This window comes from Pseudoduganella umbonata, assembly GCF_014192225.1.
GTDB lineage: Bacteria > Pseudomonadota > Gammaproteobacteria > Burkholderiales > Burkholderiaceae_D > Rugamonas > Rugamonas umbonata.
Window position 1 is genome coordinate 533,313 of sequence record NZ_JACHXS010000003.1, and the last position, 55,251, is coordinate 588,563.

General features: G+C 65.9%; 56 protein-coding genes (1 of these 56 cut by a window edge). 38 read left to right on the top strand and 18 right to left on the bottom strand.

The window, feature by feature from the left end:
- The first annotated feature begins 202 nt into the window (after nt 1-202).
- Nucleotides 203-1,126: a hypothetical protein gene (locus FHS02_RS10975; protein WP_137313453.1), complete on the top strand. Its 924-nt coding sequence runs from the start codon at nt 203-205 to the stop codon at nt 1,124-1,126.
- Nucleotides 1,127-1,385: 259 nt separating this feature from the next.
- On the opposite strand, the gene FHS02_RS10980 is transcribed toward FHS02_RS10975, so the two are convergent.
- Genes FHS02_RS10980 through FHS02_RS11010 form a run of 7 tightly spaced genes read right to left on the bottom strand, consistent with a single transcriptional unit; the run spans nt 1,386 to nt 7,746 of the window.
- Entirely contained in the window at nt 1,386-3,476 is a 2,091-nt protein-coding gene (locus FHS02_RS10980; RefSeq protein ID WP_137313454.1) for a flagellar biosynthesis protein FlhA, read from the bottom strand.
- On the bottom strand, nt 3,473-4,606 hold the full coding sequence (locus FHS02_RS10985) for an EscU/YscU/HrcU family type III secretion system export apparatus switch protein (RefSeq protein WP_137313455.1): 1,134 nt from the start codon (nt 4,604-4,606) through the stop codon (nt 3,473-3,475). The genes FHS02_RS10980 and FHS02_RS10985 overlap by 4 nt, the downstream gene beginning before the upstream one ends.
- A complete protein-coding gene (gene fliR / locus FHS02_RS10990; RefSeq protein WP_137313456.1) occupies nt 4,599-5,393 on the bottom strand; it encodes a flagellar biosynthetic protein FliR in 795 nt (264 codons plus the stop codon). Before fliR ends, FHS02_RS10985 begins: the two co-directional genes overlap by 8 nt.
- A 9-nt stretch (nt 5,394-5,402) precedes the next feature.
- Nucleotides 5,403-5,675, bottom strand: coding sequence for a flagellar biosynthesis protein FliQ (gene fliQ, locus FHS02_RS10995; RefSeq protein WP_137313457.1), 273 nt, complete (start codon nt 5,673-5,675; stop codon nt 5,403-5,405).
- 18 nt (nt 5,676-5,693) lie between these two features.
- Nucleotides 5,694-6,509: a flagellar type III secretion system pore protein FliP gene (fliP, locus tag FHS02_RS11000; RefSeq protein ID WP_137313458.1), complete on the bottom strand. Its 816-nt coding sequence runs from the start codon at nt 6,507-6,509 to the stop codon at nt 5,694-5,696.
- Nucleotides 6,506-6,883 (bottom strand): FliM/FliN family flagellar motor switch protein, encoded by a 378-nt coding sequence (locus FHS02_RS11005; protein WP_217496963.1) that lies wholly within the window; start codon nt 6,881-6,883, stop codon nt 6,506-6,508. Before FHS02_RS11005 ends, fliP begins: the two co-directional genes overlap by 4 nt.
- 5 nt (nt 6,884-6,888) lie before the next feature.
- The gene (locus FHS02_RS11010; protein ID WP_137313459.1) at nt 6,889-7,746 is read right to left on the bottom strand and encodes a FliM/FliN family flagellar motor switch protein; all 858 of its coding nucleotides are present in this window, start codon (nt 7,744-7,746) and stop codon (nt 6,889-6,891) included.
- 542 nt (nt 7,747-8,288) lie between these two features.
- On the opposite strand from FHS02_RS11010, the gene fliE reads away from it, so the two are divergent.
- The 17 genes from fliE (at nt 8,289) to FHS02_RS11095 (ending at nt 22,101) form a co-directional block, all read left to right on the top strand.
- Nucleotides 8,289-8,654, top strand: a complete 366-nt coding sequence (gene fliE, locus FHS02_RS11015; protein WP_137313460.1) for a flagellar hook-basal body complex protein FliE — start codon at nt 8,289-8,291, stop codon at nt 8,652-8,654.
- Nucleotides 8,655-8,730: 76 nt separating this feature from the next.
- Nucleotides 8,731-10,512, top strand: a complete 1,782-nt coding sequence (fliF, locus tag FHS02_RS11020; protein WP_137313461.1) for a flagellar basal-body MS-ring/collar protein FliF — start codon at nt 8,731-8,733, stop codon at nt 10,510-10,512.
- Between the two features lies 1 nt (nt 10,513).
- On the top strand, nt 10,514-11,542 hold the full coding sequence (locus FHS02_RS11025) for a flagellar motor switch protein FliG (protein WP_229422581.1): 1,029 nt from the start codon (nt 10,514-10,516) through the stop codon (nt 11,540-11,542).
- The gene (gene fliH / locus FHS02_RS11030; RefSeq protein WP_137313463.1) at nt 11,539-12,234 is read left to right on the top strand and encodes a flagellar assembly protein FliH; all 696 of its coding nucleotides are present in this window, start codon (nt 11,539-11,541) and stop codon (nt 12,232-12,234) included. The genes FHS02_RS11025 and fliH overlap by 4 nt, the downstream gene beginning before the upstream one ends.
- The gene (gene fliI / locus FHS02_RS11035; RefSeq protein WP_137313464.1) at nt 12,231-13,541 is read left to right on the top strand and encodes a flagellar protein export ATPase FliI; all 1,311 of its coding nucleotides are present in this window, start codon (nt 12,231-12,233) and stop codon (nt 13,539-13,541) included. The genes fliH and fliI overlap by 4 nt, the downstream gene beginning before the upstream one ends.
- On the top strand, nt 13,538-13,972 hold the full coding sequence (locus tag FHS02_RS11040) for a flagellar FliJ family protein (protein ID WP_137313465.1): 435 nt from the start codon (nt 13,538-13,540) through the stop codon (nt 13,970-13,972). The genes fliI and FHS02_RS11040 overlap by 4 nt, the downstream gene beginning before the upstream one ends.
- A gap of 107 nt (nt 13,973-14,079) precedes the next feature.
- Nucleotides 14,080-15,468 carry a flagellar filament capping protein FliD gene (gene fliD / locus FHS02_RS11045; protein ID WP_137313466.1) on the top strand — a complete coding sequence of 463 codons (1,389 nt, stop codon included), beginning with the start codon at nt 14,080-14,082 and terminating at the stop codon, nt 15,466-15,468.
- Between the two features lie 27 nt (nt 15,469-15,495).
- The gene (gene fliS, locus FHS02_RS11050; RefSeq protein ID WP_137313467.1) at nt 15,496-15,885 is read left to right on the top strand and encodes a flagellar export chaperone FliS; all 390 of its coding nucleotides are present in this window, start codon (nt 15,496-15,498) and stop codon (nt 15,883-15,885) included.
- A gap of 88 nt (nt 15,886-15,973) precedes the next feature.
- Complete coding sequence (locus tag FHS02_RS11055; protein ID WP_229430062.1) at nt 15,974-16,189, top strand: hypothetical protein; 216 nt, start codon at nt 15,974-15,976, stop codon at nt 16,187-16,189.
- The gene (locus tag FHS02_RS11060) at nt 16,186-17,388 is read left to right on the top strand and encodes a flagellar hook-length control protein FliK (RefSeq protein WP_137313469.1); all 1,203 of its coding nucleotides are present in this window, start codon (nt 16,186-16,188) and stop codon (nt 17,386-17,388) included. Before FHS02_RS11055 ends, FHS02_RS11060 begins: the two co-directional genes overlap by 4 nt.
- Nucleotides 17,389-17,395: 7 nt before the next feature.
- Nucleotides 17,396-17,890: a flagellar basal body-associated FliL family protein gene (locus FHS02_RS11065; protein ID WP_137313470.1), complete on the top strand. Its 495-nt coding sequence runs from the start codon at nt 17,396-17,398 to the stop codon at nt 17,888-17,890.
- Nucleotides 17,891-17,899: 9 nt separating this feature from the next.
- Complete coding sequence (locus FHS02_RS11070; protein ID WP_137313471.1) at nt 17,900-18,694, top strand: FliA/WhiG family RNA polymerase sigma factor; 795 nt, start codon at nt 17,900-17,902, stop codon at nt 18,692-18,694.
- Between the two features lie 31 nt (nt 18,695-18,725).
- Nucleotides 18,726-19,619, top strand: a complete 894-nt coding sequence (gene motA, locus FHS02_RS11075) for a flagellar motor stator protein MotA (protein ID WP_137313472.1) — start codon at nt 18,726-18,728, stop codon at nt 19,617-19,619.
- Nucleotides 19,603-20,577: a flagellar motor protein MotB gene (locus tag FHS02_RS11080; RefSeq protein ID WP_229422582.1), complete on the top strand. Its 975-nt coding sequence runs from the start codon at nt 19,603-19,605 to the stop codon at nt 20,575-20,577. The genes motA and FHS02_RS11080 overlap by 17 nt, the downstream gene beginning before the upstream one ends.
- Nucleotides 20,578-20,583: 6 nt before the next feature.
- The gene (gene flgM / locus FHS02_RS11085) at nt 20,584-20,886 is read left to right on the top strand and encodes a flagellar biosynthesis anti-sigma factor FlgM (protein ID WP_137313474.1); all 303 of its coding nucleotides are present in this window, start codon (nt 20,584-20,586) and stop codon (nt 20,884-20,886) included.
- A 22-nt stretch (nt 20,887-20,908) separates the two neighbouring features.
- Nucleotides 20,909-21,328 carry a flagellar export chaperone FlgN gene (flgN, locus tag FHS02_RS11090; protein WP_137313475.1) on the top strand — a complete coding sequence of 140 codons (420 nt, stop codon included), beginning with the start codon at nt 20,909-20,911 and terminating at the stop codon, nt 21,326-21,328.
- Nucleotides 21,328-22,101, top strand: a complete 774-nt coding sequence (locus FHS02_RS11095) for a glycoside hydrolase family 73 protein (RefSeq protein WP_229422584.1) — start codon at nt 21,328-21,330, stop codon at nt 22,099-22,101. Before flgN ends, FHS02_RS11095 begins: the two co-directional genes overlap by 1 nt.
- Nucleotides 22,102-22,275: 174 nt before the next feature.
- Here the strand turns inward: FHS02_RS11095 and FHS02_RS11100 are convergent, their stop codons facing one another.
- Both FHS02_RS11100 and flgA read right to left on the bottom strand, forming a co-directional pair.
- The gene (locus FHS02_RS11100; RefSeq protein WP_175424775.1) at nt 22,276-22,899 is read right to left on the bottom strand and encodes a PEP-CTERM sorting domain-containing protein; all 624 of its coding nucleotides are present in this window, start codon (nt 22,897-22,899) and stop codon (nt 22,276-22,278) included.
- A 178-nt stretch (nt 22,900-23,077) separates the two neighbouring features.
- Nucleotides 23,078-23,788 carry a flagellar basal body P-ring formation chaperone FlgA gene (flgA, locus tag FHS02_RS11105; protein WP_137313477.1) on the bottom strand — a complete coding sequence of 237 codons (711 nt, stop codon included), beginning with the start codon at nt 23,786-23,788 and terminating at the stop codon, nt 23,078-23,080.
- 134 nt (nt 23,789-23,922) lie between these two features.
- Between flgA and flgB the strand changes: the two genes are divergently transcribed.
- The 12 genes from flgB to FHS02_RS11165 all read left to right on the top strand — a co-directional run bounded on the left by flgB (nt 23,923) and on the right by FHS02_RS11165 (nt 34,172).
- Entirely contained in the window at nt 23,923-24,285 is a 363-nt protein-coding gene (gene flgB, locus FHS02_RS11110; protein ID WP_137313478.1) for a flagellar basal body rod protein FlgB, read from the top strand.
- 106 nt (nt 24,286-24,391) lie between these two features.
- Nucleotides 24,392-24,808, top strand: coding sequence for a flagellar basal body rod protein FlgC (gene flgC, locus FHS02_RS11115; RefSeq protein ID WP_137313479.1), 417 nt, complete (start codon nt 24,392-24,394; stop codon nt 24,806-24,808).
- Between the two features lie 2 nt (nt 24,809-24,810).
- Nucleotides 24,811-25,515: a flagellar hook capping FlgD N-terminal domain-containing protein gene (locus FHS02_RS11120; protein WP_137313480.1), complete on the top strand. Its 705-nt coding sequence runs from the start codon at nt 24,811-24,813 to the stop codon at nt 25,513-25,515.
- A 12-nt stretch (nt 25,516-25,527) separates the two neighbouring features.
- Nucleotides 25,528-26,730 carry a flagellar hook protein FlgE gene (locus tag FHS02_RS11125; RefSeq protein WP_137313481.1) on the top strand — a complete coding sequence of 401 codons (1,203 nt, stop codon included), beginning with the start codon at nt 25,528-25,530 and terminating at the stop codon, nt 26,728-26,730.
- 12 nt (nt 26,731-26,742) lie between these two features.
- Entirely contained in the window at nt 26,743-27,474 is a 732-nt protein-coding gene (locus FHS02_RS11130) for a flagellar basal body rod protein FlgF (protein WP_137313482.1), read from the top strand.
- A 192-nt stretch (nt 27,475-27,666) separates the two neighbouring features.
- Nucleotides 27,667-28,458 carry a flagellar basal-body rod protein FlgG gene (gene flgG, locus FHS02_RS11135; RefSeq protein WP_175424776.1) on the top strand — a complete coding sequence of 264 codons (792 nt, stop codon included), beginning with the start codon at nt 27,667-27,669 and terminating at the stop codon, nt 28,456-28,458.
- A 28-nt stretch (nt 28,459-28,486) separates the two neighbouring features.
- Nucleotides 28,487-29,155, top strand: coding sequence for a flagellar basal body L-ring protein FlgH (gene flgH, locus FHS02_RS11140; protein ID WP_137313483.1), 669 nt, complete (start codon nt 28,487-28,489; stop codon nt 29,153-29,155).
- 8 nt (nt 29,156-29,163) lie between these two features.
- On the top strand, nt 29,164-30,270 hold the full coding sequence (locus FHS02_RS11145) for a flagellar basal body P-ring protein FlgI (RefSeq protein ID WP_137313484.1): 1,107 nt from the start codon (nt 29,164-29,166) through the stop codon (nt 30,268-30,270).
- On the top strand, nt 30,270-30,707 hold the full coding sequence (locus FHS02_RS11150) for a rod-binding protein (protein ID WP_137313485.1): 438 nt from the start codon (nt 30,270-30,272) through the stop codon (nt 30,705-30,707). Before FHS02_RS11145 ends, FHS02_RS11150 begins: the two co-directional genes overlap by 1 nt.
- Nucleotides 30,708-30,811: 104 nt before the next feature.
- Nucleotides 30,812-32,182: a flagellar hook-associated protein FlgK gene (gene flgK / locus FHS02_RS11155; RefSeq protein ID WP_137313486.1), complete on the top strand. Its 1,371-nt coding sequence runs from the start codon at nt 30,812-30,814 to the stop codon at nt 32,180-32,182.
- Nucleotides 32,183-32,195: 13 nt separating this feature from the next.
- A complete protein-coding gene (gene flgL / locus FHS02_RS11160; RefSeq protein ID WP_137313487.1) occupies nt 32,196-33,092 on the top strand; it encodes a flagellar hook-associated protein FlgL in 897 nt (298 codons plus the stop codon).
- 18 nt (nt 33,093-33,110) lie between these two features.
- Complete coding sequence (locus tag FHS02_RS11165; protein ID WP_137313488.1) at nt 33,111-34,172, top strand: hypothetical protein; 1,062 nt, start codon at nt 33,111-33,113, stop codon at nt 34,170-34,172.
- Here FHS02_RS11165 and FHS02_RS11170 read toward each other — a convergent pair.
- Nucleotides 34,132-36,375, bottom strand: coding sequence for a putative bifunctional diguanylate cyclase/phosphodiesterase (locus FHS02_RS11170; RefSeq protein ID WP_229422585.1), 2,244 nt, complete (start codon nt 36,373-36,375; stop codon nt 34,132-34,134). The genes FHS02_RS11165 and FHS02_RS11170 overlap by 41 nt on opposite strands.
- A 204-nt stretch (nt 36,376-36,579) precedes the next feature.
- Complete coding sequence (locus tag FHS02_RS11175) at nt 36,580-36,984, bottom strand: hypothetical protein (protein ID WP_137313489.1); 405 nt, start codon at nt 36,982-36,984, stop codon at nt 36,580-36,582.
- A gap of 90 nt (nt 36,985-37,074) precedes the next feature.
- Here FHS02_RS11175 and FHS02_RS11180 point away from each other — a divergent pair, with 90 nt between their 5' ends.
- A complete protein-coding gene (locus FHS02_RS11180) occupies nt 37,075-37,260 on the top strand; it encodes a DUF3460 family protein (RefSeq protein ID WP_137313490.1) in 186 nt (61 codons plus the stop codon).
- A 201-nt stretch (nt 37,261-37,461) separates the two neighbouring features.
- Here FHS02_RS11180 and FHS02_RS11185 read toward each other — a convergent pair whose 3' ends face one another.
- Together FHS02_RS11185 and FHS02_RS11190 are read right to left on the bottom strand one after the other, a co-directional pair.
- Entirely contained in the window at nt 37,462-38,091 is a 630-nt protein-coding gene (locus tag FHS02_RS11185) for a YcbK family protein (protein ID WP_137313491.1), read from the bottom strand.
- A 199-nt stretch (nt 38,092-38,290) separates the two neighbouring features.
- On the bottom strand, nt 38,291-39,121 hold the full coding sequence (locus tag FHS02_RS11190) for an EAL domain-containing protein (protein WP_183444254.1): 831 nt from the start codon (nt 39,119-39,121) through the stop codon (nt 38,291-38,293).
- 261 nt (nt 39,122-39,382) lie between these two features.
- Between FHS02_RS11190 and FHS02_RS11195 the strand changes: the two genes are divergently transcribed.
- Both FHS02_RS11195 and FHS02_RS11200 read left to right on the top strand, forming a co-directional pair.
- Nucleotides 39,383-40,072 (top strand): class II glutamine amidotransferase, encoded by a 690-nt coding sequence (locus FHS02_RS11195; protein WP_137313493.1) that lies wholly within the window; start codon nt 39,383-39,385, stop codon nt 40,070-40,072.
- A gap of 89 nt (nt 40,073-40,161) precedes the next feature.
- Nucleotides 40,162-41,025 (top strand): protein phosphatase 2C domain-containing protein, encoded by an 864-nt coding sequence (locus FHS02_RS11200; RefSeq protein ID WP_137313494.1) that lies wholly within the window; start codon nt 40,162-40,164, stop codon nt 41,023-41,025.
- A gap of 31 nt (nt 41,026-41,056) precedes the next feature.
- Here the strand turns inward: FHS02_RS11200 and FHS02_RS11205 are convergent, their stop codons facing one another.
- Entirely contained in the window at nt 41,057-41,578 is a 522-nt protein-coding gene (locus tag FHS02_RS11205) for a GNAT family N-acetyltransferase (RefSeq protein ID WP_137313495.1), read from the bottom strand.
- 178 nt (nt 41,579-41,756) lie between these two features.
- Between FHS02_RS11205 and FHS02_RS11210 the strand changes: the two genes are divergently transcribed.
- The 4 genes from FHS02_RS11210 to FHS02_RS11225 all read left to right on the top strand — a co-directional run bounded on the left by FHS02_RS11210 (nt 41,757) and on the right by FHS02_RS11225 (nt 47,393).
- A complete protein-coding gene (locus FHS02_RS11210; RefSeq protein WP_137313496.1) occupies nt 41,757-42,791 on the top strand; it encodes a sulfate ABC transporter substrate-binding protein in 1,035 nt (344 codons plus the stop codon).
- Nucleotides 42,792-43,079: 288 nt separating this feature from the next.
- Complete coding sequence (locus FHS02_RS11215; RefSeq protein ID WP_137313497.1) at nt 43,080-43,982, top strand: serine hydrolase; 903 nt, start codon at nt 43,080-43,082, stop codon at nt 43,980-43,982.
- A 131-nt stretch (nt 43,983-44,113) separates the two neighbouring features.
- On the top strand, nt 44,114-45,088 hold the full coding sequence (locus tag FHS02_RS11220) for an IS1595 family transposase (RefSeq protein WP_137313498.1): 975 nt from the start codon (nt 44,114-44,116) through the stop codon (nt 45,086-45,088).
- Nucleotides 45,089-45,260: 172 nt separating this feature from the next.
- Nucleotides 45,261-47,393 carry a PhoX family protein gene (locus FHS02_RS11225; protein WP_137313499.1) on the top strand — a complete coding sequence of 711 codons (2,133 nt, stop codon included), beginning with the start codon at nt 45,261-45,263 and terminating at the stop codon, nt 47,391-47,393.
- Between the two features lie 135 nt (nt 47,394-47,528).
- Here FHS02_RS11225 and FHS02_RS11230 read toward each other — a convergent pair whose 3' ends face one another.
- Nucleotides 47,529-50,348 (bottom strand): glycosyl hydrolase, encoded by a 2,820-nt coding sequence (locus tag FHS02_RS11230; protein WP_137313500.1) that lies wholly within the window; start codon nt 50,346-50,348, stop codon nt 47,529-47,531.
- A 207-nt stretch (nt 50,349-50,555) separates the two neighbouring features.
- Between FHS02_RS11230 and FHS02_RS11235 the strand changes: the two genes are divergently transcribed.
- Nucleotides 50,556-50,984 (top strand): VOC family protein, encoded by a 429-nt coding sequence (locus tag FHS02_RS11235; RefSeq protein ID WP_137313501.1) that lies wholly within the window; start codon nt 50,556-50,558, stop codon nt 50,982-50,984.
- Between the two features lie 305 nt (nt 50,985-51,289).
- Here the strand turns inward: FHS02_RS11235 and zwf are convergent, their stop codons facing one another.
- The 3 genes from zwf to recB form a co-directional block, all read right to left on the bottom strand.
- The gene (gene zwf / locus FHS02_RS11240; protein WP_137313502.1) at nt 51,290-52,753 is read right to left on the bottom strand and encodes a glucose-6-phosphate dehydrogenase; all 1,464 of its coding nucleotides are present in this window, start codon (nt 52,751-52,753) and stop codon (nt 51,290-51,292) included.
- An 86-nt stretch (nt 52,754-52,839) separates the two neighbouring features.
- Complete coding sequence (gene recD, locus FHS02_RS11245) at nt 52,840-54,831, bottom strand: exodeoxyribonuclease V subunit alpha (protein WP_137313503.1); 1,992 nt, start codon at nt 54,829-54,831, stop codon at nt 52,840-52,842.
- Nucleotides 54,824-55,251, bottom strand: the end of a protein-coding gene (gene recB / locus FHS02_RS11250) for an exodeoxyribonuclease V subunit beta (RefSeq protein ID WP_137313504.1). Its footprint extends 3,220 nt past the window's final position; the window shows 428 of its 3,648 coding nt (coding positions 3,221-3,648); the start codon falls outside the window, past its right edge — the gene reads right to left on this strand; the stop codon is at nt 54,824-54,826. The genes recD and recB overlap by 8 nt, the downstream gene beginning before the upstream one ends.

Below are 55,251 nucleotides of genomic sequence, written 5' to 3' on the forward strand. Positions count from 1 at the left end.
GATGACGTCCAACCAGATGCTGCTGCAAGCCGGCACCGCCATGCTGAAGCAGTCGAACAGCCAGGCTTCGCTGGTCATGTCCCTGCTGCAGTAATCGCTACGGGGTTCGCCGGTCCCGGCTAGAAAAAGGGGGCCGGCGGCGCACAGGGCCAACCGCATGCCGGTTGGCTTTTTTTTTATTCACGCATGATAAGCTGGTGCAATGGCCATCGACCGAATTTCCCCTTCCAGCGCGGCGCTGACGATTCCCGAGCGGGTCGCCCGCGAGCGGCCCGGCCAGCAGCAGCCGGCACCGGCGCCGGCGCCGGGCGGGACGCCGATGGAGCGCTTCGACCCGGCCGTGCCAGCCGCAGTCGGCGCATTGCTCGAGGCGATGGAAGGCAGGCTGGCCGCCGGATCCCAAACACCGGCCGTGCTGGCCGGTGCGCTGGCCGCCGAAGCGCTGCTGGCCGATGCCGCGTCGATGCAGCCGAACCAGCTGTTCATGGCGCGCCAGCTGGTGTCCCATGCGCCGGAGCCCTCGGCCATGGCCGCTTCGTGGATGGCGATGATCCGCACCTATGCCGAACAGCGCAATGCGCTGCTGGCGCAGGCCCACGGCAGGCACGTGCCCGCCAGCCTGTTCCTGGCCGAGGGTGCTCCGCACGTATTGCGCGGCGCCCGCCTGCCGGCGCAGCTGGTGTCGGAACTCGATGCCTGGCGCTTTGCCGTGTATGCGTGGGGTGCCGAAAAGCTCGTGCTGCGGGTCGTCACCCTGCAGCCGGACGATGGCGACGATGCGACGCAGCCGCGCCAGCAGCCGCGCGTGGCCCTGCGGCTGGAAGTCTACGTGGCCGAGCTCGGCAAGGTGGTACTGCAGATGGAACCGGCAGCGGGCGGCACCTTGCTGGACATTGGCGCGGCGCAGGCCGGCGCACTGCAACACATGCGCACGCTGCTGCGCGAGATCGGCGACATTGCCCGGCGCTGCGGCGTTCACCTGCTGCGCGTGCGGCTGGCGCGGGAACTGCCGGCGCCCGGCCACGCCCAGCCCGGCCGCATGCAGGTCGCCATGCTCGGGGCGCCGCTATTCAAGGCAATCGCCGAAATGGCCGTGCTGCTGTCGCGGCCGGCCCCGGTAATGTAATGCCCAGGTGCTGGCCAGCACCGTTCAGCAGGCGTGGAGCAGGCTCCACGAAACCCCTTCCCCAGGTCCTGGCTGGCAGGCCAGCACCGTTCCGCAGGCGTGGAGCAGGCTCCACGAAACCCCTTCCCCAGGTCCTGGCTGGCAGGCCAGGACCGTTCCGCAGGCGTGGAGCAGGCTCCACGAAACCCCTTCCCCAGGTCCTGGCTGGCAGGCCAAGACCGTTCCGCAGGCGTGGAGCAGGCTCCACGAAACCCCTGCGTCACCCCACCGTGCCGATGATCGAGACTTCGCGATTTTCCGGCACTTCGTTATACGACAGCACGTGCAGCCCCGGTGCAAACAGCCGGGCGTAGCGCGCCAGCAGCGGACGGATCTGCGGCAGCACCAGCAGCAGCGGCGGCGTGCCCTGCTGCTTCATCTGCTCGCGCGCGACCGGCATGTTCACCTGCAGCTGGCCCAGCAGGTGCGGGTCGATCGGATAGTTGTCCAGCACTACCTTGCCGGACTGGCGCGCCTGGTTCAGTGAACCCAGCAGCATGTTTTCCAGCTCGCCGCCCAGGTTAAAGGCCAGCAGCTCCTTCCTCTGGCCGAACAGCGCGGACACGATCTGCCGTCGCAGCGCGCAGCGTACCTCGGCCGCCAGCAGGATCGGGTCCTTGGTGGTTTCCGAACTGTCCAGAAGCGTGGTGGCGATCGGCACGATATCCTTCAGTGACACGTTCTCGGCCAGCAGCACGCGGAACACGCGCAGCAGCTGCGTGTGCGTCAGTGCCTTGTCGAGCGAAGAGCCCAGCTTCGGCGCCAGCGCGGTCAGGCGTTCCACGACCGCGGCCACGTCGTCGTGCCGGAACAGCTCCGGCAGGTATTCGCGGATCAGCTTCGACAGGTGCGTGGCGATCGCGCTGGGCGCTTCCACTACCTGGTAGCCGAGGCCCAGGGCCTGGGCCTTGTCGCCAGGCTCGATCCACACGACCGGCATGCCATAGGCCGGTTCCACGCCCGGAATACCGTCGATCTGGCCATACAGGTTGGGCGACGGGATCGCCATCAGCCGGTCGGGAAATACCTCGGCCTGGGCAATGACCGCGCCGCCCAGCACCACCGAGTACTGCGACGGCTTCAGGCCCAGGTCGTCGCGCACGCCGATCGGCGGCAACACCAAGCCCATCGCTTCGGACAGGCTTTGCCGCACGCCGCGCACCCGTTTCGTCAGGACCTCGCCATGCGCCTTGTCGACCATGCCGACCAGCTTGTAGCCCAGCAGCACCTGCAGCGGATGCACGATCGGCAGGCTCTGCCACTCCAGTTCCGGCGTCTTGTCCTCGCGCAGCACGGCCTCGATGGCTTCGAGGCCCTTCGTATCGGGTGGCGCGACACCGCGTTGCTGCATGCGCCAGCCGACATAGGCAAGCGCGCCGCCGAACGACAGGAACGGCAGCCACGGCATGCCCGGCACCACCCCCATGATCACCATTAGGCCGGCGGCCGAATACAGCACGCTCGGATTGGCCAGCAACTGGGCGCTCACCTCTTCCTCGAAGTCGCCCGCATCCGATACGCGGGTGACGATGATCGCCGCCGCGGCCGACAGCAGCAGCGCAGGAATCTGCGCCACCAGGCCGTCGCCGATCGTCAGCAGCGCGTACTGGCGGAACGCGTCGCCGAAACTCATGTCCTGCATGATCGAGCCGATCGCCACGCCGCCGACCAGATTGATGATCAGGATCAGGATCGAGGCGATCGCATCGCCGCGCACGAACTTCGAGGCGCCGTCCATCGCGCCGTAGAAGTCCGCTTCCATCGCCACCTCCTTGCGGCGCAGCTGGGCCTTGTCCTGGTTGATCAGGCCCGCGTTCAGGTCGGCGTCGATCGCCATCTGCTTGCCGGGCAGCGCATCGAGCGTGAAGCGCGCCGACACTTCCGAAATCCGCTCGGCGCCCTTCGTGACGACGGCGAAGTTGATGATCATCAGGATCACGAACACCACCAGGCCGACCACGAAATTGCCGCCGATGACGACGTTGCCGAAGGCCTCGACCACGGCGCCGGCCGCATGCGTCCCCTCGTGGCCGTGCAGCAGCACCACGCGGGTGGACGCCACGTTCAGCGTCAGCCTGAGCATCGTGGTGGTCAGGATCACGGTGGGGAAGACGGAGAAGTCCAGCGGGCGCTTGGCCTGCACCGACACGAGGATCACGATCAGCGACAGCACGATATTGAACGTGAACAGCACGTCCAGCAGGATCGGCGGCAGCGGCAGGATGATCATCGCCAGGATGGACATCACGAACAGCGGCGTGGCGAACTTGTGGCGGCGCAGTTCGGCCACCAGGGAGTTCAGGAAATTCATGTTTCGGAAGCCTCACTCATCGATGTTGGTACCACAATCTGGTCGGGGAACGCCGGCCGGGCGGACCTGCCGCCGGTACGGAATGCCTTCATCTGGAACACGTAATGCAGCACCTGCGATACCGCCTGGTACAGCGGCACCGGGATCTGCTGGTTGACCTGCGCGGTATTGTAGATGGCACGCGCCAGCGGGGCCAGGCGCAGCACCTCGATATCGTGCTCCTCGGCGATCAGGCGGATGTACTGGGCCAGCTCGTCGACGCCCTTGGCCACCACGAACGGCGCCTCGGCGCGCTTGTCGTCGTACTTCAGGGCTACCGCATAGTGCTCGGGGTTGACGACCACCACGTCCGCCGTGGGTACCGTCTTGCGCGCTGCGCGCTGCGACATCGCCCGCTGCAGCTGGCGGATCCGCGCCTTCACTTCGGGCCGGCCCTCGCTGCTCTTGTGCTCATCCTTCAGGTCCTGCTTGCTCATGCGCTGGTTCTTGGCAAAGAAGAACGCCTGCGCGGGCACGTCGAGGATGGCGAACAGCACGAAGATCACCACCATCGCCATCACGCCGTCCAGCATCAGCGCCGCACCGTCGACCATTGCCGACTGCAGCGGCATCCCCTGCAGCCGGGTGTACTGGTGGAGCGTGGAACGCGCCGTGTGCACCAGCACCGCGATCAGCACTGTCGCCTTGGCGATCGACAGCCCCAGCTCGAAGAAATGCTTGCCGGAGAACAGCCGGCCCAGGTTGGGGACCGGATTCATCTTGGAAAACTTCGGCATCAGGTTCTTCGAGCTGAACACCCAGCCACCCGGCAGCAACGAGGCCAGCACGATGAACAGGGGCACCACGAACAGCGGCGCCACCATCTTCACCAGCAGGATGCTGGCTTCGTAGAACACGTCCGACATGGCGTTCATCAACACGTCGCCGCTATCGAGCCCGACGAAGCTGGCCGCGAAGATCGCGCGGAAATGGGCCAGGTAATCGGGCAGCAGGTAGACGAACAGGCGCAGGCTGACCAGAATGCCGATCGCGGTCGCCAGATCCTTCGAACGGGTGACCTGCCCTTCGTCGCGCGCCTTCTTCAGCTTCTGCTGTGACGCCTTCTCGGTCTTGTCGCCGCCCTCAGCCATTGCGCCTGGCCTCCTCCGCCGTCATCTGCTGCCGGATCATTTCCAGCACCTGCGCCGACATCCGCGTGTAGTGGTCGGGAATGAAGCGCACCACCTGCCCCAGCATCAACAGGCCGAACAGCGTGATCACCGAAAACCCCAGCGAGAACAGGTTCAGCGAGGGCGCCACGCGGTTCAGGAAGCCGAAACCGATCTGCACCACGACCGTCGAGAACACCACCGGGATCGCCAGCAGCATCGCCGCGGAAAAGATCCACGCCACGTTCCAGGCCACGGTTTGCAGCAGCAGCGGACCGAAGCCGCCGTCCGGGGGCCATGCCTTGAAGCTGGCGCCGATCACGTTGATGATCACCAGGTGGCCGTCGATGGCGAAGAAAACGATAATCGCCAGCATGTTCAGCAGCGTCGATACCACGTCCGACGACGTGCCGTTCAGCGGGTCGTTCATCACCGCCATCGAAAAGCCCATCTGCGACGAGACGATGTAGCCCAGCACGCCGATCACGGACATCGCGAAGTAGAACGCCAGCCCCAGCACGAACCCGATGATGCCCTGCTCCACCGTGGCCACCACCATCGCCAGCGTAAACGGGTCTTCGACAATCTGCGCCTTGCCTGTCACCGGCAGCATCATGACCGCGATCGCCACCGAGACGAGCACGCGGATCATCACCGGCACCATCGCGTCGCCCAGCACCGGCGCCGCCGACAGCAGTGCCATCGAGCGCACGAACGGCCACCACAGCGCGTTCAGCAGTGGCAGCAGGTTGGCAAGGACCTGTTCCATCCTGCCGGGTCAGCCGACCAGCGTGGCCGCGCGGGTGAAGATCGACACGCAATAGTCCATCAGGTAGCCGGCCATCCAGCGCCCCGTCATGATGATGGCCAGCAGCGTGATCAGCAGCTTGGGCAGGAACGACAGGGTCTGCTCGTTGATCTGCGTGGCGGCCTGGAACAGCGCCACGACGAGGCCCGCGGCGAGGCCGGGCACCACCAGCACCAGTACCAGCACCATCACGATGTTCAGGGCCTCGACCACCAGGTCGACGGCCACGTCGGGCGTCAGCATTGTTTTCCCTGTGATTACCTAATACGCCTGGATACTCGTGACCAGCGTGTTCACGGTCAGTGTCCAGCCATCGACCAGCACGAACAGCAGCAGCTTGAAGGGCAGCGAAATCACCAGCGGCGACAGCATCATCATGCCCATCGCCATCAGCACGGAGGACACCACCAGGTCGATGATCAGGAACGGGATGAACAGCATGCAGCCGATCTGGAACGCCGTCTTCAGTTCGGAAAGCACGAAGGCCGCCAGTTTCACGGCGAAGCCGTGCTGCATCGGATTGGCCACGTTCTGCTCGCCCGCCAGCGTGGCGATCTGGCGCAGCGCGGCCTTGCTGGTCTGGGCCAGCATGAAACGGGACACGGGTTGCTCGGCGATCTTCAGCGCATCCTGCAGGCCGATGCGGTCCTGGTCGTACGGCACGAACGCGTCGCGCCAGACCTGGTCGCCGACCGGTTTCATCACCAGCACGGTGAGGATCAGGGCGATGCCGGTGATGATCCGGTTCGGCAGGCCCTGCTGCAGGCCGAGCGCGGAACGCAGCAGCGACAGCACGATCACGAAGCGGGTAAAGCTCGTCATCATCATGACCATCACGGGCAACAGGCCCAGCAGGGTCATGATGACGAGGATCTGCATCTTCACCGACAGGTCGGTGCGCGCGCCGGGCACCACCCCTGCCAGCAGGTCCGGCGTATTGCCGCCCTCCTGGGCGAATGCCAGCACGGGCAGCGCCAGCGCGAGGAATGCGGCGATGCCGGCCGCGGCGGCCGGCCTGTGCAGTTTACCGATGACCGGCACGAGAGCGGCCTGCGCCGTCGCGCTCACCCTCGTCATGAAGTCATCATGTCGAGATTGAGTCCGTCCAGGTCGATCACTTTCAAACCATAGTTCTCGCCCGCCACCACCACCTCGGCCCGCCCGATCGCGGTGCCGTTCACCTTGATGACCAGCGGTTCGCCGGCCAGCGCGTCGAGTTCGACCACGCTGTCCGGGCCGATGTTCATCAGGTCCTGCAGGGAAATGCGCGCCGAACCCACCTCGAGAGTCAGGGTCACGGGAATCTTGCGCATCATCTGCGGCAAATCGCGGCGCGGCGCACGCGGCGCGTGGGTGAAGTCATCGGCCAGTTCGCCGGCCACCGGTTCGATGATCATTTCTTCGGTGTCGTCGAGCAGCGCATCGTTGTTGCCGTTTGCGTTCACGTTCATCATAGTCATTCGATGTCTTCAAAAGAGGTCAGGCACAGCTTTCCCTTGTGCTCCGTGACCGCGGCGGTATACAGCCGCGAATCCTCGAGCATCACGTCCGCCCTGTGCAGGCTGATCGGAATCACATCGCCGATCCTCAGGTCGAACAGCGCGCCAAGCGTGACTTCCTTGCTCACCAGCTGCCCGGCAAGCGTCACCTGCAGCCGCTGCGCCAGCGGGGCCACCGGCTTCGCCTGCCGGCCCGTGGTCGACTCCCGTCCCGGCACCAGCGCGCGCAGGACGTCGGATATCAAATGCTTATCCAGTGCAAACCATACCTTGCCCGCCAGTTCACCGGCGCGCACATTCATCGTCACGACCCAGGTGCCCTTTTCGGGCTGGCCGCCGGCAGTGGCCGCCGCGGGCGGCAGCGGCGCGCCAAGCGGCTGGCCGCCCGGCACGCTGGCGGCGATGCGCGAGGCCACCACATGGGCCAGCTGTTGTCCAAGCGCAACACCAAGGCGTTCCTCCGTGGCGGTCACGCGCACCTGGCTGGCATCGGGCGCCGGGATGGCACCCTTGCCGGCGCCGTAACGCTGGTCCAGCGCGGCCAGCAGTATCGGGCGATCGATCGCAAACCCGATCACGCCGGTGCCGGCCGCGAAATATTGCCAGCGCATGCGCGGCTCGCTGCCGCCCAGCTGTGAAAAACCGACGTGCTCGACCTCCGTACCGCTCCAGTAACGCCTGCTTGCAGGCTGGCGCAGCGCGGCGGCCAGGTCGTCGCGCAGCTGGGCGGCGAACTGCGGCAGGCGGTGCACCGGGCGGCCCAGCAGGCTCGGATCCAGTACCTGGTGCGGTGCGGTGGTGGTTAGCATGGTCATGGTCTTGTTTTCCTCTGCACGCCACATCGTAGCGCAAATGTGCGCAAACACCACAATGGGGCCGTGCAGGCGCGTAGCTTACCCGAATTCGCCGCATATTGCCACGCAACAATACCCGCGCACGATTGAAATGCCCCTTTACAGTGTTGTTTCCACGCGGTAAGCTTCTTTCTATCGGGCGCCAATTAATGCTGCTGGACAGCAAATACCCGGGATTTAACGGATTGGTGCTTAGTGCATGATTTTTAACGAGTTTTGCCACGATTTCAAGTTTCTTACATTCGGAACAACGCAGCGCGACTAATCGTTCCCGACCAATAACAACCGAGTGACCCATTTAAAACGGCCATGCTTTTTTTAACCGCCGAGGCGGGAAAAGAAAATCGGGAGTTTTTCTCAGTGAGTATCAAGTTGCAGCGCTGGCGACCGATACCCACAAGCAAGCCGGCAGCAAGAATTGATGATGTTAAGCAATTTTTGAAGGTTGACCCCGCGCCGGCGGCAGGACGAAGTTCAACGTTGTATTCAAGTGGAGATGGCAGATGGCAAATGATTTCGCCGGCATGATCAAGATGGACCTCGCGGCACTGACCAACGCCGCGTCCGATCTCGCCGCACAGGCAGGTTCGATCGCACCGGCCGCACAGTTCGGCGCGCAAGGCGCCGGCGCCGGCGCCGGGCAATCCGGTGGCTCGTTCGCGCAAGCGATGATGAGCGCTGTCTCCAGCGTGAACGCGGCCGACCGTGCCGCGGGTGAAAAAATGGCCGATGTCGACGCCGGCCGCAGCGACGACCTGGTGGGCGCCATGCTGGCCAGCCAGGAAGCCAGCCTCTCGTTCTCGATGCTGATGCAAGTCCGCAATAAAGTGATGGGCGCCGTCGACGAGCTCATCAAGCTGCCGTTGTAATTGGCTGACGCTGAATTTAGCCGACGCTGCATTCGCCGTTCTCATCCTGCCTTACCTTCTCTGCTGAAAGTCCGACGTGATCGACACCCTTAAGTCCGCTTTTGGGCGCGTGCGCGGCAATGGCGCGCCCGCCTTGCCCCCTGCCCTCGTCAAGAACCTGTATCCGATGCTGCTGCTGGCTGTCGGCGTCACGGCCATCGTGCTGATGTTCCTGTGGAAAGACCAGTCCGGCTACAAGGCCGTTTTCGGTGCCCGTGAAAAAGTCGTGGCGGCCGACATGATGACCGTGCTCGACGCCGAAGCGGTTCCCTACCGCATCCATCCGGAAAGCGGCCAGGTGCTGGTGCCCGAATCGATGCTGGGCAAGGTGCGCATGCTGCTGGCGTCGAAGGGCGTGACGGCGCAGCTGCCGGCCGGCCTGGAACTGATGGACAAGAACGATCCGCTGGGCGTGTCGCAGTTCGTGCAGGACGTGCGTTTCCGGCGCGGCCTGGAAGGCGAACTGTCGCAAAGCATCATGACCCTGGATGCGATCGCTTCGGCCCGCGTCCACCTGTCGATCGCCAAGTCGACGTCGTTCGTGTCGTCCGATGGCGAAAAGTCGTCGGCCGCCGTCGTCATCGGCCTGAAGCCGGGCCGCAACCTGTCGCCGGAACACATCGCCGCCGTGGTCAACATGGTGGCTGGTTCCGTCGCCAGCCTGGATCCGACCCGCGTCAGCCTGGTGGACCAGGCCGGCAACCTGCTGAGCTCGCACGTCGACCTGTCCGACGGTTTCGATGCGAATGCGGCCGGCAACGAAGGCCAGAAGCGCATCCAGGACGAGATCAAGAACAATGTGCGCGGCCTGCTGGGTCCGATCGTCGGCGACGACAACTTCAAGATCAGCGTCACCGCCTCGGTCGACAACGACAAGGTCGAGGAAACGGTCGAGAAATTCGGCGAAGCGCCGAAGGTCACCAGCGAAGCGATGCGCGAAGAGCAGGACCGCAACCGCATGGTGATGGGCGTGCCGGGCACGCTGTCGAACCGCCCGCCGTCCGAAGCAGCCCCGGCCGCTCCGGACGCCGCTGCCGATGGCGCCGCCGGCGCACCGGCCCAGCAGCCCGAGGGCACGGCCCGCAAGAACGCAACCACGCGCCAGTACGCCTACGATCGCAGTATCGTGCAAACCAAACGCGCCCGTGGCCGCCTGGAACGCCAGAACGTGGCGATCGTGCTGGCGCAGGCTGCCGCCGCCGATCCGAAAACGGGCTGGAGCGCTGCCGAGCTGGCCAATGTGGACAAGGTGCTGCGCAACGGCCTGGGCATCAATGAGGAACGCGGCGATACGCTGGTGGTGTCGGCAATGCGCTTCCCGGCCAAGGCGGCACCGGTGCAATGGTGGGAAGAGCGTGACAACATCGTCGATATCGGCGGCTGGGTCAGCTACGCACTGGCTGCACTGCTGGGTTACTTCCTGATCCTGCGACCGTTGCTGAAACTGCTGACGAACCGCCTGGCCCCGGCTGCTCCGGTACCGGTCGCGCTCGATACCCGCAGCGGCAAGGAACGCCGCGCCGGCGACGCCGCCGCCCTGCCGGGCAGCGTCGAAGCACTGCCGGCCGGCAGCGCCGCACCGGCTGCGCTGGGCGCCTCCGGTGTCGACGCGAACGGTGCCGCGATCCTCCCGGCGCTGGCCGACGGTGGCGCCGCCGGCATTGCCGTCCAGCCGCTGCTGGAAAACTATGATCTGCCGCCTGCCGGTTCGCCGGTCGATGTGATGGTCGATCACCTGAAGGTTCTGGCCGAGAAAGAGCCGGAACGTGTTGCGGAAGTCGTCAAACAGTGGATGCAGAAAAATGGCCGAGCTCAATAACATGAACGCGAATCTGAACGATCTGGCACCGATCGAAGGTGCAACCCTCTCCCCCGTCGAGCAAGCGGCCATCGTGCTGCTGTCGATCGGCGAGGAACAGGCGGCTGCCGTGCTGCGCTGCCTGTCGCGCGAGGAACTGCTGGAAGTGACGCAGGTCATGTCGCGCATGAGCGGCATCAAGGTCGAAGCCGTGAAGAACGCGATCCAGACCTTCTTCGACGATTACCGCCAGCAGTCCGGCGTGCACGGCGCCTCGCGGCAATACCTGAAGCGCTCGCTGGACCTGGCGCTGGGCGGCGACATCGCCAACACCGTGCTGAACAACATCTACGGCGACGAACTGCGCCCGAAGATGGCGCGCCTGCAGTGGGCGTCGCCGAAGTGGCTGGCCGACTACATCGCCAACGAACACGTGCGCATCCAGGCCGTGTTCCTGGCCTTCCTGCCGCCCGCGCTGGCCGGCCAGATCATCGACGGCCTGCCGGTCGAAGGCCGCGACCTTGTGCTGCTGAGCCTGGCTCGCCTGGACGAGATCGACCGCGACCTGCTGGCCGAGCTGGACGAACTGGTCGACCGCTGCCTGGCGTCGTTCGACATGCAGAGCACCAGCATCGAAGGCGTCAAGCAGGTCGCCGAGATCCTCAACCGCCTGCCGGGCAACCGCGCCCAGGTCGTGGAACTGCTGCGTGCGCACGATCCGTCGATCGTCGAGCAGATCGAGCTGTCGATGTACGACTTCCTGATCCTGGCGACGCAGACCGAGGCCGTGCTGACCCGCATCATCGAGGAAGTGCCGCTGGAACAGTGGGCCATCGCGCTGAAGGGTGCCGAGCCGTCGATCCGCGACGCGGTGCTGAAGACGATGCCGAAGCGCCAGGCGCAGGCGTTCGAAGACATGATGCGCCGTGCCGGCCCGGTGCCGTCGTCGCGTATCGAGGCTGCCCGTTCGGAAATCATGGCCACCGTCAAGGCGCTGGCCGATTCCGGCGAAGTCGAAGTGCAGCTGTTCGCCGAGACGGTGGTCGAATGAAGCAGTTCCGCCCCTATCGCTTCCCGCCGCTGTCGCACCACACGCCGCCCGCGGCGCGTGGTGACGGCACCGGCACGCCCGATCCGGCCGCATGGCAGGCGTCGATCAGCGAGGGATTCGAACAGGGCCAGCGCGACGGCTACGAGATCGGCCTGCAGCGCGGCCAGGAAGAAGGCTTCGAAGCCGGCCGCGTGCAGGGCATCGCCCAGGGCCGCGAAGAAGGCCGCGCCGAGACCACGGTCGCCCTCGACGAGCTGGCCCGCCCCATCGACGCGATGCTGAGAAGCCTGAAGAAGCTGCGCAGCGACTACCGCGCCGCGCAGCGCAAGGAAGTGGTGGACCTGGTGGCCAAGGTGGCGCGTTCGGTGATCCGCGCCGAGCTGGCGCTGCAGCCGGTGCAGATCATGGCCCTGGTGGATGAAACGCTGGCGTCGATGCCGCCGACGCGCGACGACATCGACGTCTACCTGAATCCGGAAGAATTGAAGCGCGTGTCCGAACTGGACCCGAAGCGCGCCAAGAAGTGGAACCTGATCGCCGATGCCGGCCTGGACGCGGGCGAATGCCGCATCCGCGCCGGCGACAACGAAGTCGATGCCGGCTGCACGCAGCGCCTGGCCGCCGTGATGGACCAGGTGGACCGCCAGCTGCAAGCCGCCGACAGCGGCGATGACGACGAGGGCGAAGAATGATCGCGGACGCACTGCGCAAGCTGGAACTGGATGCGGTGCCGATGGCTACGCCGACCGGCCGGCTGGTCGGTGCATCCGGCCTGCTGCTGGAGGCGGTCGGCTGCCCGCTGCATACGGGCCAGCGCGCCCGCATCGAAACGGTCGACGGCCAGTGGCTCGACGCCCAGGTGGTGGGCTTTCGCGACAAGGTGTCGTACCTGATGCCGTTCAAGAAGGCCATCGGCCTGCAGACGGGCGCCCGCGTGCTGCCCCAGCAGGACAAGGTCACGCTGAAGATCGGCCAGGGCTGGCTGGGCCGCATGGTCAACGGCCTGGGCGAGCCGATCGACGGCCTCGGCAAGCTGACCGGCGAGCACGAGCTGGACATGCAGCCACCGCGCGTCAATCCCCTGCGCAAGAAGCCGGTGCACGAACCGCTCGACGTGGGCGTGCGCGCCATCAACTCGATGCTCACCCTGGGCAAGGGCCAGCGCGTCGGCCTGATGGCCGGTTCCGGCGTCGGCAAATCGGTGCTGCTGGGCATTATCACGCGGCAGACCGTGGCCGACGTGGTGGTCGTGGGCCTGATCGGCGAACGCTCGCGCGAGGTGCGCGAATTCGTCGACATGTCGCTGGGCCCGGAAGGCCTGAAGAAGGCCGTGCTGGTGATCGCGCCGGCCGACGAGTCGCCGATGATGCGCGTGATGGCGACCGAGCTGTGCCATACGATCGCGGCGCATTACCGCGACCAGGGCAAGAACGTGCTGCTGCTGGTCGATTCGCTGACACGCTACGCGATGGCGCTGCGCGAAGTGGCGCTCGCGCTGGGCGAGCCGCCGGCCACCAAGGGTTATCCGCCGTCGGTGTTCTCGAACCTGCCGCAGCTGGTGGAATCGGCCGGCAATGGGGAACACGAGAACGGCTCGATGAGCGCCATCTACACGGTGCTGGCCGAGGGCGACGACCAGCAGGACCCGATCGTCGACACGGCGCGCGCGATCCTGGACGGCCACATCGTGCTGACCCGTTCGCTGGCCGAGCGCGGCCATTATCCGGCGATCGACGTCGGCCAGTCGATCAGCCGCTGCATGAACGGCATCATCAGCAAGGAACACATGCTGGCGGCGCGTTCGCTGAAGGCGGCGATGGCCAAGCACGACCGCGTGCGCGACCTGATCCCGCTGGGCGCTTACGTGCCCGGCGCCGATCCGGTCACCGACCGTGCCGTGCAGCTGAACCCGCATATCGAAAACTTCCTGTGCCAGGGCACAAAGGAAGACGCGCCCTATACCGGCTGCGTGGAAGGACTTGAAAGGTTGATGAAATGACGGACCGCCTGCTGATCCAGAACCTGACCTCGCTGGTCGCGCTGCGCAATACCGAGCTGGAAAAGCTGCAGGCCGCGCAGGCCGCGAAAGTGGCCACCGCCGAGCGCTACAAGAAAAACCTGGAGCGGCTGCACAGCCTGGCCGTCAACAGCGGCGCGTCCGGCAGCCTGCCGATCGCGCTGGCGGCCAATTGCGGCGACTACAAGCAGGCCGTGCTGGCGATGGCGGACAGCCACCGGCTCGACCTCACGATGCACGAGGCCGACATGGCCGTGTCGCAGCGCGCGCTGAACCAGGCATACGTCAAGTGCGAAGTGCTGGGCCAGGTACTGGAAAAGAACGAGAAGGCGCTGGCCGGAAAACAGGCCGTGCAGGAACGTAAAGTCCATGACGACCTGGCAACGCAAGTGTGGCTCCGGTCGCAAAACTGACGCCAGATAGCCGCAAATAGATCCGTACGGAAATAAATTTCATGGGGAACGGCCTTTGGTCGCCTCTCCCCAAGGTACACTCTCAATAATTTCCTCGGAGCACGAAAATGGCCACGTCCGCACCTACCTACGATCCAAAGAGCACGGCAACGCAACTGGCTACCGCCTACATCCAGGGTCGCCAGACGATCCTGACGAACACGAACACCATGGCAACCAGCACCGAAAAGGCGCTGGACACGCTCGGCACGGCACTGTCCTCGTTTGAAAGCGCCATGTCGTCGCTGTCGTCGAAGACCAGCGTGGTGGCCACCACGGCAACGTTCAGCTCGGCCGTGGGCACCGCCACCGCGACACCGGCGGCAGCGGCCGGCACATATTCGTTCTTCGTGGAGCAACTGGCCACTGTCAGCCAGGTCAAGTACAGCGGCCTGTCGGACACCACGCCAATCGCCGAGGCGAAGACCATCAACGTCACGGTGGGTTCGATGTCCTTCGAGGTCAACCTCGCCAGCGCCGACCAGAATGGCGACATGACCCTGTCTGTCAAGGAAATGGCGGTAGCCATCAATGCCGCCAGCGGCAATACAGCCAAGGTCACGGCATCGACGATGACGGTGGGCGGCGTGCAAACGCTGGTATTGACCTCGAACGAGACCGGCGCGGACACGGCGATCAAGATCGAGCCGGTCGATCCGATGGACGGCACCGCGATGACGAACGCCCTGCTGGATACCGGCAATTTCCAGGAGCTGGTGAAAGGCAAGGACGCAATCGTCTACCTGGGCGAGAAGTCGGGCGGCGTGACGATGCAACAGGCATCGAACACGTTCGAAGTGGTCGACGGCGTCTCGATGACGTTCACCAAGGCCCAGGCGCTCAATGAACCGCCGGTGACCCTGAAGGTCGGCACCGACAGCAGCGGCACGGCGACCAATCTGCAAAGCTTCGTCGACGGCTGGAACAAGCTGGTCGGCACGATGCAGTCGCTGACCGCCGCCGGCAGTGCCAGCAGCGGCACGTCGGCCGGCATCTTCCACGCCGATGCCGGCATCCAGGCGCTGTACACGCGCATGCAGTCCCTGCTGCGCACGCAGGTCGACGGGCAGTCCCTGGTCACCTTCGGCATCGCGGGCAACCGTGACGGCACGATTTCGCTGGACACGTCGCGCCTGAACAAGGCACTGGCCGCCAACCCGGCGGCACTCGACAAGATCATCGGCAGCACCAGCTCGACGGCACCGAGCGGCGTGCTGGCCGGCCTGGACAAGCTGATGGACGGCTGGACCAACTCGACCAGCGGCCAGCTCAACAAGCGCCGCGATGCCAATACGCAGCTGCAGGACTCACTGCTGGAGCGGCAGACCCGCCTCGATACGCAATACGAATCCGCCTACATCCGCTACCTGAACCAGTTCACGACACTGCAGACGCTGCAGGCGCAGATGGAAGGCACTACCTCAATGTTCGACGCCATGTTCTCGAATGACGACTGACGGGCGTCAAGTCTTAATGGTGACTACATGATGAATAATGATGCCTATGGCGAGTACTACGCCACCAACCTCGATGCGCAAACCGCGCGCGCTTCGCCGGTGGAGCTGGTCCTGGTGCTGACCGACGGCCTGCTCGAGGAGCTGGCCCGTGCGCGCGGCCACATCGTCGGCCGGCGCTTCGAGCAAAAGGCCATCAGCCTGGACAAGTGCACGCAGATCATCAACGGACTGTCCAGCTCGCTGGACTTCGACAACGGCGGCGAAGTGGTTGCCAACCTGGGCCGGCTGTACGATTACTGCGCCGCGCGGCTGTACCGCGCCGGCATCGATCTCGACCCCGCCATCATCGATGAAGTGGTCGGCCTGCTGTCGACGATCAGGCAGGGCTGGCTCGGCGTGCAGGCCAAGCATGGCTAGACAAGCACTACTGCTGCGGCTGGCACGGGAAGTCGCTGCCGCTACGGCCGCGGCGGACTGGACTGCGCTTGCCGCGCTGGATTGCCAGATGGCTTCGGTCCTGCCGGCCATGGCCGCGCAGGGCGCGTGGACGGCGGCGGAACGGGCCGCCCTGGCCGCGCTGCGCCAGCAGCACCGGGAAGCCGTACAAAAGGTCGGCGCAACGAGCGCCGGACTGGCCGTGCACTTGCAACAGATGAATACCCAGAAAGAGGGCTGGCTGGCCTATGCCCTCGACAATGACTTTGCCGGAATCCAAGCATGATGATCAATACCCCTTCCGCGCCGGGTGGCGCGGCCGCGGCGCCGAGCGCGCTGCCTGGCGTTGCCCTTGGCGACGCCGCCTTCGCTGCAACCCCTGCCCCGGCCGAAGGAACGCCTGCCGGCACGGCTGAAGGCGCCGGCCTGCCCGCGCTGTTCGCCCAGATGCTTGACTTCGCCAGCCTGGCGGCCCCGGCCGGAACGCCCGCGGTTGCGGCGAACAGTGGCCAGCCCGCCGACGAAGCCGCCGACACCGGAACGGATCTGGAAACCGACGCGGGCATGCCGCTCGCCGCAATGATGACCACGTTGCCCTTCGCCCTGCTGCCGGGCGCCCGGGCGCAGCTCGCCCCGGCCGCGTCGGCCATCACGGCAACCGGCACGCTGCCGGGAGCCGCGAACAATGGCCAGCCTCGCGGCGCCACGCTGCTGGGCACTGCCGCCGATGCGATCGCCAACGCGGCCGCCTCGTCCGCCGCGGCAACGCCGCTGGCGGCACGGCTGCTGCAAGGCGCCCTGCCCGCCGGCGACGCGGCGGCGCCGCGGGCCGATGCGCGCCAGCCCGCGGCTTCCACCGGCAGCGGCACGGCCACGCCGTCCGGCGCTGCCGCGCCGGCGACCGTGCTGGCCGCCCAGGATGGTACTGCCCAGCCGGGCAACGATGGACAGTCCGGCCAGCCGCAGGGCGATGGCCAGGCAACGTTCCGCGGCGTGATGGCGGCCGCGGCACCGGCAGCCGGCGCACCCGCCGACACGGTCAAGCTTGTTGGCAATCCTGACCAGTGGCAACAGCCGTTGCGCGCCGCACTGGGAGATCGTTTGCAAGTTACCCTTCAGAAAGGGAACGATCAAGCCGTTAATCAGGCTGTGATTCGTTTGGAGCCGCCCAATCTGGGCAGCATCGAAATCTCGATCCGCCAGAGCGCCGGTGCGCTGCACGTCAGCATGTCGGCCACCAACAGCGAAGTCGTGCGCCAGCTGAACGCGGTGGGCGATTTGATGCGCCAGGATCTGTCGCAACGCCAGCAAGGCGATGTGGCCGTGACGGTTTCGCAAGCTTCATCGCGCTCGCTGGCAGACAGCGAAGGCCGCGGCCGCCAGCCCGAGCGGGAAGCAGAGCAACAGCGTGAACAGCGCGGTCCCGGCCGCGCGCTGAACGAGGGCGACGATACCAACACCACCTTCGCGATGCTGCGGGAGTAACCGTTAAATGAACAAGAAACTGATTCTCATCATCCTCGCCGTGGCATTGATCTGCGGTGGCGGTGCCGGCGCCGCCGTCTGGTTCCTGGCGTCGCCGAAAGCCGATGCCGCCGAGGCGGACCACGGCGACGAAGAAAAGAAACCCAAGAAGAAGAAAAAGAAGCACGACGAGGAAGAAGCCGGTCCGGTCAAGTACCTGACGGTCGACAAGGTCATCGTGATGATGCGCCGCTCGCCGAACGAGGCCGTGCCGCACTACTTGTCGGCCGACCTGGTGGTGGCCGCGCCGGTCAAGCTGGAGAAGGAAGCCAAGGAACACCTGCCGCTGCTGCGCAGCGTGGCGGTACGCACGCTGTCGGCCCTGCCGATGGAAAAGGCGCAGGCGATGACGATCGACGAGTTCGCCGAGATGCTGAACAAGGCATTCGAGGAACAGTATGAAAACGACGAGCGCGAACAGCCGTTCAAGGAAGTCATGATCGGCAAGCTGATCCTGGAATAAGGAGCCGATATGGTCTATGCAGCAACCGACTCCTCCGCCGGGAATTACGGCGGCGGCTATGCCGACACCCATGGTGAAAACTACGGCGAAAGCTATGGCGAAAGTTACGAAGTGCGCGCAGCCGCGCAACCGCTGTCGCCAGCGGCGGAACAGAAGCACCTGATGTCCTATGCGCCGCTGGTGAAGAAGATCGTGCGCCAGCTCAATTCGCAGGTAGGCGGCGCGATCGACCGCGAAGACATGGAACAGATTGGCCTGATGGGCCTGCTCGAAGCGCTGCGCCGCTATGGCGAACCGGACGCCGCCTTCGGCAGTTTTGCCAGCCTGCGCATCCGTGGCGCGATCCTGGACGAGTTGCGCCGGCAGGACTGGCGGCCGCGCGCGGTGCGCCAGCAGAGCCACAAGCTGCGCGACGGCGTACGCGCACTGACGCGCAAGCTGGGCCGCGAGCCCAGCGAGCAGGAAGCGATCGCCGGCCTGGGTATCACGGCCGAAGAATACATGGCGTACCAGCTCGACGAGAACGCCGAGGTGATGGCCAGCTTCGACGACCTGCTGCAGGAAGGTGGCGCCGACGGCACTGCCGGCAGCGCGCCGAGCCCGGAAGAGCAGCTGATGGTGCGGCGCAGCCTGGAACAGGCGCTGAACGGCCTGAACGAACGCGAGCAGCGTGTGGTGCAGATGTACTACGAGTTCGAGCTCAGCTACAAGGAAATCGCGGCCGTGTTGGACCTGACGGATGCGCGCGTGTGCCAGCTGAACAAGGCGGCGCTGAACAAGATGAAAGCCGTGCTGCAGGGTTGACCCGCCGGCACCCCACGTAAAGGAATTCACCATGCAGCAAATTGTCGGCCTCCTCATTATTTTCGGTAGCGTCTTCGGCGGCTACATCCTGATGGGCGGTACATTCGCCGCCATCTGGCACCCCATCGAGATCCTGGTGATCGCCGGCGCCGGTGCCGGCGCGCTCGTGCTGGGCAATCCCGGCCACATCCTGCACGAGCTGGCACACCAGCTGAAAAAGATCATCGTGCGCAAGAAATACGATTCCGAATTCCAGCGCCAGCTGCTGCTGCTGATGTACGAACTGCTGCAGCTGGCCGCCGGCGGCCTGAAGGCGCTGGACGCGCACGTGGAAGCGCCGAAGGACAGCGCGATCTTCCAGCGCTACCCGTCCGTGCTGGAAGAGCAGAAGCTGCTGGCGTTCATCGTCGACAACTTCCGCCTGATGGCCATGGGCAAGATCAATGCGCATGAACTGGAAGGCGTGCTTGAGCAGGAACTGGAACTGATCCACGAAGAACTGACGCAGCCGGCCAAGTCGCTGGGCAAGATCGGCGAGGCGATGCCGGGCTTCGGCATTCTCGCGGCCGTGCTGGGCATCGTGATCACGATGGGTACCGTGGGCGGCGGCGCCTCGTCCGGCGAGATCGCTGAAAAAGTCGGCGCGGCGATGGTCGGTACCTTCATCGGCATTTTCCTGTGCTACGGCCTGATCGACCCGATCTGCAACATGCTCAAGCAGCTGGTGGGCGAGGAAGCCGGCGCGCTGGAATCGGTGAAGGTGGTACTGGTGACACACGTGTCGGGCAAGCCGCCGCTGCTGGCGATCGACGCCGGCCGCCGCCTGGTGCAGCTGAACACGAAACCGAGCTTCGCCCAGCTGGAAAGCTGGATCAATGCGATGGAAAGTGGCGAAAGTGGAGGCGGCCGTGCAAAAGCCGCATGAGAAACACCATGAAACCACGATCGTCAAGCGCAGCGGCGGCAAGCATGCGCACGACGATCACGGCGGCGCCTGGAAAGTGGCGTTCGCGGACTTCTGCCTGGCACTGATGTGCCTGTTCCTGGTGTTGTGGCTGATGGCGGCGCGCAACACCGAGAGTCTTGAACAGATCCTGACGGAATCGGACGGCAACCGGGCCGACCAGGGCAAGGGCGTGATGCCGCAATCGGTGGGCGGCCCGCGCGGCAGCCTGATCGAACGCTTCCCGATGCCGCGCACCGGCAATTCCGATGTGCAAGGCAAGGCAGAGGAAAGCACCAAGCAGAACCCGCAGCAGGCGCCGGCGAAGGTGGCCTACGAAACGCGCGAAGACCTGGCCCTGCTGGCCAAGGCATTACAGCAGATGAGCCACGATGCTGGCCTGAAGAGCAACCTCGAATCGGTGATCACGCCGTATGGCTTGCGTGTCATGTTGCACGATACCGACAAGCAAGGCATGTTTGTGCGGGGTAGCGCGATTCCAACGGGCAAGTTCCAGGCGCTCCTGCGTAAAATGGGACCCTTGTTCGCACAAATGAAAAACCAGATGCTGATCGTCGGCCATACGGATTCGTTACAATACGAAGATATCAGCCACGCCGCGTTCTCCAACTGGAACCTGTCGGCGAACCGCGCCATGTCCGCGCGGGCTCAACTGCTTGCCGGCAGCATGCCGGCCGACAGCGTGCTGCAGGTGGTCGGCATGGCCGACCGCGCGCCCCTCGACACGAAGCATGTTAGGGCCGGGATCAACCGACGCATCGAGCTGCTGATCCTGACGAGCAGCCAGGCCAGCGCGATTGCCGGCATGTTCGGCATGCCGGGCAATACCGAGGCCATCGCACCGGGTGTCGACACGGAACTGCCGGATGCAGGCGAACTGAGGCAGCTGCGCGACAAGATACTGCCGGCTGGAGGGTAAACGGACATGGCGATTGAAACCAAGGCAAGAGGCCAACGTATGCGAATTTCCAGTGGAACCCCGGGCGTGATGCCGGTCCAGACCGTCACCGAAACCGCCCCGGCAGAGGCACCGAAGGCAGCCGCCCCGGCGGCCAGCGCGGCCCTGCAATCCTCCGTGCTCCAGCCCGCCGTGCAGGCGCTGAAGGAGATGCCCGACTTCGACCACGCCAAGGTGGCCATGTTGCGCGACGCGCTCGCCAAGGGCGAGCTGCCGTTCAATGCCGGCAAGCTGGCCGGCGTGATCCAGCGTTTCCACGGGGGCCAGTGACGTGAACGCAGCGGTAAGCAGCATGACACGCCAGGCGGCGATGACGCAGTTGCTACAGGGTATTGGCGACGACATGGCGGCCTACCCCGCCTTGCTCGACTTGCTGGCCCAGCAGTTCGACGCGGCCATCCGCCATCAGCAGGAGCGGCTGGGCCAGCTCGCCGCCGAGATCGGCGCACTGGTCGACACGCTGGAAATCCGGCGTGCCGCCCGTGTCGCGCTGGCCACGCGGCTGACGGGTGAGAATCCGTCGATGACGCAGGTATTCACGCTGCTGCGTCCCGAACCGCGCGCCCGGCTTGAAGCCGACTGGAGCGCGCTGGAACAGATGGTGCTGGCAGCCAAGGCGGCCGGCAAGCGCAATGGCGACCTGCTCGCCGAACAGTTCACGATCATGCAGCGCGTGCTGCATGGCGACAACCAGACCTACGAGCCTGCCTGATGACGTTCCCGACGACGTTCCCGACCATGTCCACCCAGGCCACCGCGGCTACCATGTCGAACATGACGTCGGCGCGCCCTGCCCTGCCTGCCACCTTCGCCGGCGGCGGCGCCGGGTTCTCCTCTGCCTTCCAGGCCGTGCAGTCCGATGTGGCAAGCTTCATCGCCGAAGGCGGTGGATCGTCGCTGGGCGGCCCGGATAATGCGGCATCGCAGGCGCCGCTGAGCGCCGACGGCGCCGCGCTGCGCGCCCGGCTGGCCGGCCAGGCGATCGGCGGTACCGGAACGGTCGACGACGGCGGCATCGACGGCGACGCCCAGCAGCAATTCCTGGCAACCATCCGGCCGCACGCTGAGGCGGCAGCGGCAAAGCTGGGCGTTTCGCCGGATATCGTGGCGGCCCATGCCGCCCTGGAATCCGGCTGGGGCCAGCGCCCGCTGCGCAACGGCACCGTGGATAGCAACAACCTGTTCGGCATCAAGGCCGGCAGCCAGTGGCAGGGCGACGTGGCGGCCAACGTCACCACCGAATACGAACACGGCGCCGCGGTGAAAAAGGTCGAAAAGTTCCGCAGCTATCCGGACCAGGCCACCGCGTTCCGCGACTATGCGGATTTGCTGGCCTCCAACCCGCGTTATCAGACAGCACTTAACGCCGGCAATGACGCCCATGCGTTCGCCAGCGGGCTGGCGCGCGGCGGCTATGCCACGGACCCGGCCTATGTGCAAAAGCTGTCGAAGCTGGCGGCAAGGATCGCGCGGACCGATTACTGACGGTATGCAAAGACGCAGGCATGAACGGATGCATTGATAAGCGGATGCATGGATAAGCGCATGCATAAATAAGCGCATGCATAGATAAGCGCATGCACAACCATCAGTGCAGGCAAAACGACAAGGGGCGGTTCCCAGCGGGACCGCCCCTTTTTCATGCCGATCGCAGGACGATCAGCTCTTGCGGCGGCGGCGTGCCAGCACCGTCACGCCCAGGCCTGCCAGCAGCATCGCATAGGTTTCCGGTTCCGGAATTGGCGACGTCACGCGGTCGCGCTCGAACAGGGTCAGGTTCGAGAACTCGGGATTCGCTCCATTGTTACCGACGGTCCACAGGATCTCCCAGGTGCCGGGCAGCGTTTCGGTTTCGCCCGGATTGATGGTCTGATCGTCGAACAGCCAGGCCCCGCCCTGGTTGCCGGCATGGATCGCGAACACGAGATCGAGCGTGATGATGTCGGAGCCGGTATTGGTGACGGACCAGGTGCCGCTGGTACCGCCGGGGGCTTGCTCGAACGTGAACGTCAGCGGGCTGGTATCCGGGAAACCTGCGCTCTCGTACTTGGCGAGCAGGTCGAAGTCGCCCGTACCGAAGGCATCGAACGCCGTACCGAAGCCGCTCGTATCGCCGTTCGGGCCCGCATGCGGATTCCAGCCGGCCTCGTAGGCAAACGCGTCGGCCGCCTGGCCGTCCAGCGTGACGTCGGCCGCGCTGGCGCTGCCGATTGCAGCATGAGCATTGAACGCAAAGGCCAGGACGGCTGTCGCAGCAGCCAGTTTCTGTGCTAACAGTTTCATTTTTATTTCCCCGTTGTAGATCGCCGGAATCCCCGGCACCGGCATACCGAAAGTCGGCATACGCAGTCTACTCTAGCAGGGAAATATTAAAATAAAAACAAAATTAACTGAATATTGATAGTCGCTAAGTGGCTGATTTTAATGAAAATAAATGTTTATTGCCGACATGACTGCGCAGTTACTCTGCGGGTGCGACCTGCCCCATGTCGGTGACCCTGGCACGGATCGTGATGCCGCTGGCATTCTTGACGCGGATGGTGGCGCCGCGCCCGCCGCCATCGAGGGCCTCGCCCGCCATGCTGACCTCGATCTGCTCGTTTTTTGCCACGATGCGCACGGCATCGCCGCGCTTGACCAGCGTGGGAGCGACCAGCATGTTCTGCCGCAATACATCGCCCGCGCGGACCGTCCGGCGCGTGGCCATGTCCTGGACCAGCGTCAAATCCGAGAAACTGTCGGGCATGCCGCTGATATCGTGGCGCTCCAGCAACAGGTCCTGCGGCGAGAGAATTTTCCCTGTTGATAAGTCAGTTGCCGCGACAGCTACTTTTGCCGAAATCTTCGCGCGCGTGACGAATTCGTAGCGCCAGCCGCCCCGGTCTGGACAGATTGCCACGAAACGCATGCGCGCCGGCGTGCGCACGTCGGCCGGTTCCACTCTGGGTGGCTGGGTGCACGCACCGATCGGCCTCGAGTTGCGTGCGACCTCGACGGTGAACTGCGGATCGACCCAGTTTGCCAATCCGGCATGCCTTTCCAGCTGTTCCTGCGCAGCCTGTTGCACCTTGGCGACAAGCTGCTCCGGCGTCACCACCGCTGCCGTTGAAAACTTGATGGTGCCAACGAGCAACAGAAGGAAAAACCGGGTTACAATGCGTTTGTTGAACATGGGCAACACCTTACACATGGGCTTACGTGGGCTTGTCTGGACGACTGGACAGTCTGCAATGTTTCATGCCAGCCGGCGCCATTTTACATGCCCCCTCATGCCGCGTAAGGCCGGACGCCTCACAGGGAGAATCAATGGGAATCAATTTCAAGGATGCCACCGGCGTACATGCCGATGCGCTTCACCTGCGGGCGGAACGCACCCGCGTCCTGGCGTCGAACATCGCCAACGAAAGCACGCCGGGCTTCCAGGCCCAGGATATCGACTTCGCCGCGTCGATGGCACAGCTGCGCGCGCAGGACGAAGGCGGCCTTTCGCTGCTGAGCGACAGCGACCCGCTGTATCGCGTGCCGTTCCACCCGACCACCGATGGCAATACCGTCGAGATCGGCGTCGAGCAGGCAGCGTTCTCGCAGAATGCCTCCGACTTCCAGACCAGCCTCACGTTCGTGAACATGAAGCTGCGCGGCTTGGCCAAAGCCATCAATGGGCAATGACGCGAGCCGTCGAGGCGCGCGAATTAATTTCCGCAAGTCATGGTGAGTTTGCCATTCAGAAAGCCGGCGGCACGCCGATAACCCGGACAGCCCAGCAGGAGGATCAATGAGTTTCAAGGACATTTCGCAAATCGCGGGTTCCGCGATGGCGGCGCAGACGGTGCGCCTGAATACGGTGGCATCGAACCTGGCCAACGCCGATTCCGTTTCCGGCGACGAGAACGACACGTACCGTGCGCGCAAGCCGGTATTTGCCGCGGTGATGAATGAAGGTACCAACGCGGCTTCCGGCAGCCGCGTGCAGGTGCTCGACGTGGTGCAGAGCGCCGAGCCGTTGCGCAAGGTATACGAGCCGGATAACCCGATGGCCAATGCCGACGGCATCGTGTTCTACCCCAACGTCAACCAGGTGGCCGAGATGACGGACATGATGTCCGCCTCGCGCGCCTTCGAGACGAATGTCGAAGTGCTGGGCCGCATCCGCGGCATGCAGCAATCCCTGCTGAAACTGGGCGAAAGCTGATCATGGAAACTAATTTCTTCACCAACCCGGCGAGCGCGGCCGGTGCCGGCACGGCCGGCAGTACGCCGGCGGCCAACGGTACCAGCGAAACCCAGCAGATGTTCACCAAGCTGCTGGTGGCGCAGATCCAGAACCAGGACCCGCTGTCGCCATCGGATCCGTCGCAGTTCGTGCAGCAGCTGACCCAGCTGTCGCAGACCGAAGCAATGCAGAGCCTGGCTTCGCTGACCAGCAACAACGCCGGCATCCTGCAAAGCATGCAGGTGCTGGGCCTGGGCGCCCAGGTGGGTTCGGACGTGATGGCCAGCGCCACCGCCGTGCAGCTGGACGGCGCAAAGGTGGGCGGCGCGGTCACGCTGGGCTCGAACAGCAGCAAGACGACGATGGTGCTGACCGGCACCGACGGCGTCGCCCATGAACTGGCACTGGGTCCGCTGGCCGCGGGCAGCACGCCATTCTCGATCGATCCGACGGCGATGGGCTTGCCGGCGGGTAGCTACAAGATGCAGGTCGTTACTTCTTCGGGCGAAAACCCGCCGGTGGATATCGCCGGCCGCCTGAACAGCGTGCGCCTGGGCTCGAACGGCAGCATTGTGCTGAACATCGCCAACGTCGGCGAAGTGGCACCGAGCGCAATTACCGCTTTCAACGGTAAAACCAACTCCACCGCTGTCGCCGCTGCCGGCGTCGCCAATACCTCTTTGTAACAAGGACCCGCCATGAGCTTCAATATCGCACTGTCCGGCATCCAGGCCGTCAACGAACAGCTGAACAGCATTTCAAACAACATCGCCAACGCCAGCACCTACGGCTACAAGGCGCAGCGCGCCAACTTCGCGTCGATGTACGCGGGCAGCCAGCCCACCGGCGTGCAGGTCGGTTCGACCACGCAGAACATCGGCCTGACCGGCGGCGTGCTGTCCACCGGCCGTTCGCTGGACGCGTCGATCAACGGCCGCGGCTTCTTCGTCAGCAAGACCGGCTCCGGCGAAACCGTGTACAGCCGTGTCGGCATCTTCACGAAGGACGGCTCCGATTTCCTGGTCGACAGCGCCGGGCGCCGCGTGCAGGGCAACCAGCTGACGCCGGGCGTGGAATCGGACGGCGTGCCGGGCGACATCAAGGTGCCGACGCAGACGTTGCAAGCCAAGGCCACGGAGTCGATCGATTTCACCGCCAACCTTTCCGCCGACTGGAAAAAGCCGGCGATCGCGTTCGATGCGGCGGCCCCGGATCCCGCCAGCTACAACATGACGAAAGTGACGCTCGCCTTCGACAGCCAGGGCAAGAGCCATACCATCAGCCAGTATTTCGCCCGCACGGCCGATGACGCCAACGCCGTCAAGGTGTACACGCTGGTCGACGGCAAGGAACCGACCGACGGCGGCAGCATCGACCTGACGTTCGATGAAAACGGCAAGCTGGAGAACGATCCGACCACGCTGGAAATGACATTCACGCCGGCACCGGCCGCCGAGATGGCGATCACGCTGGACTACCTGGGCACCACGTTCCAGGCTGGCGAAGCCACCACCTCGGTCAATATCGCCGACGGCTACACGACCGGCCAGTATGTCGGCGTGGAACTGGCTTCCGACGGCAAGGTGATCGCCAAGTATTCGAACGGCGAGCAGCAGGCCGTCGGCCAGATCAAGCTGGCCACGTTCTCGAACGAAGACGCGCTGATCCCCGTCAGCGACACCAGCTGGACCGCGAACGGCGCCGACATCGGCACCGTCAGCCTGGATAACCCGGGCGCAAGCGTGGCCGGCGCCCTGTCGACCGCCACGCTGGAAGGCTCCAACGTGGACATCACGTCGGAACTGGTGGGCCTGATGGGTTCACAGCGCAATTACCAGGCCAACTCGAAGGTGATCACCACCGAGAACCAGATGCTGCAGTCGCTGATGCAGGCAATGTAAGGCTGAGCAGACATGGATGCGCTGATCTATACCGCGATGAGCGGTGCCGAGCGGGCCCTGCGGGGCCAGCAGGTACACGCGAACAACCTCGCCAACATGGACACGGGTGGCTTCCGGGCCAACCTGGAACTGGCCACCGCGCAAGCGGCGCCCGGCTACGGCTACGACGACCGCCACATGGCGACGCTGCAGGCCAACGCGATCTCGACCAAGCAGGGCACGCTGCGCCCGACCGGCCGCGAGATGGACGTGGCCATTTCCGGTCCCGGCTACTTCGCGGTCGAAGGACCGACCGGCGAAGCGTACACGCGCGCCGGCGCGATCACGCTGGACCAGGATGGCCTGATGACCGTCAACGGCATGCCGATCCTGGGCGAAGGCGGCCCGATCACGCTGCCGATTCACAGCAAGGTCGAAATCGGCCAGGACGGTACCGTGTCGGTCCAGAGCCCGGGCGGCCGCGGTGAAATGCAGGTGATCGACAAGCTGAAGCTGGTGCGTGCCGAAGGCAGCGAGCTGACCAAGAACGAAGCGGGCCTGATCGTCGCGCGCAACGGCGAGCCCTTGATGACCGATAACACGGTCACCGTGCGCTCCGGCCACCTGGAAGGCTCGAACGTCTCCGCCGTGGAAGAAATGGTGGCCACGATGAGCCTGAACCGCACGTTCGAAGTGCAGATGAAACTGTTCAAGGCCGCGGACGACATGACCCAGGCCGGCAACCGGCTGGTCAGCGGCAACTAAACTTGGCCGACGGTCGCCACGCGGCGGCCCGATATGCATGCGCCGGGGCTGGTCGACGGCCCCGGTGTCTCCCCCGCACAACATCAGCGGCTGCCATGCGACACTATTTTCCAGGCGGCACTAAAGTTGCCCTACGGATTGTCGTAACCGGGTAAAGTTTCCCGGCACACAGAACACACCCAGGAGTATCGAATGAATCCAGCAATGTGGATCAGCAAGACCGGCGTGCAGGCACAGGATGCCAAGCTGCAAGCCATCGCCAACAACCTGGCCAACGCTAACACGGTCGGCTTCAAGAAGGACCGCGTGGTCTTCGAAGACCTGTTCTACTCGGTCGAAGGCCAGCCGGGCGCGCAGCGCGCCGACAACAATACGCTGGCACCGACCGGTGTACAGCTGGGTAACGGTACCCACATGGTCGGCACCCAGAAGGTCTTTACGACGGGCAGCACGCAGATCACCAGCAACCAGTACGACGTGGCCGTGCTCGGCAACGGTTTCCTGCAGGTGCGCCGGCCCAACGGCGAGGCAGGTTTCACCCGTGCCGGCCAGCTGGGCCTCGATGCGAACGGCGTGCTGATCAACGCCCAGGGCCTGCCGCTGGTACCGCAGATCACCGTGCCGGCCAACGCCACGGGGATCACGATCGGCGAGAACGGTACCGTGACGGCGACCATTCCGGGCAATACCCAGCCGACCGAACTGGGCCAGCTGACCCTGACGAGTTTCATCAACCCGGCCGGCCTGCAGGCACTGGGCGAGAACCTATTTGCCGAAACCGCTTCGTCCGGCGCGGCAACCGAAGGCCGCCCGGGCGATGCCCAGTTCGGCAAGCTCAAGCAGGGTGCGCTGGAAGCATCGAACGTCCAGGTGGTCGAGGAAATGGTCGACATGATCGCCGCCCAGCGTACCTACGAAATGAACACGAAGGTGCTGTCGGCAGCCGACAACATGCTGCAGTACCTGGCCCAGGCCGCCCGCTAATGCCATCCACCACCGAGGTTCGAGTCTGATGATCAAAGCGCAACTGTGCGCACTGGCCGCGATGCTGCTGGCCGGTTGCGCCTCCTCCCTTGCCCCGCCTGCCGTGCGTCCCGGTCCGTTCGACGAGCCGCCCCAGGTGACCCGCTCCGCCGCGCCGCGCGGCACCTCCGGCGGCGTGTTCGCCGCCGATGCCGGCCTGTCGCTCACCTCGGACAGCCGCGCCTTCCGCGTCGGCGACGTGGTCACCGTGATCCTGGAAGAAACCACGCAGGCGTCGAAAAGCGCCGGTACCAAGCTGGGCAAGGATTCCGGCATCTCCGTGACGCCCCCTGCCCTGCTCGGCAAGACGTTCCCGAAAGCGGGGATCGACCTGTCGGCCGGCCACTCGTTCCAGGGCGACGCCACCGCCACCCAGCAGAATGCGCTGACCGGCGCGATCACCGTGATCGTGCAGGAAGTGATGCCGAACGGCTTGCTGAAAGTGGCGGGCGAAAAAGGCGTGACGCTGAACCAGGGCGAGGAGTTCCTGCGCCTGCGCGGCTACCTGCGCGCCGCCGATATCGATGCCAACAACCAGGTGTCGTCGCAACGCATCGCCAACGCCCGCATCGCCTACTCGGCGCAAGGCACGCTGGCCGATACCAACCAGCCGGGCTGGCTGCAGCGGTTCTTCCTCGGCCCCCTGATGCCGTTTTGAGGTCATCCATGAAAAAACTGATTGCTTCGTTGCTGGCCGTCGGCGCCCTGGGGCTGGCCGCACTGCCCGTGCAGGCGGCCCAGCCGCTGCGCAACCTGGTGTCGATCGAAGGCGTGCGGGAGAACCCGCTGGTCGGCTACGGGCTGGTGGTGGGCCTGAACGGCAGCGGCGACTCCACCCAGGTGAAATTCGCCAGCCAGTCGGTGGTCAACATGCTCAAGCAATTCGGCGTGAAGATGCCGGACGGTGCCGATGCGAAAAGCAAGAACGTGGCCGCCGTGATGGTGTCCGCGGTCTTCCCGCCCGGCTATCGCCGCGGCCAGCCGATCGACATCACCGTCTCGTCGCTGGGCGATGCGAAGTCGCTGCGCGGCGGTTCGTTGCTGCTGACCCCGCTTCGCGCGGCCGACAATGAAGTCTACGCGCTGGCCCAGGGTAATGTCGTGGTCGGCGGCCTGGCCGCCGCCGGCAAGAGCGGTTCGTCGGTCACCGTCAACACCCCGACCGCCGGGCGCATCCCCAACGGCGCGATGATCGAGCGGGAAATCGCCACCGATTTTTCCACCAACGGCAGCGTGCGCCTGTCGCTGAAACGCCCCAGCTTCGAGACCGCCACCAATATCGTCGAGTCGATCAACAAGCGCTTCGGCGGCATCGCCAGCACCGAGGATGCCACCAGCGTCGCCGTCGTGGCACCGGAAAACCCGACCCAGCGCGTGGCCTTCATGGCCAAGCTGGAGGCGCTGGCGATCGAAGCCGGCCAGGAAAATCCGAAAGTGGTCTTCAATTCGCGCACCGGCACGGTGGTGATCGCCGACGGCCTGCGCGTAAAGGCTGCCGCCATCACGCATGGCTCGCTGAAGGTGGTGATCTCGGAAAGTTCCAAGGTCAGCCAGCCGAACCCGCTTGCCGGCGGCCAGACCGCCGTCACGCCGCAGTCGAACGTGTCGGTGGACCAGGGCGGCCGCCCGATGTTCCAGTGGCCGCCGGGCGCCAAGCTGCAGACCATCGTCGATACGGTCAACAGCCTGGGCGCGACGCCGGACGACATCATGGCGATCCTGCAGGCGCTGGACCAGGCCGGTGCGATCGAAGGCGAACTGGTGGTGATCTGATGGACCCGCGCCTGACTTCGGCCACGCCGGCGGGCGGTGCGCTCGGCCTCGACAAGGCGAGCTCGGCACTGCCGCAGGCCGTGGCGCCGAACGCCCCCGACTTTGCGGCAGCCGGATCGCCGGACAGTGCCTACAAGAAAAAAGCCAGCGAAGCCGCCGTCAAGTTCGAGGCTTTCTTCATCGGCCACATGCTCAAGCAGATGCGCAGCTCGACGAAGGAGCTGGCGGGCGACGACAGCATCTACAAGGACTCCATCAACAGCGACATGCTGGACATGGCCGACAACCTGGTGGCCGACCAGATGGCAAACCAGCGAGCGTTCGGCATTGCCGATGCGATCCTGCGCCAGCTGCTGCCGGCGGCGCCGGCACCGCTCACCCAGCCGGCCCCTGCCCCGGCCAGCCCCTCAGCGCAGAATATTTCCACGAAGTCTTAATCTCGGGCAAGTTTGTGTCGCCTTGCTGAATTAAGAGAATGTAAATCTCCGCCAGCCCACGCTGCATGCTCTCGCTGGCGGACGCACTTCAACCGGATCCGTCCATGACCATCATCAACAACGCATTGTCGGGCGCCGTGGCTGCGCAAGCCGCGCTGAACGCGACCAGCCAGAACGTGGCCAACCTGCAGACCAAGGGCTATACGCGCCAGGGCGTGCTGCTGGCCGCCGTGGCCCCCGGCTTCGGCACGCGGCAGGCCGGCAACGGCGTCGAAGTCAGCGCGCTGCTGCGTATCTCGGACTCCTACAAGACCCAGCAGCTGTGGCGCGCCAACGCCGAGCTGGGCCGCTATACGACGCAACAGCCCTACCTGACCCAGCTGGAACAGGTCATGGGCGACGACAAGTCGAGCCTGTCGTATGCGGTCGACAACTATTTCAAGGCGCTCAATGCCGTCGGCGAGGAACCCACGTCGGTACCGCTGCGCGGACAGGTCGTCGCGCAGGCTGGCGCGCTAGCGGAAAGCTTCAACAGCATCTACCAGGTGACGCGCAACCAGCAGCTTTCCGTGCAGCAGCAGCGCGACGCGGTCCTGCCAAAATTTAATACGCTGACGCAGAACATCGCCGCGCTCAATACGCGCATCGTGGCGGCCGGCGCCACCGGCACCAACGTGTCCGCGCTGATCGACGAGCGCGACATGGCCATCGACAGCCTGTCGCAACTGGCCGCGGTCGAAGTGCTGGAACAGCCGGACGGCAGCCGCGCGGTTTCGCTGAAATCGGGCCAGCCGCTGGTGGTCGGCAACCAGGCCGCCACGCTGGGCATCGATACCACGGGCGGCACGCCGCAGATGCAGGTGACGTTTGCCCGCTCCGTGTACGGGGTCGACGATACCGCGATGGGCGGCCAGCTGGGCGGCCTGGGCACGTTCGAGAAGAACGTGCTGGATCCGCTGCAGGCATCGATCGTGTCGATGGCCACCCAGCTGGCCACGAAGATCAACGCGCAGCTGGCGCAAGGGCAGGACGGCGCCGGCAATCCGGGCAAGCCGATGTTCGAGGTCAGCGGTGGCGGCGCCGTCGGCATCCTGTCGGTCACCCAGGACTACAGCGCCAGCGACCTGGCACTGTCGGCGGACGGCACGCCGGGCGATTCCGGCAACCTGCTGCTGCTGGTCGACATCAAGAACCAGACCATCGACCTGCCGTCAGTCGGCACCGTGATCCTCGGCGACGCCGACACGCAACTGGTGGGCAGCTTGGGCATCGACAGCCAGCAGAACAAGTCGCTGCTCAATACCGCCACGACGATCCGCCAGCAGGCGGAGGACGACTGGGCGTCGACGTCCGGCGTCAACCGCGACGAGGAAGCCATGAACCTCGTCGAATTCCAGAACATGTACCAGGCCAACATGAAAGTCATCGCGGTGGCGAACTCGCTGTTCGACGCCACGCTGTCGATGTTCGGCTGAAAGAGGTAAAACGATGCGTATCGCCACCACCCAGTTCCACGCCACGATGAACCGCTCGCTCGAGCTGAACCAGACGTCGGTCTCGCGCCTGACCCAGCAGATGGCCTCCGGCAAGTCCGTGATGCTGCCGTCCGACGACCCGGTCACCGGTGTGCGCATGTCGCGCCTGGCGCGCGAGGAAGCCATCATCGACCAGTACCGCGAGAACATCGGCGCAGTCCAGATCCGGCTGTCGAAGAACGAAAGCTACCTGACCGGCATGGTCGGCGACCTGGCCGAGGCCCATGACCTGCTGGTCTGGGCGGCCGACGGCAGCAACACCCCGGACGACCTGAAATCGATGGTCGACAGCCTGGTGTCGCTGCGCGACAGCCTGCTGTACACGGCCAACACGCGCGACCAGGAAGGCAAGTACCTGTTTTCCGGCACGCTGACCAACACGGCGCCGATCGCCTTCGACGGCACCGCGTACAGCTATGCCGGCAACGAGGGCGAACAGAAAGTCGTCGTCGGCAATGGCATCACGCAGCCCGTCAACGTCAACCTCGGCGGCCTGGACGCACTGCTGAACAAGATGAACGAAGCCATCGAGGGGTTGAGGAACAATACCGATGGGTCTTCCGAGGAAACACTGAAGACGCTGATCGGCGACACGATGACGGCGGTGGCGTCGACGCAGGACCAATTGGCCGGCAAGATCGCCAAGCTGGGCGGTGCGCAAAACGTGCTGGGCACGCTCGACACCAACCATGCCAACGTCAGCCTGTCGAACAAGACCGCGTTTACCGAACTGGGACAGCTCGATTACGGTGTCGCGGCCAGCGAGCTGTCAGGCTACAATATGGCACTGCAAGCGACGTATCAGTCCTATTCCAAGATCAGCAATTTGTCGCTTTTTAATGTACTTTAATTGATCTAAAACAACGCAATGCAAATCGTACAGCGCTCCAGCACTGCCGGAATCAGCAAGGAATCGTCGGGCTCGGCGACCTCGCTGGACACGGCCGGCCTGGCAGGCGCTGCCCAGGGAAAAACGTCGGCCCATGGTCCGGCGCCGGGAGCGTCGGCCACGCCCCCCACCCAGGCCGCGCCCTTGCGGCGCGGACTGAGCAACTGGGACCAGCCCCTGCAGAACGATATTTCCAGCGCCCAGCAGGCGGTGGATTTCCTCGAACAAAGCGCCGCGCAACTGCGCGCGCTGAAAACCGATCTCTCCACGAAGCTGGCCGCGCGCCAGATGCGTGACGGGCAACTCGAACAACAGGTGCGGCAATTCGCCGATACCTGGCGCAACCGCCGCGAAGCGTCGGGCGGCTCGCTGGACGCACGGCTCAACTTCAGCGGCGCGGAACCGTCCAGCCAGCGCTTCACGGTACGCGGCATGTCGCTGGGCAACCTGCGCAATGGTGCGCGCGAAACGCTGGCCGTGGCGATCGGCGGCGGCGCGCAGGGGCTGCGCTCGGTGCACCTGTCGCCCGGCCTGTCGGACGAGGAAATCGTTTCCCGCTTCGACCAGGCGCTGGGCCCCATCGGCGTGCGGGTGTCCTCGAACGAGGATGGCGAGCTGGTATTTTCCACCAGCGAGAACAGCTGGCCGGCGCTACGCGATTCGATCGCCGTGCAGGGCAGCGGCATCCGCTTCCCGACCGGGCAACTGAACCGCCTGAAGGCCGAGGCCGAAGCACCCGCGGTAGCGCCGGACAACTGGGACACCACCGACATCGAATCGATGCGCGATACGCTGCAGCAGGTAATGCAGGCGCTGTCGCACGTGGAAGCCGCGCTGGGCAAGGTCCGCAACGAGCTGAACACGGCGACCCAGCGCGCGCAGAGCGCCATGCCGGACATCGAAGTGGCCGGCGTCGACGACCTGGCGACGCGCTTTTCCACGATCGCCAACGAGCCGGGCTACCAGTCGCTGCTGGCGCTGACCTCGGCGCTGGTGGGAATCAACCGGGACCGGGTAGTTTCGCTGCTGAGCTTGCGCTAGGAAGCGCGAGCGTTCCCCGCCGTGCCAGGGCCAGCAATTCATCCGCCGGCACTGGCCGCGCAAACACATAGCCCTGCGCCAGGTCGCAGCCGGCGGCTTTCAGCAGCGCCAGCTGCGCTTCCGTTTCGACCCCTTCCGCCACCACCTCCAGCCCCAGCTTGTGGGCCAGCAGGATGATGGCTTCGCACATCGCCAGGTTGCCGGAATCGCCGGCCAGCCCGCCGACGAAACTGCGGTCGATCTTCAGGTAGTCGATGTCGAACTGCTGCAGCTGGGCCAGCGCCGAGTGGCCGGTGCCGAAGTCGTCCAGCGCCACCTGCATGCCCAGCGCATGGAGCCGGCCAAGGCGTTCGAAGACATGCCCGGCCGGCTCGTTCAGGATGTCTTCCGACACGTCGGCGACCAGGCTGCGCGGCGGCAGGTGCAGGCTTTCCACATAGCCAAGCCAGCCGTGCGCCTCGTCGCGCAACTGGGCCGACGTCACATTGACGGTGACCTGGAACGGCCGGCCGATCGCGCGCTGCCAGGCCAGCACCTGGTCGGCGGCCTGGCGGAAGGCCCGGTCACCGATCTCGAGCAGCACGCCGGACGATTCGGCACCGGCAATGAAATCAGCCGGATTGAGCAGGCCCCGCTCCGGGTGGCGCCAGCGCAGCAGTGCTTCGGCACGCTCGATGACGCCCGTCTTCAAATTGACGATCGGCTGGTAGTGCAATTCGAATTCGTCGTTCGCCGCGGCGCGGCGCAGGTCCAGCGCCAGCCTGGCGCGCTGCTGGGCGGCCGACTGCATGTCGTCCGTGAAGTAGGTGTACCGGTTGCGGCCGCTGTTCTTGGCCGCATACATTGCCTGGTCGGCATGGCGCAGCAATTCTTCGGCGTCGGCGGCATCCGATGGATACAGTGCGATGCCGACACTGCCGGAAATATTCCCCTGTTCGCCGCCGGCCAGTTCGAACGGCCGCTGCAGCACCGCGACGATGTCCTGCGCCACCCGCTCGGCATCCTGCACGTGGCCGAGCCCGGGCAGGATCGCCACGAACTCGTCGCCGCCGATGCGGGCCAGCGTATCGGTGGCGCGCATGCACGCGCCCAGCCGAGCGGCGGCCTGGACCAGCAGCGCATCGCCCTGCTGGTGGCCGTGGCGGTCGTTGATCTGCTTGAACTGGTCGAGATCGATGAACAGCAGCGCCAGGAAGCCACGTTCGCGGCGCGCCTTCTTCATTTCCTGGTGCAGCCGCTCCTGGAACATATTGCGGTTCGGCAGCCCTGTCAGCGCATCGAAATTGGCCTGCTGCCAGGCCAGCTCCGCCGATTCGCGGTGTTCGGTGATGTCGGAAACCAGCGCCAGCGCACCAAGGAAACCGCCGTCGGCATCGAACAGGGCATTGGCGGTCAGGTGCACCCACAGGGCGCTGCCATCGCTGCGCATGAACTTCAGCTCGTGCCGCCCCGGCATGCCTTCCTGCTGGCGCACGATGTTGCGCTCGAGCAGCGAGCGGCCCTCGGCGTCGAGGAACGACATCAGCGGCCGCCCGGCCATCGCTTCGACGGGATACCCCAGCATCTCGGCCATGCGCGGGTTGGCGAAACTGGTGCGCGCGGCGGCGTCGAATTCCCAGATGCCTTCGCGGGCGGTCTGCACGATGCGGCGGAAGCGCTCCTCGCTCTGTTCGAGTGCGGCGAGGCGCCCTGCCGCAGGCTCCACGGTCAGGTGCAGCGCGCCGGCCGCCGCACAGCCGAGCAGCGTGACGGGCACGCCCCGGTCGCCACGGTCGCGCTGCAATTGCACGCCGCAGCGCACCGGCTCCCGGCTGGCCAGCGCACGCGCGACGAAAGCGTCGAAATCCACGAGGAAGCGCTGCGCGACGTAGCTGCGGAAGCATGCCCGCCCGGCGCTGGCGCGCTCGATGCCGAGCAGGCCGGCGCCGGCAAGATTGGCCTGCAGGATCGTCGCGTCTTCCGCCAGCAGGAACACCCCGACCGGGGCCAGCAGGTAGAGCTCGTCGAAGCGCTCGCGCCCGCCGCTTGCGGGCGCCTGCATCAGGCCGCTGCCGCCGAGCGCGGCCAGCAGTCCCTCATGGGACAACCCGGACAACTCGGACAGCTCGGACAGCTCGGACAACTCGGCAAGCACGCCGGGCGGCAGGCCGCCGGACGGCGGGAGCGATGGCATCGATTCGGGCGCGGGCATCGGGCTGTCCATGAGCTTATCCCTATCAGGTAATCCCTCAGAGTTGATCCCTGAGAGTTGATCCCTGGGAGTTGATCCCTGGGAGTTGATCCCTGGGGATTGATCCCTAGCTTGGTGAAATCCCCGTAACTGGCGGCCGGGCTGAGAATCAGACTAGCATGGACGATTCGGCAAGTCGAGTAGGCGCCGCACCCGCGCGCACGGTGGCGTTGCGGGTCAGGACCAGCGCCGGCGGCCGAAGTTGTGGCCGACCACGAGCGTGGTACTGGCGACCAGTGTCGACAGGCCGAGGATCAGCTGCACCAGCTTGTCGTCCGCCAGTATCCACATCGAGCCTTTCGGCGGCTCCGCCCCGGATACCGCGGCGATCAGTGGCGCCACCCACTCGGCGTCCGGCGTAATATCGAGAACGACGGCGTCATCGGAAGTCTGCATGAAGATGTCGCCTCCGGCGGCCAGTGTGAAGCACACGCCATAGCCGGTCTCGTTCTTGCCGACATGCTCCTGCAACGCCAGGTCATGCTCGGCGATCCACAGTTCGGCATCGGCGGGGGTTTCCAGTGCCGTCCACGGCACGGGGCGGAAACGTGGTTGCGCCCCTTCGTCATTTTCGTGCTGCATGGGTCTCTGCTGTTCGTGTTTGCGACGTGTTCGCGAATGGTGACAGGTAATCGATTCGGCCCGCAGTGTAACCGAAGAACAGGAGAAAACATGAAATACAAACGCTATGTATCGGAATTCGAGCAATTCCTGAATCAGTACAAGGAAGAGCACCCCAACGTGGAAGCGGAACAGCGCCGCGGCTGGAAGATCTGGTGGGATCACCGGCAGGACCTGGACGAACTGGACCGGCAGCGGCAGGATTCGGTGGAGACCAAGCCGTATTATTACGGCTGAGTCTTAGGGCTGAGTCCTAGGGCTGAGTCTTGGGGCTGAGCCTTGCGCCTGATTCTTGCGCCTGATTCTTGCGGCGTATTCCAGCTGATCGCAGTGGACCGCCGTTCGATAGCGGTGCATTGCGGTTGAGCGATCTGCCGGTGCGGGGCGGGCGCTCCGCGCTCGGGTGCCCCGGCCCGACCTTGCAAGGCCGGGCCGTGCTTACCCCTTCCAGGTACGCTTCAGGCCCGTGTCGGCATGGATCCAGCCGCCGCGCGGGCCGCTGCGGTAGTAGAAGCCGACGCCGCCCTGCCGGAAGCTCTTGATCAGGCCACCCACGACTTCCTCGTTCAGGTTCGCGATCCGGATATCGGCCGCCTTGCCTTCCAGGTGCAGCGATTGCCGCGCGGCAGGAATGCCCTGCTCGCGCAGCCGCTGGTTCGAAGCGGGAGTACGGTAGCCGGACAGGATCTCGACCGGGCTCTCGATGCCATAGCGCGCGACGAACGCCTGCGCGCCCCACAGCGTTTCCAGCAGCTTCGGGTCCATCGGCGCGGTGGCCTTGCCGTTCACGTCGCGCAGCAGGTGGCACAGCTGCTGGTACGCCGAATCGATCAGTTCGCCATCTTTCCAGTACAGCACCGACGCCTTTTCTCCGCTTTGCGGCCGGGTCACGGTAAGCGTGCGAGGCTTGATCCAGAATTCCAGGTCGAGTGCCTGGGCATCGAAGATATCGGGCGGCGGCTCCAGGGCCTGCGCGCGCGCCGGCGCCAGGCCCACCAGCGGGGCTCCGATGAAGCTGGCGGCGGCTGCCCCCAGTGTCTTGTGTAGAAAATGTCTGCGCGTTGCCATAGCTATCCCATTGGTGCAGTGAAGCGGATGCGAGCGTAACTATAGCCGATGGCGAGCGGAGTTGAGAAAGCTCTTTAACTGTGTGGCGTAAATTGTATCATTCGCGGCTCATCATTTAAGCCCCGCTTAATTCACCGGGACAGTGCGCAGGGTCCTTTTGCGGCCTGCCGCTGCGCGCCTTCCCGCCGGCGCCACCGCATCAGGCGGCCGCCTGCACCAGCGTGGCCGGCAGCACGGCGCGCGGCATGTCCAGTGCATGCCCCTGCGCCAAAGGTTGCACGCCAGCCAGTTCCGCGATGCCGTTCAGCGCCGCCAGCGCGGCGGCGCCCTCCGCGTGGTGGAACAGGACGCGCGTATTGCGCGCGGCCGCAGCCGACAGCAGGCGCGCCATGCCTTCCCAGTCGCGCGCGATGCGGGCGTCGCAGCGGATCACGTCCGGCCGCACGCGTTCCAGCAGCGCCAGTCCTTCCTGCGGACTGCCGGCCTGCACGGCGAAGCGGAAACCGTTGCGGCGGTAATTGTCCGCCACATAACCGAGCAGCCAGCCCTGCTGCGGCGTCGTTGCCGGCAATTGCAGCACGATGCGCGCCAGCGGCAATCCCAGCGCATCGAGGATGCGGCGGAAGGCGTGGCCATGGTTGCTGCTGACGGCGGACAGCAGCCTGCCATGCACGTTGAGGTGCAGGTCGAGCCGCTCGCAGTCGGGCTGGCGGAAGAAATTGATCGCGTGCAGCATGCGGCACAGGCGGTCGAGCTCGACGGATTCATCGTCGCTGGCCGCGTTCTCGAGCAGGCGCCACAGCGACAACCCCTCATCTTCCGCCGACATGCCACGGGCCAGCCCTTCGCAGGCGACCGCCGTGCCGCTGTCGAGCTCGCGCACCGGATGGAACACGCTGGTCATCGTGCAGTTGAAGAAGCGTCCGTGCGCGCGGCCGGCAACGTCGAGCCACAGCGACGATGGCGATCTGGCCACTTCGGCGGGATCGGCCAGCCGGGCCAGGTACTGTTGGAGGATGGGGAAACTCATTGCAGCCTTTCTGAAGCAGATGCGGTGCGACAAGGCTAAGGCGCGGCAGGTAATTTCAAAACGAATCGTTTTGCGATTTGTTATTCGGCCCGTGCATATCGCCGACGCACCGCCACAACAGTAGTGCAAGAAAAACGGCCACTGGCGGTAGATTTCTTTAAAGCACCACGATCACACATAAGCATATTGGAAAAGATTCGTTTCGACCCGAAGCGTACGCGGGTATCTTGAACTCAACTTCAATGATTTATCGATGCCACCATGTGCCAGCTCCTCGGATTGAACAGCAGCGTACCCGCCGGACTCGGACCGTTCTTCGACGTTTTCGCCGAACGGGGCGGCCGCACCGACGAGCACAAGGATGGCTGGGGCATCGCCTTCCACAGCGGCAAGCGCTGCCGGCTGTACACGGATCACCGTGCCGCGATCGATTCGCCGCTGGCGGCGCGCGTGCGCCGTGGTGCGCTGCGCGCCCGCAACATCCTGGCGCATATCCGCAAGGCCACGCAGGGCCGCATCGCGATCGAGAACGTGCATCCGTTCGCCCGCCAGCTGTGGGGCCGCACCTGGTGCTTCGCCCATAACGGCGACCTGAAGGAGTTCGCGCCGGCGCCCGGCCGGTTCGTGCCGCAGGGCGACACCGACAGCGAGGCGGCGTTCTGCCTGTTGCTGTCGCGCCTGGCGGCCCGCTTCCCCGATGGCGAACCGGCACCCGACGTGCTGCGCGACGCGCTGGCCGACGTGGCGGCCGGGATCGCCGCGCACGGCACGTTCAACTTCATCCTATCGAATGGCGAGACACTGTTCGCGCACTGCTCCACGCACCTGCACTACCGGCTGGACGAAGGCCGCGCGATGATCGCCACGCAGCCGGTCGACAGCCGGGACGGCTGGGTTCCCTTTGCGGCGGGCGAGTTGAAAGCCTTCGGTAGCGGCACGCTGCATCCCTGATCCTGCAGCGGCACGCTGCATCCCTGATCCTGCAGCGGCACGCTGCATCCCTGAACCGCCGCGTCCGGCGCCCGCTATAATCGGGCGCCATGGACGACCACCAGACCACCTCCAGCCGCACCGACCGGATCAGCCATGGCGCCACCGCCGGCCACAACGAAGATCACGTGGCCATTTTCCATTCGACCGCGTACACCGACCTGGTCGTGCTGGATGGCGCCACGTCCGTTGCCGACCGCGATTACGTCGATGAAGCCGGCGACGTCGTCTGGTTCGTGCACGCTTTCGCCGCCGCGCTCGGGCCGGCGATCGCGGCAGGGCTCGACCAGCATGCCGCAACGCACGCGGCCATCGACACGGTGCGCAGCGGGTACTTCGTCCGCGCGAACGGCGCCGAAATCCCTCCCCATGCGTGGCCGATCGCCGCCCTGACGTGGATCCGCGCCACGCGCGACGGCATGCTGCACCTCTACTGCCTGGGCGACTGCGTCACGCTGATGCAATCGCCGGGCGGCGGCGTGGCCGATCTCGATCCTTATGTCAATCCACAGGAAGCCGTGCTCCAGGCGGAAATCGCGAAGCTGCGCGCCGCCGGCCTCGACGATCCAGCCAGCCGCCATGCCCGACTGCTGCCGATGCTGCGTGCCCGCCGGGAATTCCAGAACGGCAGCCCGCGGCCGTCGATCCTGTGCCTGCGGCCGGACGGCGCGTTTGCCGCGCGGCGCCGCGTGGTGCCGGCGCCGGCTGGCGCCGTGCTGCTGGCCATGACGGACGGCTTCTACAGGCTGGTGGACCCGTACGGACTATGCACGCCGGCATCGCTGCTGGCCTTGTGCGAGGAAGGGGGACTGGAAACGGCGCTGGGAACCTTGCGCGCGCACGAGGCGGGGATGGCGGCCGGACTGTCCGTCAAGCGCGCCGACGATGCATCGGCCGTCCTGTGGCGGGCTTGAGCGGGGACCCGGCAAGGCACCCGCCAGGGCATCAGGCGGAGTTGCAGTTGCAAAAGCGCTTGCGCGCATCGGGCTGCGCGCCCTGGGCCAGCGGTTTCCAGAACAGGATCGTTTCGACACCATACGGCGAGCGCACGTTGCCGTCGCGCCGGTAGCCGCTGGCCTCGAAGAAGCGCTCGGCGGTCGCCGTGCTGTGCAGGTACAGCGCCTTCATGCCCGACGCCAGCGCACGCTCTTCCATGTGCCGCAGCAGCGCGCTGCCGGCGCCCTGCCGCTGCGCTTCCGGCAACAGGTAGCACAGTGCCAGCTTGCCCGCCCCGGTCAGCAGCGACACGCCGACGATGGCGCCGTCGTGCACCGCGACCAGCGAATAATTGGTGGGCGATTCGAACCACGACGCCACCATGCCCGGATGCTTGTTGCCGAGCCAGGCCGCGAGGATGTCCGGATCGTTGCGATGGTCGAGCACACAGCATTCGGCAATCGAGCGGCGCAGCACCTGGCAGACGGCAGCGGCATCGGGAGGGGCGGCGGGACGGATCTCGAAACTCATGGAAAGTCGGCAAAAACAGCGCAATGCGGTTGGCTCATTAGGCGGACTATACACCAGTCAGCCGGAAGCCGCCGGCAGCAGGCGCGCGCGCCGGATCTAAGCAAATTACGAAAATATAGTTTCCGTCCGGCCGTGATTTGACGGACCATGCATATCTGTTTTCTTACACGAGACCACCATGCCAAATAAAAAAATCGCATTTAGCGCCGTCTTCAGCAACACCCGCCGGCTGCTGCTGGCCGGCGTTGCCGCTTCCGCCATGGCCGTCGCGCCGGCCCACGCGGCCGACGTGACGCTGCTGAACGTGTCGTACGACGTGGCGCGCGAACTGTACAAGGACATCAACCCCGTCTTCGAAGCGCAGTACGCGAAGCAGTCGGGCAAGAGCATCGAAGTGAAGCAGTCGCACGGCGGCTCGTCGAAACAGGCGCGCTCGGTGGCCGACGGCCTCGAGGCCTCGGTCGTGACGATGAACCAGGCCAACGACATCGACATGCTGGCCGACCGCGGCCTGGTCGTGCAGGACTGGGCCAAGCGCTTCCCGAACAATGCGGCGCCGATGTATTCGACGATGGTGTACCTGGTCCGCAAGGGCAATCCGAAAGGCATCAAGGATTGGGCCGACCTGGCCAAGCCGGGCGTCAAGGTGGTGATTCCGAATCCGAAGACTGCCGGCAACGGCCGCTACACCTACCTGGCCGCCTGGGGCTCGGTGCTGCAGAACGGCGGCAAGGATGCGCAGGCGCGCGACCTGGTGACGAAGATCTTCCGCAACGTGCCGGTGCTGGACGGCGGCGGCCGCGCGGCCACCACCACGTTCACGCAGCGCCAGATCGGCGACGTGCTGGTGACCTTCGAAAATGAAGTCAACCTGGTGCGCGCCGAAATGGGCAGCGACTTCGACATCGTCTACCCTTCCGTGTCGATCCTGGCCGAGTCGCCGGTCGCGGTGGTCGACAAGGTGGTCGACAAGCGCGGCATCCGCAAGGAAGCAACCGCCTACCTGAACTTCCTGTACTCGGAAGCGGGCCAGGAAATCATCGCCAAGCACTACCTGCGTCCCCGTTCGGCCGCGGTGCTGAAGAAGTATTCGGCACAGTTCAAGCCGATCAAGCTGTTCACCGTGGACGAGGTATTCGGCGGCTGGCGCGCGGCACAGAAGCGCCACTTCGACGATGGCGGCGAGTTCGACAAGATCTACGGCAGCAAGTAAAGAGAGCAAGAAGGCAAGCGGAGCCACGGAAGAGCAAGCCGGCGGTCGACGCCGGGTATTCCGCGGTATGCCGCTCGACAATGCAATGGGACCCTGCGGGGTCCCATTGTTATTTTGGCCATGATTCGCGCACGGGATCATAGCCTACCTTGTCAATTGGTCACGTAATTGTAACGATTCGTCCCGCACGGCTGACATGGTCTGGACTGGGCCGCCATGCGCGTGCTATCTTTCGGCCTCCTGGACATTGCTCCAGAGCATTGCTCCGCCCATTCTCCACGAACAATAATGATCAAGAAACTCGCAGCCGCCCTGCTGCTGTCCGCCTCCGCAGCCGCGCTTGCCGTGCCGCTCGGTTCGCAATCCGTGCTCGTCGTCGACGATGCCGGCAACGTCATCGTTGAAAAGAATGCCGATACGGTCGTGCCGATCGCCTCGCTGACCAAGCTGATGACCGCGATGGTCGTCCTCGATTCCAAGCTGGACATGGAAGAGCAGATCAGCATCGACCGGCAGGACATCGACACGCTCAAGCACAGCACCTCGCGCGTGCCGGTCGGCGCCACGCTGTCCCGCGCGGACGTCCTGCACCTGGCCCTGATGTCCTCCGATAACCGTGCCGCCGCATCGCTGGCCCGTACCTTCCCCGGCGGCCCGACCGCGTTCAAGGCCGCCGTCAACGCCAAGATCCGCGCGCTGGGCATGACGCGCACGCGCATCGACGAACCCACCGGCCTGTCGCCGAACAACATGTCGACCGCCGGAGACCTAGTCAAGATGGCCGCCGCCGCGGCGCGCTATCCGACCATCGCCAGCATGACGACCGACAAGAGCGACATCATGCAGATCAAGGGCCGCCAGGTCGAATACCACAACACCAACCGCCTGGTCGGCGCGAAAGGCTGGGACATCGGCCTGTCGAAAACCGGCTACACGGAAGAAGCGGGCCGCTGCCTGATCATGCGCATCAAGGCCGCGGGCAAGAACGCCACGATGGTGCTGCTGAACGCCAGCGGCTCCTCGGCGCGCATCGCGGACGCGCTGAACATCCGCCGCCTGATCACCGGCAACGACGAACCGCGCGTGATGAAGGCATCGACCAAGATGCGCAAGGCCGCCAAGAGCAGCGTGCGCAAGAAGGCCGTCGCCAGCAAGAAGAAAAAGAAACCGGTGCGGCGCCGGGCGTCGTGACCGCCATGCAGTGAACCGACAAAGCCGGCCTCGCGCCGGCTTTTTTGCGTGGCGCTGTCACCCGAGCACGTGGGTGAGCTGAACCATTCGCCGCGATCGCTGTCTCATCTTTATTGACGATGGAGGCGGCGATGCATGACGGCGTTTTTAGCAGCTTGCTGGAACGATTGCGCGGGCAACTCGACGGGTTCTCCAGCGCCCAACTGGCGACATTGCGTGCCCTGTTCGAGTCGGCCTCGTCATTGACGACTTGCCTTGAACTGATCGAAAAGTTCGGCCGCCCCTGCGATCGTTGTCCGCATTGCACGGCTATCCGCATCCATCGTCACGGCAGCTCTGGCGGCCTGCAACGTTACCGCTGCGTGATGTGCCGCCGCACCTTCAATGCGTTGACCGGCACACCGTTCGCTTTCCTGCGCCTGCGCGGCAAATGGCTGCCGTTCCTGCAGGCTGTGCTGGATTCCCGCACCGTCCGGAGCGCCGCCGAAAACATCGGCATCCACCGCAACACCAGCTTTCGCTGGCGCCATCGTTTCATGGGCGCAGCACGGCACGACCGGCCACCCCGGCTGCAAGGCATTGTCGAGGCGGACGAAACCTATCTGCTCGAATCGCAAAAAGGCAGCCGGCACCTGGACCGGCCGGCGCGCCGGCGTGGCGGCAAGGCCAGTCGGCGCGGCATCTCCAAGGAACTCGACTGCATCCTCGTGGCACGCGACCGGGACGGGAAAACGCGGGATTTCGTCTGCGGCCGAGGCCCGGTCACGGCGCGGCAGCTAGCGTTCCACCTGTCACCGATACTGGCCGCCGATGTCTTGCTGGTGTCGGACAGCGCTGCCGCTTACCGAACGTTCACACGCCAAGCCGGCATCCTGCACGAAGCAGTCAACCTGAGGGCAGGCGTGCGCGCCCGGGGTGCCATCCACCTGCAGCACGTGAATGGCTATCACAGCCGCTTCCATGGCTGGCTGTCGCGGTTCAATGGCGTGGCGAGCAAATACCTGCCGAACTACCTGGGCTGGCGCCATGGTCTCGACGGGCAACGCTGGCTGGCTCCAGCAGACTGCCTGATTGCCGCGCTACGCGGCAATGGCTTCGTTTCTTGATGACCTGGCGAAACTTCCACAGGTCCGGGTAACAGCGCCTTTTGCATCCTGCATGCAGCCTGTCTTGCATCCTGCCTTGCGTTTCGCCACCCCTGCCGGGGTCATCAAGCGGTCACGCGTGCATCCTAGAATGCCCGCTCTCATTAACCCTTGTCTGACCATATCAAAACGCATGAGCAAAATCTCCCGCCCGCCCGAACCTGAAGACTTCGGCACCAACCAGTCCGGCAATCCGTATTTCGGCGACATCGTCCAGGCCAGGCTGTCGCGCCGCGCCATCCTGACCGGCGGCCTCAGCACGGTTGCCCTGGCACTGTTCGGCTGCGGCGGCAGCGACGATCCGGCCCCCGCCACGACGGCCCCGGCCACGCCGGCCCCCGCCACCCCTGCACTGCCGGCCAACACGCTGAACTTCGAGAGCGTCAGGCGCACGCCGATGATGGCCGGCGACGACCTGGTCGTGCCGCCCGGCTACCGCTGGACGGCGGTGACGAAACAGGGCGACCCGATCGGCAGCAGGCTCGGCGCACCGGCCTTCCGCACCAGTGCGGCGCGGCGCTTCGACACCACGGGCGCCGAAGCGGAACTGCAGTTCGGCGACAACCACGACGGCATGGCCTACTTTCCGCTGCCCTACGGCTCGAAAAGCAGCGACCGCGGCCTGCTGGCGATCAACCACGAGGCGGCGCGCGCCAACGTCATCAGCGGTTTCCGCTTCACCGGCGTGAACGCCACGACCGACCCGGCCACGCTGGACCCGGCCGGCGAGACGGCGATGAATCCCGACGTGGTGCGCAAGCAGAAGGCCTACCACGGCGTTTCCGTGGCCGAGGTCTACCGCGACGCCGCCGGCCAGTGGCAGGTACAGCGCGATTCGGCCTACGCCCGCAAGGTGCACGCCGACACGTGGATCGCCATCGGCGGCCCGGCACGGGGCCATGCCGCGCTGCGCACGGGCGGCGACCCTGCCGGCGAACAGGTTCGCGGCACGCTGGGCAATTGCGGCAGCGGCGCCACCCCGTGGGGCACCTACCTCACCTGCGAAGAGGACTGCCACAAGAATTACTTCGCCACGCGCGAACTGCCGGCCGACGATCCGCGCTTCCAGGACCCCAAATGGGCGCGCTACAACATCGTCGGGGGCTATGTGCGCGACTACACCTGGCACTTCGTCGACAAGCGCTTCGACCTGGCCGCGGAACCGAACGAAACCAACCGCTTCGGCTGGGTCGTCGAGATCGATCCGTACGATCCCACGTGGCAGCCGGTCAAGCGCACCGCGCTGGGCCGCTTCGCGCACGAGAACGTGGCGCACCTGGTGAATGCCGACAAGCGCGTGGCCTTCTACATGGGCGACGACCAGGGCTTCGACTATATCTACAAGTTCGTGACCGCGAAGGCGATGGACCCGGACAACCGCACCGCCAACCGCGGCCTGCTCGATGACGGCACGCTGTACGTGGCGAAGTTCGGCGAGGATGGCAGCGGCGAATGGCTGCCGCTGGTGCATGGCCAGAACGGCCTGACCGCGGAAAACGGCTTCGCCGACCAGGCCTCGGTGCTGATCTGGGCGCGCCTGGCGGCCGACAAGGTCGGCGCCACGCAGATGGACCGGCCGGAATGGCTCGCCTCCGATGCAAGCAGCGGCTGGGTCTATGCCACGCTGTCGAACAACACCAGCCGCGGCAGCGCGACCGCGCCGGGCAACACCACGGCCTCGCCGCGCGCCGCGCAGCCGAGAAACGCGATGAACCCGCGCGACAAGAACCTGCATGGCCACATCATCCGCATGCGCGACGCCGGCGGCAACGTGGCCGGCACCCGTTTCAGCTGGGAGATGGTGGTGCTGGCCGGTACCGGCACCGCCGACACGCCGGATTCCGCCAACCGCGGCACGATCAAGGGCGACGCGTTCAGCTCGCCCGACAGCGTGATGTTCGACGGCTGGCAGCGCCTGTGGATCGGCACCGATGCGGGCGACGCGCTGAAATCCCCGGACTGGACCGGCGCCGGCACTGACTGGTCGGGCCTCGGCAACGACATGCTGCTGGCGATGGATACCCGCAGCGGCGAAGTGAAGCGCTTCCTGATCGCGCCGGACGGCGCCGAAGTGTGCGGCACGCAGATGACGGCCGATGGCCGCACGCTGTTCGTCAACATCCAGCACCCGGGCACCGAGCAGCCGCGCGACACGCCGATCGCCGCGATGACGTGGCCGGACAAGGTGCCGGTCGCCGACGGCGGCATCGTGCGCTCCGCCACGGTCGCCATCACGCGCATCGATGGCGGCGTGATCGGCATCTGAGGTTCGACGCGCCGGTGCGGCAGTGCGGCGCTCGATCCGGTCGACGACGGCAGCGTTATGGTGTCGGACACCGGTTCCAGGGTGTCGGACACCGGTTTCAGCGGCGATCCATGCTGCTCGCGGGTCTTCATCGCCCTATCGCACCGCCTCCTCCACCAGCGTCACCGGCCCCAGCAAGCCCGCCGGCTGCGGCGCGATCTTGTCCGTATCCTGCAGTTCGAAGCGGTTGCCGTAGCGCAGGCGCAGCAGCTTGAAGTCGGGCAGCTCGCGCCCGGCCAGCGCATTCACGCCCAGGTTGGCCACCGTCACGTCGATGTCGTTGTCGCCGGCCTTCAGGAACGGCGTCACGTCGAGGCGATACGGCGGATGCCACAGCGTGCCGGCGCGCCGGCCGTTCACCGTCACCACCGCCGCGTCGCGCAGCGCCGGTTCGTACATCGCCCGCATGCCCGAATGGTGCGCGTGCACGCCGCTGTCCGGCAATGGCGTGCCGGTGCCGAAGTCGATCGAAACGCGTTTCCCATTCAACTGCGCGGCGCCGACGGCGAGCTTGCGGCTGTACACCGCCCGGCCCGAGAAGTAGCGGGTCGCCTCGCTGTCGGTCCACGATGCCAGCCTGTCCATCGCCACCGGCGGCCGGTCCGGGAAGCGCACCTGCCAGCCGGCCGACAGGTCGGCAACCACGGCGGCCGCGCCGGTCTTCGCTTCCGGCGCGGCGCCCGGCAACGGCGCGTCGCTCATCACGTACACCACCGATTCGTACGGCGCCAGCTGCAATGCCGGCGCGAGGGCCGACTGCGTCAGGCTGCCGCTGTCCGGATCGAGCCGCGCCGCATGCCGGCGCGGCTGGCGGAAGGCCAGGCTGGCCGATACGGGCTCGTTGCCGGTATTGGCGATGAAGTAGATGTCGGCATCGGCCAGCTTGCGGCGCACGAAGCTGACACGATTTCCTGCTTCGCCCGGACGCACGTTACTCAGCTGCACGTCGCCGGGCAGCACGCCCTGCAGCGCGCGGCCCAGTTCCAGGTCCGTGCCGATCCTCGTTACGCCGCGGCGCCCGAACAGCGCGGCGGATGCGCGCTTCACCTCGGCGGTGATGCGCGCGGCATCCTTGAAGCCCGGTGCCAGCGACGGCGTGGCGCCGATCGCGATGATCCTGCCACCGCCTTTCACGTACGCATCCAGTTTCGCCAGCACCTCGGGCGCCAGGCGCGTCACGTTCGGCATCACCAGCACCGGGTAGCGGCCGATCCCGACGCGCAGCACGGCTTCCGGATCGACATAGTCGAGATTGTGGCCGCTGTCCATGATCTGCTGGACCAGTTCCGGCTTGATGAACTTCGGCAGCTCGGCCGACAGCGACGTCTTGCCCGGCCGGTTGATCGCATACACATCGTCGTTCGGCAGCAGCACGGCGACCTGGTTGGCGGGCGCGCCCTGCCGCAGCAGGTAGCTGACGCGGGCCAGGTAGCCCGACACTTCGGGCATCACCATGTACCACGGCTGGTGGTGGTTGAACACGGCGGCGGCGTACAGCTGGTAGCCCGGCTCCGGCGCGTTCGGCGGCGTATAGGGCCAGCCGTGGCCGATGATCTGGGTGACACCTTGCACGAACATGCGGTCGGCCTCGGCCTTCATGTCCAGCGGGCTGGCCGTGTGCGCGGGCGAGCGCAGCCACGTCCACGTCTCGGCCGATACCACCGGCCTGCCGTACAGGTGCGCGGCGGACGAGGCCAGGCGCGTAAACGAGAACTGCCGGTACTGCGCGCCCTCGCCCTCGAACAGGTCCTGGTGGCGGAAGCTCGACAGCGATGCCGGCGGCTCGCCATAGGTCTGCGAGCGGAAACGGGTGCCGTGCCGGTGCGCCCATTCCGTCACGGGCTTTAGGTAATTGTCTTCCACCAGCTCGGTCTGCGTGAGCGCCCAGTCGTGCCGCAGCGCGGGCGCATCGGCGCCCTGGCCGGAAAACACCAGCGGCAGGTAGGGCCGCAGGTCGTAGCCGCGCCGGCGCTGGAACTGCTCCAGGAAGTCGCCGGTCCAGTCGGTGCCATAGCTTTCCAGGCTGTCCGAGAAGATCGCATACGGCGGCTGGTCGCCAAACGCCTTCAGCAGCGGCTCGCCGACATTCTTCAGATGGTTGTCGATGGCGCGGCGGCTCATGTGGTCGAGCACGAAGCCCTCGCCGCCCACCGCCGGGCGCTTGACCTGCATGCCGGAGCGGCTGGCGATGTAGTACACCGCCACGCGCGGCGCGGCGGCCGCCGCCACGGTGCCGCGGCCGTCCGGCGCGTCGGCCACCGGCAGCGGGCGCAGCCGCGTCGCGTCGTATTCCTTCGCCGTGCCATCGCCGATGAACGCCGCTTCGATCTTCTCGCCTTCCGACACCACCGGCAGCCGGTAGCCGGAGGCGCCGGCCGGCACTTCGACCGCGACGACGCGCATCTTGCCGATCGCGTCGGCGATGCCGATGTGCGGGCCGCCGAACGGCCAGCCGCTGCCCAGCGTGAGGTCGACGCGCAGGCCGGCCGCGCGCCCCTGCTCGTTGGCGAACCGCAGCGCCTCGAGGTGTTCCGGCGACAGGAACGGCAGGTTCTTCACGCCGCGCGCCGGGTCGTCCAGCGCCATCGGATACACGGCCTGGATCTCCACGCCGCCGATACCGCCCTCCTTCATCCGCTGGATTTCCAGGGCCAGCTGGTTCTTCTCGACAGCGGGGCCGAACCACCACCAGCGCATCATCGGCCGCGCATCGGCGGGCGGCGTGGCCAGATGCTGCGCCACGTCGCCGATGCGCTGGAAGACGGTCGGGTCATGCGTGGCAGAACCGTGCGGCGCCGCGTGTGCAAGGCCAGTGGCAAGCGCCGCAGCCAGCGCGGCGGCCGGCACGCTCCGGCGCAACCGGCCCGGCGATGAGGCTAGCGCGGCAACGGATCGGTGGACATGGCGCTGGGGCATGGAAAGTCTCCTGTTCTGGTTCGCGGCGGCGCGGCAGGTGCGCCGGCAGTAATGATGATGAGGTTGCGCCGATTTTCCTATGCGCACGGGCCGTTAATGCCTGAATACTCAGCCGATTGATCGTTTGCAGGGCGCCGCGACGGTGCGACTTCCGGTGGCAAAACCTGCGATACTTGAAGGCCCACCAATCCTGTCGGGGAGTACAGCATGGAAGCTCAAGAGGTTCACCGTGGCCGCCTGATCGACCACATCCAGCTGGTCGTCAAAGACCTGCCCGCGTCGCGCAAGTTCTATACGGCGGTGTTCGCGGCGCTGGAGATTCCGGTCGGCGGCACGGCCGACGATTATTTCTGGGTCGACGAGCTGTTTGTGTCGGCCCAGGACAGCGAGACCGCGCAGGGCCACCTGACCGGGCGCCACCACCTGGCGTTCCAGGCGCGCGACCGCGCCATGGTCGACGCGTTCCACCGGGCCGCGCTGGAAGGTGGCGGCAAGGATAACGGCGCGCCGGGCGAGCGGCCTTACCACCCCGGCTACTACGCGGCCTTCGTCATCGACCCGGACGGCAACAACATCGAAGCCGTGTTCCACGGCGAATCCAGGCGCAGCGCGCCCTCCGTGCATATCACGTGGTAACGGTGCCGCATGCGCGCCAATGAAAAAGGACGCCAAGGCGCTAATGCCGTTCAGTTAGTAACAACCGATGCAATCGATAGCGCTTGCGCTTTGGTGTCGGACACCGGCCTCTTGGTGTCGGACACCGGTTTTTGCTCGACTGTTGCGAAGAGCGGCGCCGAAAACCGGTGTCCGACACCCGGGGGTGTCCGACACCAGTAACGCAAGCGTCGTCGGCAAACGTCGAATTTCGCTTATCTGAACGGCATTAGCGCCGAGGCGCCCTTTGTCATCGCTGAACGCCGCCCGGAGGGCGGCGCAACGCGTTACTCGAACCAGCTGAAGCCGTCGCGCGCCAGCAGCGCGAACGATTCGGACGGGCCCCAGGTGCCGGCCGCATACCCGCGCGGCTTTTCGTTCAGCGTGCCCCAGCCCTCGATGATCGGATCGGCCCATTCCCACGCCGCTTCCAGTTCGTCGCGGCGCATGAAGTGGGTCAGGCGGCCGCGCACCACGTCGATCAGCAGGCGCTCGTAGGCTTCAGCGCGGCGCTGCGTGAACGCCGAATGCAGGTCGAGGTTCAGCGCCACCTGCTGCATGTGCATGCCGCTGCCGGGCTGCTTGGCCATCACCTGCAGCTTGATCGCCTCTTCCGGCTGCAGTTCGATCACCAGGCGGTTGGCCACGCCGTCCGTGCTTTCCGGGAACAGCGGGAATGGCGGATTGGCGAATTCCACCACGATCTTCGACGAGCGGCGCTCCATGCGCTTGCCGGTGCGCAGGTAGAACGGCACCTTGGACCAGCGCCACGTGTCGACATACGTGCGCAGCGCAACGAAGGTTTCGGTGCCGCTGTCCGGCGGCACGTTCTTTTCTTCCAGGTAGCCCGGCACGGCCTGGTTGCCGCTGGCGCCCCGCACGTACTGGCCGCGCACCGTGTCGCGCGCGATGGTGGCCAGGTTGAAGCGGCGCAGCGAGCGCAGCACCTTGAGCTTTTCATCGCGCACGGCGTCGGGCGCCAGCGATGCCGGCGGTTCCATGGCAACAATGCACAGCAGCTGCAGCAGGTGGTTCTGCACCATGTCGCGCATCGCGCCGGTGCCGTCGTAGAAACCGGCGCGGCTGCCCACGCCCACTTCCTCGGCCACCGTGATCTGCACGCTGGAGATGTTCGGCGCGCGCCACAGCGGCTCCAGGATCGAGTTACCGAAGCGCAGCACCATCAGGTTCTGCACGGTTTCCTTGCCCAGGTAATGGTCGATGCGGTAGATCTGCGATTCGGCGAAGTGCTTGCCGACCGCCTCGTTGATGTCCACCGCCGACGCCAGGTCGCTGCCGAGCGGCTTTTCCAGCACCACGCGGGCATTGGCATCGACCAGGCCGGCCGCGGACAGCTTCTCGCAGATGGTGGTGAACAGCGATGGCGCGGTGGACAGGTAGAACACCCGCACGGCGCCTTCGCGCGACACCTTCGCCAGCGACGACAGGTCGTCCTGCTGCACGTCGACGCGCACGAACTCCAGCCGCTGCAGGAAACTGCGCCACGCGTCGTCGGCGAAGTTCCCTTCCGAGATGAAGGAGCGCGAATGTTCCTCGACGAACGCCAGGTAGGCCTCGCGGTTGAAATCCTGGCGCCCGGTGGAAATGATGCGGGTCGCCGCGGGCAGGTTGCCGTGCAGGTGGGCCATGTACAGCGCCGGCAGCAGCTTGCGCATGGCGAGGTCGCCCATGCCCCCGAAGATGATCATGTCGAGTGGCAGGCTGTTATCTGGTTGTGCGGACGAGGTCATATCGATCGGTTTAGTTAATCAAGGGACAGGTTTGAAAACCTTGCAATGGTATCCGACTCTGCCCCTTCGTGCCTGATCGCCCGGCGTTACGTTCCCAGCGCCTCGCGCAAGCCGCTGGCGCGCTGCGTGCGTCCGGCGATCGCCTGGTCGAACACGCCGGCATTCGGCGACACCAGCGTGAAGAACTCGCGGGCCCGCGTGATGCCCGTATAGACGAGCTCGCGCGCCAGCACGGCATTGGCCTGCGGCGGCAGCACCATCGCCGTATGCAGGAATTCCGAGCCCTGCGACTTGTGGACCGTCATCGCGAAGGCCGTTTCCACGTTGCGCAGCCGGGTCGCCAGCACGCTGCGCACCGCGTCGCCGTCCGGGAACCAGACCCGCAGCGAATCGGCGCGCTGCGGGTCCGGCAGCGTCAGGCCGATGTCGCCGTTGTAGACGCCGGTGCCATAGTCGTTGCGGGTCACCATCACCGGGCGGCCCACGTACCATTCGCCGCGCCGGCGGATCAGCTTCGCGCTGTCCAGCCTTGCCTCGATCGCCTCGTTCAGGCCGGCCACGCCCCATTCGCCGTCGCGCACCGCGCACAGCAGGCGGAACCGCTCGAAGCGCTGCAGCACGTCGCGCACCCAGCTTTCGTAATCGGCGCCCGCCCCTTCGCGCACGCGTTCCAGGTAGTCGCGGTAGCCGGCGCCGGCGCCGGACCGGCCACCCACGGCGAGGGCCAGCACGTCGCCCGGCCGGGCACCCTCGATCCAGCGCAGCCGTCCATCGCTGTCCCCTCTGAGCACGTCGCGGGCGGCATCGGCGTCGCCGCGATTGACGGCCAGCGCCAGCTTGCCGATCGGGCCGCCGAAGCGCCGGCTCTGGCGCAGCATCACGATGCGCTGGGCCAGCGGGCCGCCGTCGCGCTCGCGAAATGCCGGCGGAATCGTCTCGCCGGCGGCGGCTAGAACGTAGTCGCACGTGGCGGCGTCGTAGTTGCCGCTCTCGGCCTGCGCGCACAGGTCGCCCAGCACGGCCCCGGCCTCGACGGATGCCAGCTGGTCCTTGTCGCCCAGCAGGATCAGGCGCGCATGCGGCGGCAGCGCCGCCAGCAATGCCGCCATCATTTCCAGGTGCACCATCGACGCTTCGTCGACGATCAGCACGTCGACCTCGAGCGGATTGCCGGCATGGTGGGCAAAGCTGCGCGTGTCCGGGCGCGCGCCCAGCAGGCTGTGCAGAGTGCGCGCGCCGCCCATCCGCGCCGCCAGTTCGCGCAGCGGCAGCGCGTCGCCCAGCTTGCCGGCCAGCTCGTCCAGCGCCGTGTCGATCGACTGTTTCAGCCGCGCCGCGGCCTTGCCGGTCGGTGCGGCCAGTGCGATCCGCAACGCGGGCGCGTCATCGCCGGCCATGGCGAACAGCAGCGCCAGCAGCCGTGCCACCGTGTAGGTCTTGCCCGTGCCGGGCCCGCCGGTGATCACCGCCAGCCGGGCGCGCAGCGCGGCGGCGCAGGCGATCTTCTGCCAGTCCGGTCCGCCCTCGCGCACCGGGTGCTGGAACAGCTTGTCGAGCCAGCCGCGGACGATCGCCGTATCGACCTGGGCACCTTCTGTCCCGGCCAGCGCGCGCGACCGTACCGACGCCGCCACCGTCGACTCGTCGCGCCAGTAGCGGCGCAGGTACAGGCGTTCGCCATCGAGCACCAGCGGCTGGTTGAAGTCGAGGTCGCCCACCGGCCAGACCTGCTCGCAGCCCTGCAGCGCGGTGCGCCAGCCGCCGGCATTCCTCGGCAGCGCGCCGCCGCCCTTGGCCGCCGCCGCCCGCAGCGAGGCCCATTCGCCATCGAGCCAGCCCAGTTGCGGCGACGGGTCGCCGGCCAGGTCGGCCAGGACCAGGCAGCTGTGCCCGCGCCCCTCCAGTTCGGACAGCAGCACGCAGGCGAGCAGCAGGGGCGGCGGGGTATGGCCCAGCGTGGCCACGAAGCGGGCGAACGCGCCGGCCAGCCGGCGCAGCTTGCCGGTTTCGGTCAGCGCGTCGATGGCGTCGAACAGCGCCTGATGCTTGACGTTTGATTCGAGGTTGGGGTCAGTCATCGTTATTTCCTCCGTACTCTGCGCCGCGCCGCAGCAGCTCGTCCAGTTCGTCGAGCAGCTGCGCATCCGGTGCCAGCACGTGGCAGCCGCGCGTCGCCGCGTTGCCGATGCCGCGCAGGAAGAAGAACACGGCGCCGCCCAGCTGTTCGGCCGGGTCGTAGGCCTCGCCCAGCCGGCTGGCCAGCAGCCGGTGCAGCGCCAGCAGGTAGATCGCGCCCTGCACGTCGTAGCGGTGTTCGGCCATGCCCTGCGCCAGCGCCCTGGCGTGGTACGCGGCGTCGTTGCCGCCCAGCGCATTCGACTTGTAGTCCAGCACCCAGTAGCGCCCCGCATGCTCGAAGACGAGGTCCGAGAAGCCCTTCAGCATGCCGTGCAGCCCCCGCTGCGGCAGCGCCGGCCGGGGGATGCCGTCGAGCAGGT

What these genes read in the sequence shown, in the direction of transcription:
- FHS02_RS10975 (WP_137313453.1), top strand. Translation starts at nt 203, where the DNA reads ATGGCCATCGACCGAATTTCCCCTTCCAGCGCGGCGCTGACGATTCCC.
- FHS02_RS10980 (WP_137313454.1), bottom strand. Translation starts at nt 3,476, where the DNA reads ATGAATTTCCTGAACTCCCTGGTGGCCGAACTGCGCCGCCACAAGTTC.
- FHS02_RS10985 (WP_137313455.1), bottom strand. Translation starts at nt 4,606, where the DNA reads ATGGCTGAGGGCGGCGACAAGACCGAGAAGGCGTCACAGCAGAAGCTG.
- fliR (WP_137313456.1), bottom strand. Translation starts at nt 5,393, where the DNA reads ATGGAACAGGTCCTTGCCAACCTGCTGCCACTGCTGAACGCGCTGTGG.
- fliQ (WP_137313457.1), bottom strand. Translation starts at nt 5,675, where the DNA reads ATGCTGACGCCCGACGTGGCCGTCGACCTGGTGGTCGAGGCCCTGAAC.
- fliP (WP_137313458.1), bottom strand. Translation starts at nt 6,509, where the DNA reads ATGACGAGGGTGAGCGCGACGGCGCAGGCCGCTCTCGTGCCGGTCATC.
- FHS02_RS11005 (WP_217496963.1), bottom strand. Translation starts at nt 6,883, where the DNA reads ATGAACGTGAACGCAAACGGCAACAACGATGCGCTGCTCGACGACACC.
- FHS02_RS11010 (WP_137313459.1), bottom strand. Translation starts at nt 7,746, where the DNA reads ATGACCATGCTAACCACCACCGCACCGCACCAGGTACTGGATCCGAGC.
- fliE (WP_137313460.1), top strand. Translation starts at nt 8,289, where the DNA reads ATGGCAAATGATTTCGCCGGCATGATCAAGATGGACCTCGCGGCACTG.
- FHS02_RS11025 (WP_229422581.1), top strand. Translation starts at nt 10,514, where the DNA reads ATGAACGCGAATCTGAACGATCTGGCACCGATCGAAGGTGCAACCCTC.
- fliH (WP_137313463.1), top strand. Translation starts at nt 11,539, where the DNA reads ATGAAGCAGTTCCGCCCCTATCGCTTCCCGCCGCTGTCGCACCACACG.
- fliI (WP_137313464.1), top strand. Translation starts at nt 12,231, where the DNA reads ATGATCGCGGACGCACTGCGCAAGCTGGAACTGGATGCGGTGCCGATG.
- FHS02_RS11040 (WP_137313465.1), top strand. Translation starts at nt 13,538, where the DNA reads ATGACGGACCGCCTGCTGATCCAGAACCTGACCTCGCTGGTCGCGCTG.
- fliD (WP_137313466.1), top strand. Translation starts at nt 14,080, where the DNA reads ATGGCCACGTCCGCACCTACCTACGATCCAAAGAGCACGGCAACGCAA.
- fliS (WP_137313467.1), top strand. Translation starts at nt 15,496, where the DNA reads ATGATGAATAATGATGCCTATGGCGAGTACTACGCCACCAACCTCGAT.
- FHS02_RS11055 (WP_229430062.1), top strand. Translation starts at nt 15,974, where the DNA reads ATGGCTTCGGTCCTGCCGGCCATGGCCGCGCAGGGCGCGTGGACGGCG.
- FHS02_RS11060 (WP_137313469.1), top strand. Translation starts at nt 16,186, where the DNA reads ATGATGATCAATACCCCTTCCGCGCCGGGTGGCGCGGCCGCGGCGCCG.
- FHS02_RS11065 (WP_137313470.1), top strand. Translation starts at nt 17,396, where the DNA reads ATGAACAAGAAACTGATTCTCATCATCCTCGCCGTGGCATTGATCTGC.
- FHS02_RS11070 (WP_137313471.1), top strand. Translation starts at nt 17,900, where the DNA reads ATGGTCTATGCAGCAACCGACTCCTCCGCCGGGAATTACGGCGGCGGC.
- motA (WP_137313472.1), top strand. Translation starts at nt 18,726, where the DNA reads ATGCAGCAAATTGTCGGCCTCCTCATTATTTTCGGTAGCGTCTTCGGC.
- flgM (WP_137313474.1), top strand. Translation starts at nt 20,584, where the DNA reads ATGGCGATTGAAACCAAGGCAAGAGGCCAACGTATGCGAATTTCCAGT.
- flgN (WP_137313475.1), top strand. Translation starts at nt 20,909, where the DNA reads ATGACACGCCAGGCGGCGATGACGCAGTTGCTACAGGGTATTGGCGAC.
- FHS02_RS11095 (WP_229422584.1), top strand. Translation starts at nt 21,328, where the DNA reads ATGACGTTCCCGACGACGTTCCCGACCATGTCCACCCAGGCCACCGCG.
- FHS02_RS11100 (WP_175424775.1), bottom strand. Translation starts at nt 22,899, where the DNA reads ATGAAACTGTTAGCACAGAAACTGGCTGCTGCGACAGCCGTCCTGGCC.
- flgA (WP_137313477.1), bottom strand. Translation starts at nt 23,788, where the DNA reads ATGTTCAACAAACGCATTGTAACCCGGTTTTTCCTTCTGTTGCTCGTT.
- flgB (WP_137313478.1), top strand. Translation starts at nt 23,923, where the DNA reads ATGGGAATCAATTTCAAGGATGCCACCGGCGTACATGCCGATGCGCTT.
- flgC (WP_137313479.1), top strand. Translation starts at nt 24,392, where the DNA reads ATGAGTTTCAAGGACATTTCGCAAATCGCGGGTTCCGCGATGGCGGCG.
- FHS02_RS11120 (WP_137313480.1), top strand. Translation starts at nt 24,811, where the DNA reads ATGGAAACTAATTTCTTCACCAACCCGGCGAGCGCGGCCGGTGCCGGC.
- FHS02_RS11125 (WP_137313481.1), top strand. Translation starts at nt 25,528, where the DNA reads ATGAGCTTCAATATCGCACTGTCCGGCATCCAGGCCGTCAACGAACAG.
- FHS02_RS11130 (WP_137313482.1), top strand. Translation starts at nt 26,743, where the DNA reads ATGGATGCGCTGATCTATACCGCGATGAGCGGTGCCGAGCGGGCCCTG.
- flgG (WP_175424776.1), top strand. Translation starts at nt 27,667, where the DNA reads ATGAATCCAGCAATGTGGATCAGCAAGACCGGCGTGCAGGCACAGGAT.
- flgH (WP_137313483.1), top strand. Translation starts at nt 28,487, where the DNA reads ATGATCAAAGCGCAACTGTGCGCACTGGCCGCGATGCTGCTGGCCGGT.
- FHS02_RS11145 (WP_137313484.1), top strand. Translation starts at nt 29,164, where the DNA reads ATGAAAAAACTGATTGCTTCGTTGCTGGCCGTCGGCGCCCTGGGGCTG.
- FHS02_RS11150 (WP_137313485.1), top strand. Translation starts at nt 30,270, where the DNA reads ATGGACCCGCGCCTGACTTCGGCCACGCCGGCGGGCGGTGCGCTCGGC.
- flgK (WP_137313486.1), top strand. Translation starts at nt 30,812, where the DNA reads ATGACCATCATCAACAACGCATTGTCGGGCGCCGTGGCTGCGCAAGCC.
- flgL (WP_137313487.1), top strand. Translation starts at nt 32,196, where the DNA reads ATGCGTATCGCCACCACCCAGTTCCACGCCACGATGAACCGCTCGCTC.
- FHS02_RS11165 (WP_137313488.1), top strand. Translation starts at nt 33,111, where the DNA reads ATGCAAATCGTACAGCGCTCCAGCACTGCCGGAATCAGCAAGGAATCG.
- FHS02_RS11170 (WP_229422585.1), bottom strand. Translation starts at nt 36,375, where the DNA reads ATGGACAGCCCGATGCCCGCGCCCGAATCGATGCCATCGCTCCCGCCG.
- FHS02_RS11175 (WP_137313489.1), bottom strand. Translation starts at nt 36,984, where the DNA reads ATGCAGCACGAAAATGACGAAGGGGCGCAACCACGTTTCCGCCCCGTG.
- FHS02_RS11180 (WP_137313490.1), top strand. Translation starts at nt 37,075, where the DNA reads ATGAAATACAAACGCTATGTATCGGAATTCGAGCAATTCCTGAATCAG.
- FHS02_RS11185 (WP_137313491.1), bottom strand. Translation starts at nt 38,091, where the DNA reads ATGGCAACGCGCAGACATTTTCTACACAAGACACTGGGGGCAGCCGCC.
- FHS02_RS11190 (WP_183444254.1), bottom strand. Translation starts at nt 39,121, where the DNA reads ATGAGTTTCCCCATCCTCCAACAGTACCTGGCCCGGCTGGCCGATCCC.
- FHS02_RS11195 (WP_137313493.1), top strand. Translation starts at nt 39,383, where the DNA reads ATGTGCCAGCTCCTCGGATTGAACAGCAGCGTACCCGCCGGACTCGGA.
- FHS02_RS11200 (WP_137313494.1), top strand. Translation starts at nt 40,162, where the DNA reads ATGGACGACCACCAGACCACCTCCAGCCGCACCGACCGGATCAGCCAT.
- FHS02_RS11205 (WP_137313495.1), bottom strand. Translation starts at nt 41,578, where the DNA reads ATGAGTTTCGAGATCCGTCCCGCCGCCCCTCCCGATGCCGCTGCCGTC.
- FHS02_RS11210 (WP_137313496.1), top strand. Translation starts at nt 41,757, where the DNA reads ATGCCAAATAAAAAAATCGCATTTAGCGCCGTCTTCAGCAACACCCGC.
- FHS02_RS11215 (WP_137313497.1), top strand. Translation starts at nt 43,080, where the DNA reads ATGATCAAGAAACTCGCAGCCGCCCTGCTGCTGTCCGCCTCCGCAGCC.
- FHS02_RS11220 (WP_137313498.1), top strand. Translation starts at nt 44,114, where the DNA reads ATGCATGACGGCGTTTTTAGCAGCTTGCTGGAACGATTGCGCGGGCAA.
- FHS02_RS11225 (WP_137313499.1), top strand. Translation starts at nt 45,261, where the DNA reads ATGAGCAAAATCTCCCGCCCGCCCGAACCTGAAGACTTCGGCACCAAC.
- FHS02_RS11230 (WP_137313500.1), bottom strand. Translation starts at nt 50,348, where the DNA reads ATGCCCCAGCGCCATGTCCACCGATCCGTTGCCGCGCTAGCCTCATCG.
- FHS02_RS11235 (WP_137313501.1), top strand. Translation starts at nt 50,556, where the DNA reads ATGGAAGCTCAAGAGGTTCACCGTGGCCGCCTGATCGACCACATCCAG.
- zwf (WP_137313502.1), bottom strand. Translation starts at nt 52,753, where the DNA reads ATGACCTCGTCCGCACAACCAGATAACAGCCTGCCACTCGACATGATC.
- recD (WP_137313503.1), bottom strand. Translation starts at nt 54,831, where the DNA reads ATGACTGACCCCAACCTCGAATCAAACGTCAAGCATCAGGCGCTGTTC.